Here is a 54,367-nt window from a genome sequence, read left to right as displayed (position 1 = left end):
GGCTCTTTCCTCGGCCAGGAGTCGTAACAGCGTCTGATGCCGTGCTTCATCGCGTGACGGGTCCCCCTCACTGATGGCGATGAGCTTCTGATAACGTCTGATATTTTCGTGGTTTACGTAGCTCTGCATTGCGCCCTCCGACGTCTGAACAGCGTGGCGCGCTGAGGCTGACACTAGCTACCCATTGCGCAGGCGGTGCAAGGGTTATCTTCGGGCGGATGGAACATGCCTCAACGGCGTTGTTCCCTTGATGACGCTTTGCGGAATTGATCCAAGCCCGGGCGCGGAGTGGAACAAGAAACTCGCTCTGGAACGATAGACATCAGGGAGTCTTGCCCTTGAGAGGTCCAGTGATGATGTTCATTGAAAAGAACGACCCGCCGCCAACGCTGCCGCTAACGGATGAAGATAAGTTGAAATTGAAGACTGAGGCGCTCGCGAGAGAGGACCGCTGGGTCAAGTACATTATCGACGGCTTGGCGGGCGACCTCAGAGACGTGAAGCACTGAAGCCTGCCGCCTGGGGCAAGGGCGGGGGCCCGACTGAGTTCTGGTTAGCATTGAGCACCGCGCTCAACGCACTTCGCGAGACGGAGAAGGCTTACGCGCTGCGTGGTCTCTTTTTCTTGCACTCGGCCAATATCCAGTCGCGAAATGCTTTCATCGCAGGTGAGAGCTTTTTCGATTTCAGGGTCGTGAGCCAATAGGATCCCAGAAAGGCTTGACTGTCATAGGGGCAAACCAGCCGCTTGCGCGCCAGGTCGTCGGAAAACAGCACGACCGGCAACAGCGAGACGCCGGCGCCTTGAGCTGCCGCATGCGCCAGGGAGACCGACGAGTCAAAAATCGGGCCGGTCATCCGCGGTTGCCTGCATTTTGCCACCTCGAACCAGTGCGCCCATTCGCCCGGCCGATACGAGCGCAACAGCACCTCCTTGTGGAGGTCGACCGGATGTTTGAGGCGCTTCGCGACATCAGGCGCGCACATCGGTGTGAAATGAGCCTCGACCAGACGCTCGGCGTTCGTTCCGTGCCAAGCACCGTCGCCAAAGCGAATGGCGTAGTCCAATCCTTCGCCGCCGAGGTCCACGCGGTTGTTGTTCGCGAAGATCCTGACGTCGATATGCGGATGGCTCGAGGTGAAGCTCCCGAGGCGAGGAAGCAGCCAACCCGACGCAAACGTTCCGACCACGCCGATGGCGAGGCTCTCACGCATGCGGCCATTCTCGAACCGATCCAGGACCTGACTGATCTGGCTGAAGGCGCTCGATATGACGGGCTGTAGCGTCTCGCCTTCTTCCGTGAGAGCAAGCCCACGGGTCAGTCGCTTGAAGAGCTTGACGCGCAGACTCTCTTCCAGGGTCCGCACCTGCTGGCTCACGGCTGCCTGCGATACCCGAAGTTCGAGACCGGCCTTGGTGAAGCTCAGATGGCGCGCCGCCGCCTCGAATGAGCGGAGCGCGTTTAGAGGCAGACTGGAAATGCTGGCGGGACGGCGGGCCATTTTGATCCAAGGTTTACTTATGGATGGCCTTACGAAGCATCGTTTGTCAATTGCCGGAGCCAGACGCAAAACCTCGCTGCAATCTTCGGGAGGTCACGATGCTCACACGACGTCAATTCGGCTCATCAACACTGGCGGTGGCCGGAAGTCTCTTCCTGCCGGGCGTCTCAGGCGCTGCGTCAAGTGGAACCGCACCGCTGATCGAAGCCATCAAACAGTTGGAGCTGAAGAGTGGCGGCCGGCTCGGCGTGTCCGTGCTCGATACAATGACCGGCGTTCCGATCCATCACAAGGGAGACGAACGCTTTCCGATGTGCAGCACATTCAAGGTCCTGGCCGCCGCGGCAATCCTCAAAGCCGCGGGCAGCAAGCTGGAAGCGCTTGAACGACGAGTTCGTATCGAACAGGCCGATCTCGTCGAGTACTCGCCCGTCACCCGCGAACACATCGGCGGAGAAGGAATGACCCTCCGCGAGCTCTGCGACGCGGCCATCACCCGGAGCGACAACACGGCCGGTAACGCGCTTCTGAAAAATATCGGCGGTCCAGCCGGCTTGACCGGCTTTGCGCGGAGCCTCGGCGACGACATCACGAGATTGGACCGGACTGAAACCGGGTTGAACGAGGCCAAGCCCGGCGATCCCCGCGACACCACGACTCCAAATGCGATGGCCGCCAACTACCGACGCTTGCTGCTCGGTGACGTCCTGCTTCCGGAAGGGCGTGATCAACTCGGCCAATGGCTCATCGCCAACAAGACCGGGGATACTCGTTTACGCGCCGGGTTGCCGCAAGGCTGGCGGGTGGGCGACAAGACCGGAGCAGGTGAAAATGGCACTGCCAATGACGTCGCGATCGTTTGGCCGCCCAAGCGTTCGCCGCTCATCATCGCAATCTACCTCACCGGCGCATCGCTCGACCCAAATGGACGGAATGATGTGATCGCATCAGTCGGTCGGGAGGTCGGCAAGGCCTTCGGCTGACGATCGTGTGCCCGTCTTACCCCGCTCTTGCCGCGCGTCGCAGCGCCTGCGGGGGCAACGCGCAAGCCGACCAGCCGGTCGCGCACCCATTGTGAGGCGCGCCCCCAAAGCCGAGGTTGATGGTTTGCGGCTCACCGACGCAGCGAGGAACATCAATTCAAAGATCCAGTTAAAGCCGCTCATCCCAAGGAGATTCCACGATGAGATTTGCCGTAATCCTGGTTCTCGGTTCGCTCGCCATGAGCTCAGCAGCCAAAGCAGATCAACCCGGCCCCGACTGGATGCCGATGGAGCAAGTGAAGGCCAAGTTGATGGAGTCCGGCTATTCGCAGGTCACGAAGCTCGAAGCCGACGATGGGCGGTGGGAGGGCGAAGGCATCAAGAACGGAAAGAAGATGGAATTCCATGCCGACCCGAAGACGGGTGCCCTTTTGAAAGAAAAGCCCGATCACTGAGCATATCGAGGGCGCTCGCGGGCATGGAGAGCCCTACCCCGCCCGCGCCGCGCGGCGCAGCGCCTGCGGCGGCTGGCCGAAGGCGCGGATGAAGGCGCGGCGCATGCGCTCGGGATCGCCGAAGCCGGTCGCCTCTGCGACCAGCTCGATCGCCTCGCGCGAGGACTGCACGCGCTCGCGCGCGACTTCGAGGCGAAGCCGCTCGATCGCTTTCGACGGCGTCGTGCCAGTCTCGGCGGCGAAGGCGCGGGCAAAATGCCGCGCGCTCATGCCGGCGCGATCGGCGAGGTCCTCCACCGTCAGCGGCGCGTCGAGATTTTCGCGCGCCCAGGACAACAGCGCGCCGAAGCGGCCGTTCGGCGTCTTCAGCTCCAGCAGCGAGGAGAACTGCGACTGGCCGCCGCTGCGGCGATGGTAGAGCACGAGGTGCCGCGCGGCCTCTTGCGCGACCTCCTCGCCATGGTCCTCGGTGACCATCGCGAGCGCCAGATCGATGCCCGCGGTGATGCCGGCCGAGGTCCAGACATTGCCGTCGCGGGTGAAGATCTGGTCCGGCTCGAACTTCACCTTCGGATAGCGCGCGACGAAATCGCGCGTCCGTCCCCAATGCGTGGTGGCGCGGCGGCCGTCGAGCAGCCCCGCCTCGGCGAGCACATAGGCGCCCGAGCAGACGCTCGCGACGCGCACGCCGCGCCGCGCCAGCCGCTGCACGAAGGCGCACGTGAGCTCGCAGCGCGCGGCATCCGCAACGCCCGCACCGCCCGCGATGACCAGCGTCGTGATCGCATTCGCCGACTTGAAATCACGCGCCATCATCTCGACGCCCGACGAGCTGCGCACCAGTCCCGCGCTCGCGGCCAGCACGCGCAGCGCAAGCGTCTTGCCCGTGCAGCGCGCCGCGACCTCGAACACCGAGATCGGACCGGCCGCATCAAGCAGCTGGAAATCCGGGAAAATCAGGATGCCGATCATAGCCGATGTCCGAAATAGAGGGAATTACGCCATTTCAGACACAACCGCACCATGCCAGTCTTCGCGCGTCAAGCTCATCTTTGGAGGACCTGCCGATGTCGTCACCGCTCCAGATCGGTCTTCTGGTATTTCCGCGCGTCACCCAGCTCGACTTCACCGGTCCCTTGCAGGTGTTCTCCATGGTGCCCGGCGCGAATCTGCATCTGATCTGGAAGCGGATCGAGCCGGTGCCGAGCGATTCCGTGCTGACGCTGACGCCGACCACGACGTTCGCCGACTGCCCGCAACTCGACGTGATCTGCGTGCCCGGCGGCGCCGGCACCAACGACCTGCTCAACGATGAGGAGGTGCTCGATTTCCTGCGCAAGCAGGCCGAAGGCGCAAAGTATGTCACCTCCGTCTGCACGGGCTCGCTGGCGCTCGGCGCCGCCGGTCTGTTGAAGGGCTACCGCGCCGCGACCCATTGGAGCGCGATGGAGATGCTCGGCCAGTTCGGCGCAATGCCGACCAGGACGCGCGTCTGTGTCGACCGCAACCGCATCACCGGCGGCGGCGTCACCGCGGGAATCGATTTCGCGCTGACGCTGGTTTCTCTCATGGTGGATCGCACCACGGCGGAAGCAATCCAGCTCCAGATGGAATACAATCCCGCCCCGCCATTCAATTCGGGCTCGCCCGACACCGCGCCCGCTGAAGTATTGGCTTTGCTGAGAGAGCGCGGCGCTCAAAACCAGGCGCGGAGGCTCGAGGCCGTCAAGCGAGCGGCGGAGCGGGTGAACTAGCCTCTCCTCTCGTGTCCCGGACGCGGTGCGGCACGCAGTGACGCCCCGCAGCCAGGACCCACGCCACTGGGGTGCTCTTGGATACCTTGGTCCCGGCTCAGCAGCGCATCACTGCGTGCTGCGCAGCGTCCGGGGCACGAGCTCGGCGCAACAGAAAAAGGCCGCTCGGTTTCCCAAGCGGCCTTTCCTGGCTTACGGCGGCTGCACATTCCATCGGGCGATTTCGGAACTTCCAGACCGGGGGCCTATCTCCCGATCGAGTCCTGCTCGGCGGCCGCTGCATTTCGGGACAGTCGCGAACTGTTGCCCGAACCGAACGCGATGGTCTCCCATCTCCGTAAGATGGGGGCATTGAGCCGCATGGCTCGCACGGCCGCAACGTTCGCGCAGACGCCGTCCCCGCTGTTCCCGTTGTCCACAGCAGGGGTGAGGCGGATGCTCGTGCATCCAACCGAACGATCGAGATTGATGGCGGACGGAAAGCCTAGCCAGGCGTCCAGGGCTGATAATCGCCGGTCGCCTTCGGCCGCTTGCCGCTGGCGAGCGTCGAGCCCGAGGGCCGATAGGCGTTGGCCGTGCCGGTGAGATTGGGCTGGTGCGGCTTTTCCCACTCGCGCGGCTGATAATTGGCCTCGGTCGGCGGAACATCGACGGTGTGATGCATCCAGCCATGCCAGGACGGCGGGATCCGGCTGGCTTCGGCGTAGCCGTTATAGACCACCCAGCGCCGCTCGAAGCCAAGCGTCGGGTCGACCACCCCACCGCGGGTGCGATAGTAGAGATTGCCCTGCTCGTCCTGGCCGACCAGCTCGCCGTACCGCCTGGTCCAGAGTTGGGTGCCAAAAGTCTGGCCATTCCACCAGGTGAAGAACTTGAGGAAGAACTGTTTCATGCGGCAAGGGCCCTGCTTCGTCGGGTCCTGATGCCATCCGGGCGGCGAAATGTCCAGTTCGGCGGGAGCGGCGGTCCCCTCCGCAATGCGCGGCCCTCCAAACGGAGGTTGCCGCAAATCGGACGCGATCCGTTCATGCCGGGTACAGCGCTCGTGCGCGAGCCTTTCATTCACGCGCAAACCGGCGTGATCGCAGGAACCCTGGCCCGTTCATAGGGTTTGCTTCCGGGAAAAGGAGTTTACTCATGAAAAGTCTGAAAGTTTTGAGTGCCGCTGCCGCGGTAGCATTGGTTCTCCCGCTGGCGACGCCGAGCTTCGCGCAGGGCCACGGTGGTCGTGGCGGTGGCGGCGCACATTTCGGTGGTGGCGGCGGTGGCGCTCACTTCGGTGGCGGCGGCGCACGCATGGGCGGCGGCGGATTCGGTGGCGGTGCGCGGATGGGCGGCGGCGGCGCCGCCTTCCACGGCGGTGGCGGCAATTTCGCAGCCGGTGCAGCGGTCCGTCCGAGCGGCGGCACGTCCTTCACCGGTGGCGCAGCCCGTAACTTTGCGGCCGCCAGCGGCGGCACCTGGCAGGGTCGCGGTGGCAACTGGAGCGGCCGCGGCGGCAATTGGAACGGCGGGCACCATCATCGTCACGGCGGCGGCGGCTTCTGGCCCGGCTTCGCGACGGGTGCTGCGATCGGCGGACTCGGCTCCTACGCTTATTATGGCGGCGGCGGCTATTACGGCGACCCCTATTACTATGGCGACAGCTACTATGACGAGCCGTCGGTAGCGGTCGTTCCCGATAGCGGCGGCGATTCCGTGGCCTATTGCTCGCAGCGCTTCAAGTCATATGACCCGGCTTCGGGCACCTATCTCGGCTATGACGGCCAGCGTCACCCCTGTCCGTAAGCACTCCAGTCACGCTTGAAGGAAGGCGTCGCATCGCTGCGACGCCTTTTTTCGCATTCTGTACGCCTCGGCGATTTCGCCCGCATCGGGGCCCATCGCCGGCAATGATGCTGCTTACAAGTCGACATAACGGGACCTTAATTCACCGCACCGTGCATATCTACCCTGACCCAATCCAAAATTGACCAGGGACACGATTCGCGGATATCACCAACAACGATGGGGATTTCGATTACTGGGAAGTGTCATGCCGCGTATTCTCGTGGTTGACGACGATCCGATGGTCGGCGCGACCATCGAGGTCCTCCTCCAACGTCAGGGCTTCGACGTCACGCTGGCCGACGGTGGCGAAACAGGACTGGCTGCGCTGGAAGCGCAGGCCTTTGAGGTGATGCTCGTTGATATCTTCATGCCGCATATGCGCGGCTTCGAGTCCATCCGCATCTTCCATGAGCGCGCGCCGGCTACTCCGTTGATCGCGATGTCCGGCTACGCCTTCGCCTCATCCGCCTCGCCCTCTCCCGATTTCCTCCGCATGGCGCTGGAGCTCGGCGCTACGCGCTGCCTGCGCAAGCCGTTCACGCCGGAAGCGCTGCTGACTACGATCCGGGAATGCCTCGCCGGTCCGGGCGAGAGCACACAGCCGAAGGACAAGAAAGAAGCCCCTTGATCCCAACGCAGCGCGTCATTCTCGGTGCTGGACTTGCCATCCTCCTGATCATCACGGCCGCCTCGATCGCCCTCGACGTCAAGTCGCGGTCCGACGCGGCCTGGGTCCATCAGACCGTCCGGGTACAGAAGAAGATCTCCGATCTGCGCGTGCTGCTGCGCCGCGCCGAGAGCGCCGCGCGCGGCTACGAACTCTACCGCAGCCCGGCCTTCAACGCCGAATTCCAGGCCGTCCGAGCCGAGATCGCGCCGGCCCTCGCCGAACTCAAGCGCGCCGTGCGCGACAATCCGGATCAGGTCAAGCTGCTGGAAGACACCGAACCGCTGGCCCTGCGCCGGGTCGAGATCGCGGCCGAGGCGATGCGCCTTCGCGCGGCGGGCGACCAGGCCGGCATAGCCGCGCTCAACGGCAAGGCCGAGGGCCGCGGCCTGATGGACGCCGTGATGGGCAACCTCGACCATCTGAGCGCGGAGGAGGAACGCGTGCTCGCCGCGCGCTCCCAGGATTCGCGCCGCACCGGCATCGTGCTGCTCGGCATCGACGTCGCCGGCGCCCTGCTGATCCTGCTGCTGGTCGCGCTGGTGATGCGCGAGAGCCGGCGTGCGACGGTCGAGCTCGAGAGCACGCTGAGCGAGACCACGGCTGCCAACCACGCGCTCGAAGCGGCGGTGGCCGAGCGCACCGAACACCTCGTCAACGCGCATGACGAACTGCGCCTGTCGGTCAACGTGCTCCAGAGCACGTTTCACAGCATGGCGGAGGCGGTGCTGGTCATCGACGCCGAGGGCAACGTCCTGCTGTCCAATCCGGCCGCGGAGCGCATGCTGCTGCATCGCACCGGCATGAACCTGCGCAATCTGCGCTCGCTGTCGGATGTGTTTCACGGCGACGGCGTCACGCCGCTCAAGGCCGACGAGCTGCCCTCGGTGCGCGTGCTGCGCGGCGAGAAATTCGAGGACATGGAGATGATCGTCCGCCCCCACAGCGGCAATCCTCCGCGTCATCTCATGATCAGCGGCCGGCCGATGCTGGACGGGCAAGGCGACATTTCCGGCGCGGTGCTGGTCTATCACGACGCGACCATGTCGCGCGAGACCGAGCGGCAGCTGTACCAGTCGCAGAAGCTGGATGCGATCGGCAAGCTGACCGGCGGCGTCGCACACGACTTCAACAACATGCTGACCGTGATCTCCGGCAACACCGAGACGCTGGTGGCGAGCCTGAAAGAGCAGCCCGAACTGCAGCGCGTGGCGAGGCTGATCGACGAGGCCGCCGAGCGCTGCGCCGAGCTGATCCAGCATCTGCTCGCGTTCGCGCGCAGGCAGCCGCTGCAGCCGCGCGACGTCGAGATCAACGCCGCAATCGCCGACATCGCAAAACTCCTGCGCCCCACCCTCGGCGAGCAGATCCAGATCGAGACGGTGCTGGAACAGGGGCCGATGACCGCGCATATCGATCCGTCCCGGCTCACCAATGCCGTGCTCAACATGGCGATCAACGCGCGCGATGCCATGCCGAACGGCGGCAAGCTGCTGCTGGAGACTCACCGCGTCGTGCTGGACGAGGCCTATGCGCAGGCCCATGCAGACGTGGTGGCCGGCCCCTACGTGATGCTCGCCGTCAGCGACACCGGCACCGGCATGTCGCCCGACATCCAGCTGAAGGCGTTCGAACCCTTCTTCACCACCAAAGAGGTCGGCAAGGGGTCAGGCCTCGGCCTCTCCATGGTGTACGGCTTCGTCAAGCAGTCCGGCGGACACATCAAGATCTACAGCGAGGAAAGCCACGGCACCACGATCAAGCTCTATCTGCCGCCGGGCGATGGCATGGCGGACGTGGCCGCGACCGGCGCGCCGCAGATCGAAGGCGGTGCCGAGACCATCTTCGTCGTCGAGGACGATAGCCTCGTGCGCACCTTCGTCACCGCGCAGCTGCAGAGCCTCGGCTACAAGACGATTGCCGCCCCCGACGGCAAGACCGCACTGGAACTGATCCATGCGGGGCAGCCGTTCGATCTCCTCTTCACCGACGTCGTCATCCCCGGCGGCATGAGCGGGCGCGAGCTTGCCGACGAGGTGGCCAAGCTGCGGCCGGGCGTGAAGGTGCTCTACACCTCCGGCTACACCGACAACGCCATCGTGCACCACGGCAAGCTCGACGACGGCGTGATGCTTCTGACGAAGCCCTATCGGAGAAACCAGCTCGCGGAGACGATCCGCAAGGCACTGGGCGGCGACGGGATGGCCGCGGGCTAACGCGCCGCGAGCGAACCAGGAATCGTGCTCCTAAATCCGGGTCCTAGAGCGCGATTCTCTATCTCATTTCGACGCGCTGTGCCGCGTCGGCGTCAACGTGCTGGTGGGGACGGCCTCGGAGATCGAGAATGTCAGCCAGGTGTTCCAGCCTGACGGCCGGTTGGCAGCGGCAAACTCGCCATAACCCTTCAAGCCGAGAAAAGCATGGTTGCTCCCGATCGGGAAGATATATCCGATCTGGGGGCCGACGCCGAAAACGCGCGAGCGGAAGCCGCCGAGAACGGTCGGCTGTCCGGAATCATCCGTGATCTGCTGGTAGCCGTAACCGACGAAGCCGACGAAGATCTGCTTCGACAGGAATTGCGACACGCCCCAGTCGAAATGGAAATCGATGCCACTCTGGTACTGGGTGTCGGGGTTCTTGAAATTGTAGGTGAAGCCACCGACGCCGGAAAGTTCCGTGCCTGTCGTGGGATTCAAGTAAGTGTAGCCGCCGCCAAAATCGATGGCGCCGTGGCCGAGGCCGATATTGGACAGTCTGAGCGCACTGTAGTCGCCGACCGGTATGTCGCCCGCGCCATAAACCATGTAGTTGTGGACGCCATTATTCCATTTCAGCCTGAAAGTCGGATAGAGGTCGCCATAAGAGACGAGCGCGTCCTCTAGGAAGCCATTATGCGTAGAGACGATCGGTCCCGCCGCCGTCGTCAACGTCCCGGCAAGGCTCGCTGAATTTCTACCGTAGACGCTGGCCAGCGTCGCCGACAACTGGCCTCCGAGCACGGGCGTCGCAAATGTGTAGGTCGGCGCAATGAGCATCAGGTCGGCTTGGCCGTGCAAGGACAAATTGAGATCGATGTTGACGTTCGGCGAGAACCGCCCGACCTGGAATTCGCGCGACGCGGCAGCCCCGCCCGAAGCGCCCACGCTCGCGTGGTAATAGATCGCGGCGATCGACCAACCAGGTGTGCTCGGAGTTGCGGAGAGACTGCCGTAAAGGCCCGGCAACCAGAATGAAATGCCGCTTTCGTCGGCAAGGGCCATTTGCGGAGAAAGCACGGCAAGTGCCGCGGCAGCGAGTGCGCCACTCAACCGTCGTCCGCCCGCGATGTAACTCGTCATAACTGCTGCCCCCCGTCAATCTGCTGTCGTTTGATCGCCCGACTTTGGAACGAACCGTATCCTGCACTGCCGGTTGTTCAATCGGACAAACCTTTCTTCAACATCGCCGCCTTACGGCCCTCTACCGCTTCTTCACTGTCGGCCTTCTTCATTTCCTTCAACTCGACCGTCACCTGACTGATCTTGCCGGAGAACTTGAATGGCACCTTATAGGCTTCTGTTACTGGAGTACCCTCGTCCGCACCGACATCCGCCCCCTCGTCCGCCGAGAAGCCGCAGCATTGGGTGCGCTCTATCCGGCCCGTGGCAACATTCCTGCCGTTGACGAACAGTGTGCCGACCGCCCCCTTGCCGATCCCACCGCCGTCATAGGCGAACTCGAAGCGGATCGTGGACTTTCCGGCAGGCAACGCCTGCTTCGCGGCTATTGTAAATCGCTGCAGACCGAGGAAATTGTAGGTGTAGGTCGGCTTGCCGTCCTTCAGGTACAAACTCCAGCCGCCGAACCTGCCAGCCTGGGCAAGGATCGCTCCGCTTGCCCCTGTGCTGGGAATTTCCACATCGGCGGTGATCGCATGCGAGCGGTTCTTCACATTGATGAAGACGTTCTCGGACATTCCGATCATGCCCTCGTGAACCGTCAGCGAGGTGCGGCCGGCCATCAAGTCGGGCCGCCCGACCATGGCCGCGTTCAGCCGCTCCAAAGTCCGGTCGTCGAGCGGCAATACGGAATACTTGACCGCTTCACTGAGAAAGAGATCCTGGAGCTCCTTCAGCTTGTCCGGACTCTTTGCTGCAAGATCGTTCGTCAGGCTGAAATCGGACCGCGTGTCGTAGAGCTCCCAGATGTCCTGGTCGAGCGGCCTGCGATTGGTGGTTTCCCACGCCGCACGGTGAATCGTGCCGGCCAGCCAACCGTCGCTATAGATCGCGCGGTTGCCGAATATCTCGAAATACTGCGTCTTGTGCGAGCTTGGGGCTTTGGCGTCGGAAAAACTATAGGCCATGCTGACACCCTCGATGGGCGTCTGTGCCGTTCCATTGACGCTCTTCGGCTCGGGAACCTTCGCGGCCTCGAGGATGGTCGGGACGATGTCGATGACGTGATGCCACTGCGAGCGCACCTCACCCTTGGCCGCAATGCCCTTGGGCCAATGCACAACCATGCCGTTGCGGGTGCCGCCGTAGCTCGACGCGACCTGCTTGGTCCAGGTGAAAGGCGTATCGCCTGCCACCGCCCAGCCAGCCGCATAGTGGCTGTATGTCATCGGGCTACCGAGTTCATCGTAGTGCTTGAGAATATCCTGCACGCTCTCCTGCACGCCGTTGAAATAGGTCATCTCGTTGAACAACCCGTTCATGCCGCCTTCGGCACTCGCGCCGTTGTCGCCGACGATGTAGAAGACCAGCGTGTTGTCGAGTTGGCCGGTAGCCTTGACAGCATCGATCAGCCGGCCAATCTCGGTGTCGGCGTACTCGCCAAAGCCGGCGAACACCTCCATCTGGCGAGCGAAGAGCTTCTTCTCGTCAGGGCTCAGCGCGGCCCAGTCCTTGATGGCTTCCGGCTTGGGAGCGAGCTTCGTACCGGGGGGCACCACACCCAGCTTGATCTGTCGGGCCAAGGTCTCCTCACGAAGCTTGTCCCACCCCTGATCGAACTTGCCTTTGTACTTGGCGATCCATTCCTTCGGCACATGGTGCGGCGCGTGGGTGGCGCCTGGCGCGAAGTACATGAAGAGCGGCTTATCGGGCGTCAGCGACTTCTGGTATTGCATCCAGTCGATCGCCTTGTTGGTCATATCAGTCATGAAATTGTAATTGGGATCCTTCGACGGCTCGACCTGAGTCATGCCGTCATAGATCAGCGGAGCCCATTGGTTGGTCTCGCCGCCCATGAAACCGTAGAACTTGTCGAAGCCCTGGCGCGTCGGCCAGCGATCGGTTGGACCGGAGGGGCTCACTTCCCACGCGGCAGTCTCGTGGTTCTTGCCGAAATGCGCGGTGCTGTAGCCGTTCAGCCGCAGCATCTCCGCGACGGTCGCCACGTTGTTGGGACGCTGTCCGGTCTGCCCTGGGAAGGTCGTCGCGGTCTCCGCGATTGATCCGAAATTGTTCATGTGATGATTGCGGCCGCTGAGCAGCGCCGACCGCGTCGGAGAGCACAGCGCCGTCGTATGGAATTCATTATATCGCAGACCCTCGTTCGCCAGCTTCTCCACTGTCGGCATGTGGATCGGCCCTCCGAAGGCGCTCGACTGACCGAAACCCATGTCATCGATGAGGACGATCAGAACGTTGGGTGCACTGGCAGGCGCCTTGACCTCGAAGCGTGGCGGCGGCGTCGCATTGCGTGCGTCGAACACGGTGCTGTGCGGATATGCCGGCTCGGGAATGGGCAGCACGGTGCGATCGGTCGGCAGAACGATCGCGGGGGGAGCGACCTGTTGGGCATTCGCAGAAATTGGCAGCAGGGCGATCAAGGACAGCGCGGTGACGGCCGTTGTCATACGTCTCATGTCGGCTACCTCGGCGAGAGCAAAAACAGCAAATTCATTGATGAAATGCCGGGATGCGAACAGGGCGCATCCCGCAGCTCGGCGGCAGCAGTTAGACGCCGGATCAGCGCCGCCCGACGCGATTGACGGGACCGCCGCGATTCATCGGTCTCCCCACCACCCCAACGCGGGGGGTTACGACCGCGCGCGCCACCGGCCGCGGCCGCAGCACGACCCCGGGCCTGACGATGCATCCGACGGGATATTCGACATATTGGCAGTACACCACAGCACTGGCCTTTTCGGTGCTTGTCGCAACGAAGCCGGCGACCAATCCAGCTGTCAGCAGTGCAGATATTCCAATCGAGAGCTTCATCCCTGCGTCCTCCGTTATTGATTGCCGAATTTACCCGATCGAGCGATCGGGGGGTTGACGCAGATCAATCCCCTTGGCGGGCGGTCGTCGCCTAATACTTCGACTTCGAAGGGATTGGCTCATGAAGCGAATAGCGATTGCAATTTCAGTTCTGTCGCTGATGGTGAGTTCTGCGGCACCGGCACAGCAATACAAGATGGAAACGCCAATTCCGCCGGGCATCCCCTCGCCGGATAAAGTCGAGACGCGCCTCGGCACGCTGAAGTTCTTCGACGGATTCCCCGACGAAGCCACCGTCGAAAAGCTTTACGACAATCTCGACTTCCAGCGCGCGGTGCAGGCCTACCTACTGGCACTTCCCGCGGTGAACATGGCCGGATTGCGTGAGGGACTGCTCCAGGTTGGGCCTGCCAATTCCACGATCCCGACCTTCGAGACGCTGATGGATGCCCGCTCGCTGTTTCTGACGGCCAACGCCAACGTTGCCTACACGTGGATATGGATCAACTTGCACGACGGCCCACTGGTGGCCGAGGTACCACCCATGGTACTGGGTATGATCGACGACTTCTGGTTTCGCTATGTCACCGACATCGGAGTGGTCGGCCCCGACAAGGGCAAAGGAGGCAAGTATCTGCTGTTGCCGCCCGGCTACAAGGGAGAAGTGCCCGAGGGGTATCTCGTGGTCCGTGTTCCCACCTATGAATCAATTCTTGTCTGGCGCAATTTTTCCGTGAACGGGGACATGACCCCGGCCATCGAAAGCCTGAAGAAGCTCACGCGCATCTATCCCTTGTCGAAAGCGACCAATCCTCCGGCCAACACATTCGTCAATGTGTCGGGCCGAGCCTTCAACACGGTGGCACCGGCAGACGACAAGGTCTGGACGTTGCTCAATCAGGTCGTTCAGAGCGAGCCGATCGAGTCGCTCGACCCGGTTACGCTCGGCTACTTCGCTTCCATCGGCATCGAGAAGGGCAAGCCTTTCGCTCCCGATGCCCGCATGAAGAAGATTCTGACAGAGGCGGCCGCGGTCGGCGATGCTACGGTGCGCGCCCTGCTCTTCAGGAGTCGGATTCCGGAAGCGTTCTACTATCCGAACAGCACCTGGCGTCAGTGGCTTGGCGGCTACAAGTTTGAATCGCAACCCGGCGTGCGCTTCCTAGATGCCGCGTCGTTCTTCTACTTCTATGCGACCGGCGTGACACCCGCGATGGAAGCAAAAATGGTCGGTCAGGGTTCTCAATACGCGGTGGGGCTGGTCGATTCCAAGAGCGCTGCTCTGGATGGCGGCAAGAACTACAAGCTGCATCTGCCCCCGAACATTCCAGCGAAAGAGTTCTGGTCAGTGATCCTGTACGACAACCAGACGCGTTCGATGCTCCAGACGGACCAGCGGTTCCCGATGGTGAGCAGCCAGGACAAGGCCATCCTGACCAACGCAGACGGTTCGGTGGACGTTTATTTCGGACCGAAGGCCCCGGCCGGTAAGGAGCACAATTGGGTGCAGACCGTTCCTGGCAAAGGCTGGAATACCCTTCTGCGTCTCTACGGCCCGCTCGAACCGTGGTTCGACAAGACCTGGAGGCCAGGAGAAATCGAGCTGCAGTAGAGATACGCGCGGGCATCGCCTCCGTGGCCGATCAATTGTCCGGAGCCGCCGCCCGGTTCGATATCTCGCCGTGATCCATCGCTCCTTGACTCGATAGGGCTGAGGCTGAAGATTGGCGCGGCCATCTCGATCGATGCTGAACGCCAATTCGCTGATCGCAAGAAGGGCAGCCATTGGCACGCAAGCGCCGCAAATCGGGCCGGGACACACCGGGGGGACTTGCCCAAGCGCCGTCACCGACTTCGCAGTCGCCGAAGCGTGCTGGGCAGAGCGCCGCGCAGTTGCCGATGCGTCGCATCTGGATTGGGGTCGCGGCGGTCGCCGTCGTCGCTTTCGGTGCTGCCTTCCAGTTTCTCAATCATAGCAGTCCGGCCTCGCAGACCTACGCTCCCTCTGCCGCGGCCTATGTCGGTAGCGAAACCTGCGCGGGCTGCCACCAGGCCGAAGCGAAATTATGGGGCGCCTCGCAGCACAAGGCGGCGATGCAGCACGCCACCAACCAGACCGTGCTCGGCAATTTCAACGACGCGAGCTTCGACTATTACGGCGTGCGCTCCCGCTTCTTTCGCAAGGACGGCAAATTCCTGGTCGAGACCGACGGTGCCGATGGCAAGCTCGCCGTGTTCGAGCTGAAGTATACTTTTGGCGTCGATCCACTGCAGCAATACCTCGTCGAGTTTCCCGACGGGCGCATTCAGGCCTTGCCGATCGCATGGGACAGCCGGTCACACGACAAGGGTGGCCAGCGTTGGCTTCATCTCTCGCCCGATGAAGCCATCAAGCACGACGATATCCTGCACTGGACCAAACTGAACCAGAACTGGAATTTCATGTGCGCGGAGTGCCACTCCACCGGCCTGCGCAAGAACTACGATGCCGCGACCGACCGCTTTGCTACCACATGGGCTGACATCAGCGTTGGCTGCGAGGCCTGTCACGGCCAAGGCTCGAACCACACCAACTGGGCGCGCGAGCAACAAAGCTGGTGGCCGTTCGGCAAGCGCCAGGAGCCAGGCAAGGGATTGCTGGTGCGTTTCGACGAGCGCCAGGGCGTCGCCTGGCCAATCGATCCCCAGACCGGAAACGCACGGCGCTCCGCGGCGCCGGCAATGCTGCGCAAGGAAGTCGAGACCTGCGGCCTCTGTCACGCACGGCGGGCCGGCTTCCGCGAGGACTGGATACCCGGCGAATGGCTGTCGCAAACCCATGTGGTGGAGCCGCTCGCGCGCAACACCTATCATGCCGACGGGCAGATCCGTGACGTCGAGGAGCCGTATAATTATACGCCCTTCAAGCAAGGCAAAATGTTTGCGGCCGGCGTCACCTGCAGCGATTGCCACGAGCCGCACAGCGCCAAGCTTCGCCTGCAAGGCGAAGGCACCTGTCTGCAATGCCATGCGTCCGACAAATATGCCGATGTGAAACACAGCCACCACGCAGAGGCCGATCCGGCGCCGACCTGTATCTCGTGCCACATGCCGGCCCGGACCTACATGGTGGTCGATGTCAGGCACGATCACGCTTTCAGGGTGCCGCGGCCAGACCTGTCTGTCTCGCTCGGAACTCCGAACGCATGCAACGACTGTCATCGCGACAAGGCTGCGCAATGGGCCGCGTCGGCGATCGAGCGGTGGTTCGGACCAGCCCGCAAGGGTTTCCAGACCTACGGACAGGCATTCCATGCCGCCCGCACCGGCCAGAGCGATGCCGCTGAACTGCTTTCGGTCCTGTCCGCGGATCGCCAGGCTCCGGCCGTGGCGCGGGCAAGTGCGCTCGGCGAACTTGCCTCGCGCGTGACGCCGGCGACCATCGCGGCGGCGCGCACCGCGCTCACCGATCCCGATCCGATGGTGCGGATCGGCGGCCTCGCCATGCTGGAAAACGTGGCCGCCAGCCAGATCTGGCCGCTGGCCTCGCCGCTGCTCGCTGATCCCGTGCGAGGCGTTCGCATCAGGGCGGCCTCCCTGCTCGCGTCGGTCCCGACCGCAAGCCAGCCGTCGGGCGATCGCGCCAGCTTTGATCAGGCGGCCGGGGAATTCGTCACGGCGCAGCGCGCCAATGCCGAACGACCCGAGGCGCGCGCCGCGCTTGCAGATTTCCTCGCACGCCGCGGCCAGACCGGGGATGCGGAGATGGAGTACCGGGCCGCGCTCAGGCTGAGCCCGCAATATGCGACGGCGGCGATCAATCTGGCGGACCTCTATCGCCGCACCGGCCGCGAAAGCGACGGCGAAACGGTTCTCCGCGGAGCGATCGCGGCGTCGCCGGGTGATGCCGCCGCGCATCACGCACTCGGCTTGGCGCTGACCCGGCTGAAGCGGCCTGACGAGGCGCTCGCCGAGTTGCGGAGGGCAACCGAACTTGACCCCGATCAGCCACGCTACCTCTATGTCTACGCGGTGGCGTTGCATTCCCGTGGGCAAGCCTATGAGGCCGTGAAGATGTTGAATACGGCGCTGGAACGTCATCCGGGCGACAGGGACGTCCTGTCAGCCCTGGTCTCGTTCAGCCGCGCGGCTGGCGATGCGAGGGCGGCGCTGGACTACGCTGAAAGGCTCGCGATCATCGTGCCGGACGACCGCAATCTGGCGGCGCTGATCGCTCAGATCAAACGGCAGATCGGCGCGCCAAGCGAGGCCACACGACCCAGGCATTAGCGCGTCGCCAGCACCACCGCCGCCAGCGTGAAGATCAGCGCGGCGATCTGGCCCGGTCCCAGCGGCTCATGCAGCGCAATCGCCGAGGCGACCACGCCGATCACCGGCACCGCCATGGTGCCGATCGCGGCGACCGAGGCCGGCAGGCGGGCGAGCGCTGCGAACCAGCTGACATAGGCGATGCAGAACTGCACCACGGTCGAATAGACCAGCAGCCACCAGCCGGCCGGCGTCACCTTGTCCAGATGCGTGGTCTCGATCAGGAGGCCAATGATCGAGATCGGCAGGCAGCCGATCCCGATCTGCCAGGCTGCAGCCGTGATCGGCGGCAGATGGATCGGGTACTTCTTCGAGAACACCGTGCCCACCGCGAAACCGAGCGCGCCGGCGAGCGCCATGACGATGCCCGGCAGCTTCTCGACGCTGGCGGCGATGCCGTTGCCGCCCATGATCGAGGCAAGCCCGACAAAGGCCATCACCAGCCCCATCGTGCGCAGCAGCGTCGGCCGCTCGCCCAGCACCGGCCAGGCGATGATCGAGGCCCAGACCGGCATCGTATAGGCGATCAGCGCCGCCTCGCTCGCGGGCAGCCAGAGCAGCGCCAGGCCCATCAGCACCATCCAGCCGGTGACGTTGAGCACGGCGGCGGTGATCAGGCGCGGCCAGATCTCGGGCGCCACCTTCAGGCTGTCGCCGCGAACCAAAGCCAGCGCCGCCAGCAGCACCGCCCCGAGCACGCCGGTCACCCCGCGCAGCGTCAGCGGCGGCAGCTCGGAGAGCAGGAATTTGGTCACCGGCCAGTTGAAGCCCCAGCCGATCGAGGTGATGGCAAGGAACATCAGTCCGGCCGGGGCGATGCGCGGCCGCGCATCCCGGCGAGTCGAATCAAGCATGTGGGTATCCGGCAGAAAACGAGGGGCAGCTTGGCCCGGATTCGGCTCCCCCACCACCACCTCGGGGGGCATGCCTGCCCTCACCTTCCGTACCCCTACGTGAGTCCCGTCGTGGCAACCCCGTCGCTCAAAAATATACCTCCCCTGTGAACAGCGGGATGAAGCCTCCGGAAGACCACTCAATGCAAATTTTTTCGGTTGGGAATCTCTGAGGACTCACTGATACTTGCCCCCAGAACAGGCGCGGGCTTGCCCCCTGTTATCCCCTGCAATCCACTATATTTAGTATTTGATTCAGGAACTCGCACTAGTTCTTGACGGGCGCAATGGAGAGTCCTAGTTTTCGATCCGTTCGGCGCGAGTGAGTTTGCGTCCCGCCGGCACTCCCCCAAAGGGTCTCGCAAATCTCAGCTCCGCCAGCCAGCCGAAGGTTGCGGAAGGAGGGCTTGTCTGCCCGCGATAAGCGGACTTTTCGGGCGCCAGAACGGGCCGGCAACAGGCTCGAATGGCACGGTAGACGTTGTGATGTTGTGGGGCGTTGAACGCATGTCACGCGCATCCCCTTGGGGGCGGATGGGTGTGGGCATGCCGGCCGATGAAAGGTGCACGCACCGACCCATCGCGCCGGGAGAAACTGGGCCGGAACCACCGGCTGAACTGCGAAGCCTTTGGGCCGGCATGGCCGCTGGAGGACTCGCGAACTGAAATATCGACCCGGTCGCCTTGCGGAGGCGCGCCGGTTAAAAATAAGGACGGGGCAATACGATGCGGATTGAACGGCGCCACACCACGGTAGGACAGTCACCTTACGCGGGAATCGATTTCCGCCAGACCACGTCGGAGATCCGGAATCCCGACGGCTCGGTCGTGTTCAAGCTCGACGGCGTCGAGGTCCCGACCGCCTGGTCGCAGGTCGCCTCCGACGTGCTGGCCCAGAAGTATTTCCGTAAAGCGGGCGTTGCCGCGCGCCTGAAGAAGGTCGAGGAGGAATCCGTCCCCTCCTTCCTGTGGCGCTCCGTGCCCGACACCGAGGCGCTGGCCCTCCTGCCCGAGAAGGAGCGCTATGTCAGCGAGCTCTCGTCAAAGCAGGTGTTCGACCGCCTCGCCGGCTGTTGGACCTATTGGGGCTGGAAGGGCAAGTATTTCTCGACCGACGAGGACGCGCAGGCCTTCTACGACGAGCTCCGCTACATGCTCGCCATGCAGATGGTCGCGCCGAACTCGCCGCAATGGTTCAACACCGGCCTGCATTGGGCCTATGGCATCGACGGTCCCGGCCAGGGCCATTATTACGTCGACCCCTTCACCGGCAAGCTGACCCGCTCGAAATCGTCCTACGAGCATCCGCAGCCGCACGCCTGCTTCATCCAGGGCGTCGGTGACGACCTCGTCAACGAAGGCGGCATCATGGACCTCTGGGTCCGCGAAGCGCGCCTGTTCAAATACGGCTCCGGCACCGGCTCCAACTTCTCCCGCCTGCGCGGCGAAGGCGAAAGGCTCTCCGGCGGCGGCCGCTCGAGCGGCCTGATGAGCTTCCTCAAGATCGGCGACCGCGCCGCCGGCGCGATCAAGTCGGGCGGCACCACGCGACGTGCGGCCAAGATGGTCGTCGTCGACGTCGATCACCCCGACATCGAGACCTATATCGACTGGAAGGTGAAGGAGGAGCAGAAGGTTGCAGCCCTCGTCACCGGCTCCAAGATCAACCAGAAGCACCTCAAGGCGGTGCTGAAGGCCTGCGTCAACTGCGAGGGCTCGGGCGACGATTGCTTCGATCCCGAGAAGAACCCGGCGCTGCGCCGCGAGATCAAGCTCGCCCGCCGCAGCCTCGTGCCTGACAATTACATCAAGCGCGTGATCCAGTTCGCCAAGCAGGGCTACAAGGACATCCAGTTCGACGTCTACGACACCGACTGGGACAGCGAAGCCTACCTCACGGTCTCAGGCCAGAACTCCAACAACTCGGTCTCGCTGAAGGACGACTTCCTGCGCGCGGTCGAGACCGACGGCGACTGGAATCTGGTCGGACGCACCACCAAGAAGATCACCAAGACGCTGAAGGCGCGCGACCTCTGGGAAAAAATCGGTTACGCCGCCTGGGCCTCGGCCGATCCGGGCCTGCACTTCAACACCACCATGAACGACTGGCACACCTGCAAGGCGTCCGGCGACATCCGCGCGTCCAATCCGTGCTCGGAATACATGTTCCTGGACGACACGGCGTGCAACCTCGCCTCCGCGAACCTGCTGACGTTCTACAACATCGAGGCCAAGCGTTTCGACGTCGACAGCTACGAGCATCTCTGCCGGCTCTGGACCATCGTGCTCGAAATCTCGGTGATGATGGCGCAGTTTCCGTCCAAGGCCATCGCCGAGCTCTCCTACGAGTTCCGCACGCTCGGCCTCGGCTACGCCAATATCGGCGGCCTGCTGATGACCATGGGTCTGCCCTATGACAGCAAGGAAGGCCGCGCGATCGCCGGCGCGCTGACCGCTGTGATGACCGGCATCACCTACAAGACCTCCGCGGAGATGGCGGCCGAACTCGGCACCTTCCCCGGCTACAAGAAGAATGCCGCGCACATGCTGCGCGTCATCCGCAACCACCGTCGCGCCGCCCACGGCCAGTCCAACGGCTACGAAGCGCTCAGCGTCAACCCGGTGCCGATGGACCTGGTCTCCTGCCCGCAGACTGATCTCGTCACCCACGCGCAGGCAGCCTGGGATGCGGCGCTCGAGCTCGGCGAGAAGCACGGCTATCGCAACGCCCAGACCACTGTGATCGCGCCGACCGGCACGATCGGCCTCGTGATGGATTGCGACACCACCGGCATCGAGCCCGACTTCGCCCTGGTGAAGTTCAAGAAGCTCGCTGGCGGCGGCTACTTCAAGATCATCAACCGCGCGGTCCCCGCAGCGCTGCGTGCGCTCGGCTATCGCGAGAGCGAGATTGCGGAGATCGAAGCCTACGCCGTCGGCCACGGCTCGCTCTCCAACGCGCCCGGCATCAACGCCTCGACCTTGAAGTCCAAGGGCTTCACCGACGAAGCCATCGCCAAGGTCGAAAAGGCGCTTCCGACCGCCTTCGACATCAAGTTCGCCTTCAACAAGTGGACCTTTGGCGAAGACTTCATCCGCGACCAGCTCGGCATCGGTGCCGAGGCGATCGCGGCCCCCGGCTTCGACCTGCTCCAGGCCGTCGGCTTCACCAAGCGCGAGATCGAGGCGGCCAACGTCCACATCTGCGGCGCGATGACGGTGGAAGGTGCCCCGCACCTCAAGGCCGAGCACTATCCGGTGTTCGACTGCGCCAACCCCTGCGGCAAGGTCGGCAAGCGCTATCTGTCGGTCGAGAGCCACATCCGCATGATGTCGGCGGCCCAGCCCTTCATCTCGGGCGCGATCTCCAAGACCATCAACATGCCCAACGACGCCACGGTGGAGGACTGCAAGTCCGCCTACATGCTGTCGTGGAAGCTCGCGCTTAAGGCCAACGCGCTCTATCGCGACGGCTCGAAGCTCAGCCAGCCGCTCAACTCGCAGCTCATCGCCGACGATGAGGACGAGGACGATGCGGTCGAGAGCCTCTACGAGAAGCCGATGGCGGCGCGTGCCGCCCAGGTCTCGGAGAAGATCGTCGAGAAGCTTGTCGAGCGCATCATCGTGATGCGCGAGCGCGAGAAGATGCCGGATCGCCGCAAGGGCTACACCCAGAAGGCGGTCGTCGGCGGGCACAAGGTCTATCTCCGCACCGGCGAATATGACGACGGCCGTCTCGGCGAGATCTTCATCGACATGCACAAGGAAGGCGCGGCGCTGCGCTCCTTCATCAACAACTTCGCCATCGCGGTGTCGCTCGGCCTCCAATACGGCGTGCCGCTCGAGGAATATGTCGACGCCTTCACCTTCACCCGCTTCGAGCCGGCGGGCCCCGTGCAGGGCAACGACAGCATAAAGTACGCGACCTCGATCCTCGACTATGTCTTCCGCGAGCTTGCGGTGAGCTACATGTCGCGCTTCGACCTCGCGCATGTCGACCCGACCGAGTCGAACTTCGACGCGCTCGGCAAGGGCGTCGAGGAAGGCAAGGAGCCGGACGACCAGAACCACCAGGCGAACAGGCTGGTGTCGCGTGGCCTCACCCGCTCCCGCACCGACAATCTGTTCGTGATGCGCGGCGGGTCCACCGCGGTGGTCTCGGGCAACGACAGTGCCCCGACCGGCGGCAGCAAGGTCACCGCTCTCGCCGGGCACGGCGCGAGCGCCCGGGTCGGCGACGTCCTGGAAGGCGCGGTCGCGCTGAAGCAGGAAGTGCAGCACGACCTCTCGCCGACGGAGAAGCTGGAAGCGCTGCAATGGAGCAAGTCCGGCAGCGCCGCAACGGTCGCCGTTCCCAGCAAGGCCGAGCGTCGCGCGGAAGCCAAGGCCAAGGGCTACGAGGGCGAGATGTGCAGCGAGTGCGGCAACTTCACGCTGGTGCGGAATGGCACGTGCATGAAGTGCGATACGTGCGGAAGCACGACGGGGTGTTCGTGATCAGACGACGCTCAGCGAATTTCCGCTGCGGGCACTGATTTGAAAGAGGCGGCTTTCGAGCCGCCCTTTTTTTGCTAAACACACAATTGCCATCATTACCTGTCATTTGCTATCATTATGCATTGGAAGGAGCGGCGATGACTGAGGCGGATAACACTTGGCTTTCCCTTGAGGAAGCCATCCCGTATCTCGGCGTAGGCAGAACCGTGCTGTACACGATGGCTCGTAACGGCAAGATACCGGCCAAAAAAATCGGGAAAAAGTGGACCTTCGAGAAGGCCGGCCTGGATGCTTGGCTTAGAGGTAGCCGGCCCCTCAAGACATTCTTTCTCGATTTGGATTTCAGCATCGAGAACAACGACGAACTGCGCGCGCCTCAAAAGGAGGGATATCTCCGGACTTACGAATATTTCCGCGCAGGAAAGAACAAGGCCATCCTGCAAATACCTGTCGGATGCGGTAAGACCGGATTAGCCTCGTTACTCCCTCTTGGCTTGGCTGAAGGTCGAGTGATCGTCATCGCGCCCAACCTCACGATCAAGGAGGGCCTCTACGACGCGATGGATATCACCAATCGCCAGAAATGCTTCTGGCGAAAGGCTGGCGTGCTTTCGCCAGAGCAAATGATCTCTGGCCCACTAGCAACCACTCTCGATACTGGGAATATATCGGTCGCGAACAAGTCGCACGTTGTAATCACCAACGTGCAACAGCTGTCTACCAATGTGGACAAATGGCTGACTCAATTTCCCGACGATTTCTTTGACATGATTATCGTCGACGAGGCCCATCACAGCGCAGCGAAGAGCTGGCAACAAGTGATTGATCGATTCCCAGAAGCGAAGGTCATCCTGCTAACGGCCACGCCCTTTCGTAGCGACCGTCAAGAACTCGACGGAGAACTGGTCTACCGGTACTCGTTCCGCAACGCTACGCAAAAAGGCTACATCAAGCGACTTAAGGCGAGCTACGTTGCCCCATCAACCATTGAGCTTGGCTTCTCAGATGAGCGCGGCCGCTCTTACACTCAGGAAGAAATACTTAAGCTGAAGGACGAAGACTGGTTCAGCCGTGGCGTTGCATTGGCGTCGCTATGCAACAAGCACATAGTGGAAAATAGTCTAGCAAAGCTAGAAGAACTCAGGCAAAGCGGCACCCAACATCAACTCATTGCTGTCGCATGTTCAATTAATCACGCCAACCAAATTCGGTCTCTCTATGAAGAGCGCGGCTTTACGGCGGCCGTAATTCACAGCAAGCAACTGCCAGAAAAGCAGAATGAAGTACTGACCTCGCTCCGCAACGGCACTCTCGATTGCATTATTCAAGTTCAAATGCTTGGCGAGGGCTTCGATCATCCTAAACTCAGCGTGGCGGCAATCTTTCGTCCGTTTCGTGCCCTTTCGCCTTACATCCAATTCGTCGGACGAATTATGCGCGTCATTGTCCAAAATGACGCCGGCCATCCTGACAATGTTGGCCACATCGTTACACACTTGGGTATGAACCTTGACCAGCGTCTCAAAGAGTTCAAGGACTTTGAGAACGATGACAAAGCCTTCTGGGACAAAGTGATCGGAGGCGAAGAGCCCGAATTGCCCCAAGCCGTATTGGACGGAACTGCACGACTTCGGGCAACCGAGAACGTGGTCGTCCACGATGAGATTATCGATTCCTTGTGGGAAGAGGACTTCACTAGCCTTGAGGATCAACAGATAGTCGAGGAGCTAAGAGAGCGTTTTAAGCTGCTGGGGCTTGATGCCAGCAAGATCGAGGAAATGGTTCGCCAAGCGCAACGCGCACCGATGCGAAAGGGTTCTGCAACGCAGGCCTTTACCGTTCAGCCTCAACGTGAGTGGGAGGTCGCACGCAAGCGGCTGAATGACCAAGCTAAGCGGCTTGCGAATTTGCTGCTGAACCACGTTCAGCTAGGCATGGCGGGAACCGAGTTGGTCTACAAATACAAATCGCTGAAGCTCACAGGTCGGAGCAACTACATCGCGTCTCTAACAATGGTGAACCACGAAATTAATAAGCGCCTCGGCAAGGATCGTGACGCAGCTTCCATCGAAGATTTCCGTTCCGTTCTCGATAATCTCGATGACCTACTTCAAACATTGGTTCGCAGAGTCAGAAAGGCAAAGGCTGATTATGACAAAAAAGACGCCTAAGGGACCAGTCCCCTCTCTTATCGGAGGTAGCAACGGCCGTCCGCGACGAGCGGACGTGAAGCGGCTCTCGTATTGTTACCGATGCAACGACGATATTGTAGCAGGCACAACTTGCATCGAAATTCCTAAACTAGGCGCAGGATTCGCGTCACCAAAGCGGGTATGCGGAAGTTGTTTTGAGGCAATACTGCAGAAGACCGCACAAGATCTGGATGGGCTTAGAGCTCTCTAGCTCGTGGCCCGTAGGATGGGTTGAACGCTTGCGAAACCCATCATGTCGCGACGACTATTGATGGGTTTCCCTATCGCTCAACCATTCCTACATACTTTGCGGCTGCGCCCTTCCCTCCTAAAGTCCGACCACCACCGGCATGGGTTCCGACGGGCCCGGCAGAAGCGGAGTCAATTTATGCCCAACCCGGAAAGCTTCCCGATCGAGAGGATCTTCGTTCCCACGAAGCAGAAGAAAGCCATCAAGCCCGTAGCATGGGTGGAGCGAAGCGATACCCATCATCAGTCTCGCGGCGGAGCGATGGGTTCGCAGGGACCCATCCTACGGGCTCGACCCATCCCACGATGCTGCCACAACGCTGTCAGCACGATTGTCACAAGCAAGGAGGATCGTTACGACTGAAAGAGAGCATCATGAAGTTTGCATCCACCCGTCTCGTCGCCGCGGACATCAAGAAAATGGTGGCCTTCTACGAACTGGTGACGGGCCACCGCGCGGACTGGCTTGCTCCGGTCTTCGCCGAGATCGTCACGCCAGGCGCAACTTTGGCAATAGGGAGCGCGGAGACGGTCGCAATGTTCAAGGAAGGCAGTGCGGAGCCTCGCGCCAATAGAACCGCTATTCTCGAGTTCATGGTGTCGGACGTCGATGCGGAATTCGCACGGCTGAAAGACCAGGTCGACGTTGTGCATGAGCCCAAGGATCTACCGTGGGGAAATCGCACCGTGCAATTCTCCGACCCCGAGGGCACCCGCGTCGCCCTTTATACGCTTGTGACCGAGGCGGCGAGACGACGCTTGGGTGGTCGTTGATTGGGAAAAGATGCTGACAGCCCGTAGGATGGGTTGAGTCTTGCGAAACCCATCTTTCCACCAAGATTGTTGATGGGGTTCGCAAGAGCTCAATTCATTCTACGGGCCGAATTGCCTTTGCGGCCGAGCCCATCCCCCCTAAACTCCCGACCTCACCGGCATGGGTTCCGATCGCCCCGGTAGAAGCGGAGTCACCTTATGCCCAAACCGGAAAGCTTCCCGATCGAGACGATCTTCGTTCCCACGAAGCTGAAGAAGACCCTCAAGCCCGAAACCGTCGCGGAGATCGCGGAAAGCATGCTGGACATCGGACAACAGACCCCGATTTCCGTTCGACTCGACGGAGACCGCCTGGTTCTGGTCGAGGGACTGCATCGGTTGGAGGCCTGCAAGGCGCTTGGCGAGACGACCATTCTCGGCGTCCTGGTCCCGACCGAGCTTGCTCAACACAAGCCGCTGCTCGCCGAGCGACCCGAAGTCGAGGCAGAGCGCATCAAGATGGCGCGATTGAAACAGTTGCGCCTGGAAAAGGAAGCCGCGGAGGCATCGTCGGCGGCCTCGAGAGGCAACGCAACGCAAGCGCCGCGCGCAGGTTCGACGAAAGGCCTGCGCGACAATCCGAAGGCATCACCCGTCCGGATGGTGAAAGCGAAACCGAAATCATTGTCGGACTGGATCACGCAGCAGAAGGGCACCGGCAGCCGCTATTGATTGCGGGCTTCGGTTGAGGCCGTCATTCCGGGGCGCGCCCGCTTGGGCGCGAGCCCGGAATCCATCGGGCGGCACGACGCTTGGCGCGATGGATTCCGGGCTCGCGCTTCGCGCGCCCCGGAATGACGGTGGGTTCTGCTGCCCTCCACCTTGCGTGGCTGCCACTGCATAACGGCCGCAATCCTTTCGATCGCGGCCGTCTCGCCGTCCCGATCAACCTGACCGTCTCACGCCGCCTTCGCTTGCTCCGGCGAGGCCGTCTCCATCGCGCGCAGGTAAAGATCAAGCAGGCCTTCGCGCTCGTCGCGCTCGTTCTTGTCTTCCTTTCGCAGCTTGATGATCTCCTTGAGAATCTTCACGTCGAAGCCGTCGCCCTTGGCTTCCGCGAAGACTTCCTTCTTCTGTTCGCTCAACTCCTGCATTTCGCTGTCGAGGTTCTCGATCCGCTCGACGAACGAACGGATCTTGCCGCCGGGAATGGTGATGTCGGACATGGTGCCTCTTTGCTGACTGAGGCCGTGAAAATGACCGCAAAGAAATGACCAATGTGTTAACCTCACAGCCCGCGCATTGCCCGCTGAAACGCCGAGGGAGCCGTTCCATGGCCGAGCTTCGCTTCGATGACGGTGCCGCCTATGAGCAAATGATGGGAGTCTGGAGCCGTTCGGTTGGCGTGGTCTTTCTCGACTGGCTCAAGCCGGCGCAAGGGCTGCGCTGGATCGATGTCGGCTGCGGCAGCGGCGCCTTCACCGAGCTCATCCTGGCACGCTGCGCGCCCAGCGACGTTCAGGGCATCGATCCCTCCGAGGGCCAGCTCGCCTTTGCCCGCACGCGTGCCGGCGCGCGCGGCGCTGCGTTTCAAACCGGCGACGCCATGGCGCTGCCGTTTCCGACGGCGAGTTTCGATGTCGCGGTGATGGCATTGGTTCTCGTGTTCGTGCCGGACCCATCGAAAGGTGTCGCGGAACTGGCGCGGGTCGTTCGCCCCGGCGGCCTGGTCGCGACCTACATGTGGGACATGCTGGGCGGCGGCTTTCCGCTCGATCCGATCCTCGACGAGATGCGCGCGATGGGGCTGTCGCCCACGCGTCCGGGGCATATGGAAGTGTCCACCCTTGCGGCGCTTCAGGCCTTTTGGAGCGCGGCCGGGTTGCAGCAGATCGCGACCCGCGAGATCACCGTGCAGCGGACCTTTGCCGATTTCAACGAGTTCTGGAACGTGGAGACGAAAGCCCCCTCCATCGCGCCGGTGATCGCAGCCATGCCGGCGGCCGACGTCACCGCGCTCATGCAGCGCGTGAGGGCGCGTCTCCCCGCTGCCACAGACGGCCGCATCACCTACAACGCCCGCGCGCACGCGATCAGCGGACGCAAGCCGGGCTGAAGATGTGGCGAAGACCGTCGCCGCAATTCCGAGATCAGCAACGCGGCGAGATCTGAAGCTCCATCAGCGCCATGCGCTGCAGGATAACGGGGTCTCGCTCGCCCTCCTTCGCGGTGCGAAGGATCGTTTCCGCGATGGCCTTGATGTGCGCGGAGCTGACCGGGGCTGGCAATGACGCAACCGCCGTGTCCAGCGCGGCTTTCATGACGTCGATCGTTTCAGGCGAAAATGATGCGTTCGAAAAGTCTAACATGCCTGCACCGGTCCGGAGGTAGGCACGAGCGCCCTCGTCTCCCGCGCCTCACCGGCGCCTGATGCCGCTGCGTGAGCAGGGGTCACCAGCGCCGACCCCAGCTCCCGCGCCAGTTGCTTCCCCATCCACCGCCACCGCGGACCAGCCGGACGACGAGGAGCAGCAGGACTGCGCCTATGGTGGCGTTGACGATCGCGCTGATGGTGCCGCTGCCAAGATGCACGCCGAGCTGAGGCAACAACCAGCTGCCGACAAACGCGCCGAGAATTCCGATGATGATATCACCGACGAGCCCAAAACCGGTCCCGCGGACGATCTGGCCCGCCAACCAGCCGGCGACGAGACCTACAAACAAGATAACCAAAAGGCTTTCGCCGGACATGTTCATGTTGTGACCTCAATCACTTGGTTCGAATGGCTGCGGATCGGCGCATTCTGGTCGGCCAGGATCGTCAGATGTTGCGGCAATTTGGTCGAGCTCGCCGAGCTTGATCCGCTTAGGGCACAATAGCTGCAATGACCAAGAGTTCCCCCCTCAATACAACTTATATTTGAAATCGTTCGATCGCTTCCAAGCTGCGCCGGAAACAAGACTCCGCTCGCCGCGCATTTCATAGTCCTTTTGGTATCGTGACCCCTGGCGTAACTAAACCAGAAATAGAAACAGAACTTCGGCCGGTCCAGGCCGTTCGGGCCCCATGGCTGACCTTCGTGTCCGCGCACCCACGAAATCATCTATATCATCGAGGGTTAATCCGAGAGATCACGCGCAAACCGAAGGGCGGCTTAACAGCCGCCCCTTCGTCGTTTGGTCCCGATGCGATCTGTAGGGCAAACGCATATGACAGCTTTCCCTGCGGCCATCCTTCGAGACGCCCGCCGTAAGCGGGCTCCTCAGGATGAGGACGGAGTGCGCGGCAGCTGTTTCAACGGGCACCGGCGCCGATCAGCCTCATCCTGAGGAGGCGCGCAAGCGCCGTCTCGAAGGAAGAGGCGCGCGCTCGGACGGCTCTCAAGAGCCATAGGCGATAGCCCCGATGCGATCTGCATGAACACCAGGCCTGAACGCACAAAGGCCGCGGATTTCGCCGCGTTCGCGCCAGCAATGGCCGTCTTCGTTGCAGACCATGCGAACCCCTACAGATTTTCGCTCCCTACCACCAATACGGCCAGCGCCATCCCTCGTAGCGCACATAGGACGGCACCAGCGGCGGGCCGTAGGGATCGACCTTGTCGTCCTCGGGGCGATAGCGATAGCGCGGAACGACATTGTAATCCCACGGCGTCGGCCTCAGCACAGGCGCCGTGACGATGAGGCGCTCCTGGGGTGCGCGAACGACGACGGCTTTCCGCGTGCGGGCTTCAGCGCCCGATGTTGCGAGGCTGCTCAGCACCAGGGCGGTTCCGAGCGCGCAGGCGGCGGCGATTTTTGTCATGCATGGGTCTCCTTCGCGGCAAGAGTGCAAAAGGACTCGGAACAAGGCAAGCAAATTTCGCGCGAGTTGTTGTGCAGCCATCCTTCAAGACGCCCGCTTCGCGGGCTCCTCAGGCTGAGGGCGGAGTGCGCGGCGAGAGCTTCAACGGGCACGGATGTCGCTCAGCCTCATCCTGAGGAGGCGCGTCAGCGCCGTCTCGAAGGACGAGGCGCGCGCTCCGGCGCTTCAGCCGCAGCCGTGGGATCAACCGCCGCGCTCGCCGTTCAACAGCGCGAGCGCGCGCGGCACCTGATCGCTGTCCTCGACCAGCACATATTCCTGCCGCTGCAGGCTCGCGCCGCTCGCGACCACGATCGATCGCTTCGGGCACAGGCCGAAGCATCCGGTCATGACCAGCTTGGCGGGCTTGAGGCCGTCCGGCCTCCGCGCCTTCAATTCGGATTTCAACGCGCGACCGACATCGCGGCCCTCGTCGCTGCGCTTGAGACATTTGCGGCAGACCAGCACCGGCGCCGCGCGCTTGGGACGTACGAGCATCGGACTTGCGGATTTCGAGCGCTTTTCGGGCATGGAGAACCTGTGTGAGACATCAGCTCATATAGGGATGGAACCGCGATCCTGCGGCTCGCGCGAGACATTTTGGTCCCGCGTTTTCGCTGCCCTACTCCCGAGCCCGCCGCAGCGTCTCCTGCAGCTTGATCCGCTGCTTGTCCCAGCGGTCCTGTTCCGCTTCCGCGCGCTCGTCCAGCGCGGCGCGCTCGGCTTCGATCGCCTCCGCCCTGGAAACGTGTTCCCGTCGTGCCTTGCCCAGCGCTGCCTCGGCGGCAGCGACCGCCTTGTCGCGGCGTGCGCGGTCCCTGGCGCGGGCGGCCTCCTCCTTGGCGCGCGCGGCCTCGCGCCGCCGCTCCTCCTTCTCGAACGCGGCTGCGGCCTTGCGGGCTGCCTGATCGTCGGTCTTGCCGGATGACTTCCTTGCGGCCTTGGCGGGACGCTTCGCCGATCGCGTCTCGCGCTTCGGTTGCTTCTTGGGATGTTTCTTGCGCTTGCTGCCGGGCTCGGCGTCGTCATCGCCGAGATCGGTCGGCAGTTCGGCGCTTTCGCTGAACGCACCGTCCGAGCCGACCGGGCGCCTGAGCACGACGCCCGGCTTCGCCATGGTCGCCGCGACGACATCAGGGTCGTCAGTCTCCTTCGCCGCGCCCTGATGGAACAGGTTGGAGCTGGCGCCCCAGGCCTCGAGCGCCGCCTTCATCGAGGGTGCGGCGATGGCCTGGTCATAGAAGCCGAGCGAGGTCTGGTAGGTCTTCAGCTTTCGTTTCGGCTTTGCCGGCATGTCGTCCCGATTGTGATTTCGCTGTCTGTTAGCGATCGTAGCCCGGATGAGCGAAGCGATATCCGGGGACTTATCCTGCGAGGTATATCCCGGATGTCGCTTCGCTCATCCGGGCTACGAACTACGAACTTCCAATCAGCGCATCGTATCCCTTCTCGTTGAACGCAAGCAGACAAAATCCGTGCCCGAACGGATCGGCCAGCATCGCGATCCGCCCATAGGGCGCATCGCGCGCCGGCGCCTCCAGGATCGCGCCGGCACTGAGCGCACGCGCGACCGCGGCGTCGACATCCTCGACGACGACGTCGATATGCATCGGCGTCCAGTGCCGCTCGTAGCGGCGGCGGTCGCCGCCGGCACCGATCGTGCCGGCCTGCTTGGTCAGGAGATAGACCGGCGCGGGCCAGCCGAGCAGTTCGACGAAATCAGTGCCGAAGCGGCGGCCGACGCTGAGGCCGAAGGCGGCGGCGTAGAAGCGCGTAGCCTCCGCCACGTCGGGGACGTCGATGTTGAGCAGGAAGGTCATGGCGGGCTCGTTGCGGGTTGCGCGGCGAGCGTAGCCCGGATGGAGCGCAGCGCAATCCGGTGTTTTGCCCGACGCCTTAAGTCGTTATTCGGCGTTACCGAAATATACGAGCCTTATCAAAGACATCTCTACTGTGCATGGGGTTGTTTTCGCAAAAATCGCTTCCGGCGGCCTCACTTGTCTCGAAGGCTCAGGATGTAGGCCGACAGCGCGTCGGCCTGCTGCGGCGAAATCACGAGGTTCGGCATGTTCCGGTGGCTGGTGCGCCAGAACACCTTGAGCGACAGCGCGGTGGTGCCGCTGCGGTCGGCGATGGCCTGGAAGCTCGGGGCCTCGTCGAAGAATCCGGCCGTGTGCGGCTCGACGGCGTGACAGGTCTGGCACCACGCCTCTGCCAGACGATGCCCCTCGGCCACAGCGCGCGGGCCGGACCGCGGCGCCCCCGCGGCGGTGTGAACGACGCCCAGCAGAAACAGCACCGACAACGCGATCAGAACGATCAAGCCGAGATAGATTCGAACGCCGTGCGACATCGCCATTCCCCGCTGTTGGTTCGAAGGCATGTGAAGCGTAGGTCGCACCGAGCGGCTGAAGTTGATCTGCGTCAAGCGAGCGCCTCGGCTGGCTCATCGCGATCCGGATCGCGCCGTTTCGGTGATATCGCACCGGCGCTTCCCGCAGCTTTCGCTTGCTTTCCGCGATCCCGCCCCTACGGTCGCGCCGCAAACGAAGCGCTTTTACGAGACCAGCCAATGACCGACGCGATGAAATGCCCCGCCTGCAATTCCGAGCACGCCTATCAGGACCGCGATCTCTGGGTCTGCCCGGAATGCGGCCATGAATGGAGCGGTTCGGCGGAGGCGGCGGCGGACACCGCGCAGGCGGCCGGCGTGCGCGATGCCAACGGCAACGTGCTCGCCGATGGCGACAGCGTCATCGTGATCAAGGATCTCAAGATCAAGGGCTCCTCCTCGGTGGTGAAGGGCGGCACCAAGGTGCGCAACATCCGCCTGCAGGACGCCAGCGACGGCCACGACATCGCCTGCAAGATCGACGGCATCGGCGCGATGAACCTGAAGTCGGAGTTCGTGAAGAAGGCTTGAGCTTCGCGCCTACCTCTGCCGCTGCGCCAGATAGAATCCGCACAGCACCGTCACCAGCCCCGCGCCCTGCAGCATCGTCGGCGCCTCGCCGAGCAGCAGCCAGCCGGTGAGCAGCGTCAGCGCCGGCACGCAGGCCGGAAACACCGCGGCGCGGGCGACGCCGAGGCGCTGCACCGAAACCGCGTAGAGATACAGCGCGGCGGGGCCGGCGAGCACGCCCTGCGCCAGCGCCTGGATCGCATTCTCGGTCACGCCGATCGCCGCAACATGGGCAACGCCGACGGTTGCGATGTAGACCGGCAGCAGCAGCAGCGACAGCACGTTGATCACCAGCGCAGCCGACACGGCCGAGACGCGCCAATGGCGCAGTGCCGCGCCGAAGCCTGCGAACATCAACCCGGTGAGCACGAAGGTCAAATCGCCGAGCACGCCGTCGGCCCCGATGTGGCCGATCGATTCCGCGCCGATCACGCCGAGGCCGCCGACGATGACGACCGCACCGGCAAGGCGCGAGGCCGAGATGTGCTCCTTCAGCACCAACGCCGCGAGCAAGAGGCCGCCCAGTGTCGCGCAGGAGGGCTGGATCACGCTGCCATGGCCGAGCGGCACGAACAGGAATCCGGTGTAGGAGATCAGCGACATCACGGGGCCGCCGAGCACCATCAGCACGAGGCCCCTGCTCCAGCCGATGCCGCAGAGATCGGAGATGCCGGCGCGGAACACCAGCGGCAGGAACACGAGTCCCGACCAGACATAGCGATGCACCAGCAGATCGACCGGCGTGAAGCCGACCTTGAGGCCATGCCGCGTGGCGGCAAAGCCGAGCGCCCAGAACAGCGCCGCGGCAAGGCCGCAAAGGACGCCGAGCAGTGCCGGCGCCGTATCGTGCTTCTGAGAGAGAGCGCCAGCGCCGCTCGTCCGCTGATCCATGGGCTTCAGCCTTATGTCAGCGCCCATATCGGCTCAACCCACGCGGCTGCAGGGCTGGCACGCGGGGGTGATTACCGGGCTTCAGCGCAACGCCGGATATCGCTCAGAAAAATCCGGGGCTGAGATCGAGGCCGTAGGTCAGGCTCAGCACGAACACGAACAAAGCGGCGGCGGCGAACAAGACCGCGTGCTTGAGAATGAACGCACGCGGCGAAATGGTGACGATACCGGCTTTCTGCGCAACGGGCATGACGGCCTCCAATATGATTTCAAAATTGGCCGCAACGATGCAGCCGCCGCATCAAGCAACGCGACGTGCAAAGCAACTCTTAAAGGGATCACGCTCGTTATGAACGGGGATACATCTCCGGCACATTCACGCGAACTTGTTCGCAGCCGGATTCTCGATCAGCGCATCGGCGTCGATTCGCCGTGCCGAGACGTTGCACCATGCGCGCACCCGATGCGCAAGCAGCGGCGCTTTCGATTGAGGCAGTGGGTCCCGCTTCTCCGCGGAGCCCACCTGCCGTTCAAAATGTCAGCTTAGCGCGCCACGCCAACGGTGGCGGTCTTCACCTTGCGAGGGCTGAGCACGTTCACCTGGTGGGCCGAGGCGAGCGTGGTCGGCGCAGCGGTCTGCTGCTCGACATGCGCGGCACCGAGGACGCGAACCTGCAAGGGCGAGACCGGAAATCCGTTGGTCTCGTAAGTCGGCAACTCGGCGGCGAAAGCCGCGGTGCTGCCCGCGATCGCCAGGATGGCGGCGGCGATCGACAGAGTCTTCTTGTTCATTGTCATGCTCCTGAGTGGAAGAGTCGGAGCCTATTTAGGCACGGTTTGCTGCATTGCGACATACTTTGTTGCAATGCAACAGCGCGTGCGGTGCATGGCGATATGTTCAACGCGTACAAGGCGTTGACCGAATCACGGCCGGCCGCGACATGACGGTTTTATGGACGGTGTTCAGCCACCGAGCACACCGCCCCGGCCATCGCGCGACGCCCTATTTCAATGCAGTCGCCAGCGACTGCAGCTTTGCGACGAGATTGATGCCGAGCGCATGGATGATCTCGATGATCGCGAGCGCGATCCCGGCTGCGATCAGGCCGTATTCGATCGCGGTGGCGCCGGATTCATCGGCGAGGAATTCGGCCCATTTACATTTCAACGTCACAATCGCGTCCTTCCAACTCTGCCGGAACGCCGGCAAGCGAGAAATGCACCACCACAATCCAAGATTGAGTAAATCCGATCGCTTCAAGTTGACGACAATGAACGCCGCTTTTGCTCGCGGTCCCCTCCAAAACGACAGTGGAACCCGCGTTGCAGCTTGGCAACACCCCCACGAAAAGCCCGTTTTCGCCGATTTACGCCATTGCGCCGCCACACGGTCCTCCGAACAATCGAGGCGCTGCGTGCCTTTCCGTGCAAGACTGTTTTTGCATCATGACTGTTCCGACAGAGCGTGTCCGAACAGAACCGTTTGGAGGCAGGGATCATGAACGATCGGCGGTCTCTTCTGGTGGCGGTCGCGTGCCCCTCGGCCGTTCTCGCCGGCTGGCTGGCGCTCTCCCTCTCCGCCTATGCCCCTGCCCTCATCGAAAACAGCGGCGCCAATGCGGCTGCCGTGTCCCGCGCCAAGGATCTCAGCCGGCTCGACCTCGCCGACGTGCCGCGCGCTGCGACGATCGAGGACGGCATCGCCTTGACCGCCGACATCGCGGCTGCCGTCGCCGCGGCACCGGCCCCGACGATCACTGAAACGGTGCCCGAGCCGCCCGCCATCAAGCTCGCCTCGGCCGATCCGGCGCTGATCCTGCCGGCGGAGACGCCGCCCGCGCCGCAGATCTCGCCTGAACCAGAGCCCGCCGTCAGCGAGGCTGTCCCGGTTGCAGCGCCAGCGACCGTCAAGCTCGCCTCTGCCGATCCCACCGAGATCGTGACGACGGACGAACTGTCGCCCGCGGCGATCGCGACCGGCCCCGTCACACCTGCGAGCAAGGCATCACCGCCGGCCGACACCGTCGCCGTGCTCGACGAATGCTTCGTCATGGATGCCTGCATCGACCGTTATCTCTGGGCGCTCTATCAGCGCACCGCGAAAGAGGACTCGATCAAGGTCCAGGAGCGCCGCGCCGTCACCGTCAAGCGCAAGGGCAAGACGGTCACGGTGATGCGCAGCTTCACCAAGCTGGTCGACCAGGATTTCGGCTGGAAGGATCCGAAGGCGGCCGAGCATGCCGGCATGTCGATGATGGACTACGTCATCGGCGGCATGGACAAGAGCTTCAAGCGGAAGCTGTTCCGCACGCTGCTCGCCGCGGAGGCCGCCGGCCTCTCGCCCGGCATCACCAGCGCGTTCCGCGACGATTACCGCCAGTCGATCGCGAGCGGCCTGAAGGCCGCCTCCGACCGCTCCTATCACGGTGGCAGCACGCGCGGCGGCTACGGCCACGGCATGGCCGCAGACATCGTCAGCACCCAGGGCAATAATCGCGCGCAGCGCTGGGTCTCGACCGAAATCCTGTGGAAGTGGGTCGACGCCAACGGCAAGGCATATGGCATCGGCCGGCCCTATCTCGGCCGCGACCCGCCGCATGTCGGCCCGGTCGACGGCGCCGAATACATATCAAAGCGTGGCACGAGTGAGCGCAAGGAAGTCGCCAGCGCCAAACCTAAGAAGTCGCGGGCTGTCGCGAGCGCCAAGCCGCCAAAGGCCCAAAAGGCACAAGCCGCGCGTGAGCAGAAGAGCCCGGCCAAGCCACAGAAGGCGGCGCAATCGACCGGCAAGCGCGCGACCTGAGGCCGTTACGGCTGGCGTATCGGCCTCGGCAGCGGCACCAGCCGCATCTCGGCTGTGCCGGCATCCTGGGTACGCACCAGCACCGCGAAGATGGTTTCGACCGCAAGCCGCACGGCGGCCTCGATGGCCTCGCCCTTGGCCAGATGCGCGGCGATCAGGCCGGTGAGGAGATCGCCGGTGCCAGAGGGGCGGATCGGCAGGCGCGGCGTCGCAAAGCGCGACAACTGCCCCGCGGCGCACAGGATCGTCTCCACCTGCCCTGCCGCCGTATCAGCGAGCGTGCAACCGGTCGCGACCACGTCGATGCGGCCGGTCCCCGCCAGCGTTGAACAGGCCGCACGCAGGTCCTGCGCATTCGCGATCGTGAGGCCTGAGAGCAGCTCGAGCTCGAACTGGTTCGGCGTGGTGAGGTTGGCTGCCGGCAGCAGCCGGTGCCGGACCACATCCAGAATGCCGTCGGCGACATAGACGCGGCCGTCATCGCCGATCACGGGATCGCAGAGATAGACGAGCCTTGAATTCCGCGTGAGCGCTCGCTCGACGAAATCGGCGATCACGGCGGCGTTGCCCGGCGAGCCGAGATAGCCGGTGACGAGCACGGCGGCCTCGTCGACCAGACCGCGCTCCTCCACACCGGTCAGAAGATCGGCAACGAGCTCGGTCTCCAGCACCCGCCCGCGCAGGCTCGGATAGCGCGGATGGTTGGACAGCAGCGTCGTCGGCACCGCCGCAACATTCACGCCCTCCGCCTGAATGGCATAGGCGGCCGCGCTGTTGCCGACATGGCCGTGGACCACCTGGCTTTGAATGGAGATGACGAGCATGGAAGAGGTCCGTAGGGTCAAACGTGCTGCAAGGCAAGCATGGCCCGGATCACGAAATGTCGTAGCCAAGCCCCGGCCGCAACGCCTGCATCTTCTGCGCCAGCCGCCGGTGTCCGCTCTCCTCCGACCGCGCCAGCCGGCCAGCGACGGCGACATGATCCGCATCGCTCTTGTGCTGGTTGAGCTTGGCCTGACCTTCGACGGTGTCGATCACGAGATCGACGACGCGGATCGCCGCCAGCATGCTCTCCCGCTTGGCCCCCTCCATCTGCGCGAGGTCCCAGGGCTGCTTCGGCAGCCGCGCCTCGGAGACCGCAAGCAGCGCGTCGCCATGACCGCGGTTCTGGTCCAGCTCGCGCGGATGGGCAACGCCCGACAGATGCACCGCCTCGTAGAGCCAGGTCGAGACGTTGTCGCGCGAGGAATACCAGTCGTTGGAGATGTAGGCATCGTCGCCGGCAACGATCAGCAGGAAGCGCCGCGTGCCATCCGCGAGCGGCACGAGCGGATTTTTGGCGGTGAAATGGATCTGCACGATGGCACGCCCGTCGCGCTGATCCAGCACGAACGGCACATGCGAGGCGCGCGGGCCGCGCTCGTCCGCTGCCACGATCATGCCGAAGCCGCGCCTGCTCGCGAATTCCAACGCGCGCTGCTCCTCGATGTGGAACTGGGGACGAAGAACATGCATGGCGCGGCGCTCGATGGCTGGACGAGGGACGATTTGAGGCTAACCCATCGTCTGTTGGAATCAGAAACGATATTGTCCCGCAAAATGCAGATGTCAGGAATGATCTCGGCGCCGTGCCAGCTCGCCGAGATAGGCGCAGAACATGTCGGCCAGCCCGTCGGCATGACGTGCGATCTCGGCCTCACTGCGCGGCGTCTCCGAAAACCGCTTGCCGACCGCGCTCAGCGTCGTCTTGATCAGCTCGCCGGCAAGCGCATGGGTCGCCTCCGAGGCTTTGGGCAGCGCTTCCCGCATGAACGCCGCGATGATCCCCTCACCGGCGGCCCGCGCGTCCTGCGCCTCGGGCGCGTCGCGATAGAGCGGCGCTGCATCGCTGAGCGCGCCGCGGATCGCGGCCTCCTCGCACTCGGACAGAATGAAGGCATGCACCAGCGCGCGCAGCCGCACCGGCGGTGGCTTCGCCCGGTCTTCGAGGATGCCGCGCAGCAGCTCGCTCGTTTGCCGCCACTCGTCGCTCTGGAGACGGAACAGGATCGCGGCCTTGTTCGGGAAATATTGATAGAGCGATCCGACGCTCACCCCGGCCCGCTCCGCCACCCGCGCCGTGGTGAAACGCGGCGCGCCCTCCTTCGTCAGAACCTGAACAGCGGCATCGAGGATGGCCGCGACAAGCTCGCTGGAGCGGGCCTGTTGCGGCTGTTTTCGTGAAGAAATTGAACGGCTTCGACGCTCGGCCATGGCTCACTTGGGGAATGCGAATAGGAAATGCGACGAATTAGTCGTATTTCACGCGGCACGCAAGCACGCGTTTCTTCGCCACCTCTGGAGACCTAAAATGACCATCCCGACCATCACATCCCTTGCGCCCCTGCTGGAGCGCCTGTTCGAGGAGGCCGAAGCAGCAAACGGCGCAACGCTAGCCGCCGTCGCAGATTTGTCCGATGCCGACCGGGCGCGCTTGATGCGGAGCAAGACCGACTATCGCGACCTCTACGGACGCCTGAAGGAGGCGCCGCTTGCGGTCTCGCGCGAAACAGGCCGCCTGCTCTACATGCTAGCCCGCGCCTCCCGCGCCAGGGCGATCGTCGAGTTTGGCACGTCGTTCGGCATCTCGACACTGCACCTTGCCGCAGGCCTGCGCGACAATGGCGGCGGCCACCTCATCACCAGCGAGTTCGAGCCGTCCAAGGCGGCGCGGGCACGGCAGAACCTCATCGCCGGCGGCTTGATCGATCTCGTCCAGATCCGCGAAGGCGACGCGCTGAAGACGCTCAGCATCGATCTGCCCGACACGATTGATCTCGTACTGCTCGACGGCGCCAAGGCGCTCTATCCGGATATCCTCGATCTGTTGGAAGGCCATCTCGGACCGGGCGCGATCATCGTCGCCGACAATGCCGACGACAGCCCGGACTATCTGGCGCGCGTGCGCGCGCCCGGCAGCGGCTACATGTCCACACCCTTCGCCGAAGACGTCGAGCTCTCCGTGCGGATCAACTGACACCGCACGGTCCGTTTCCAGCCGGTGTCGCAGCTTCGTCACTTACGGATGATAATCGCTCTCAGTGAAGAGTCTGTTCATGATTGACCTTGGCTGTCGCGCTGCATCTTTCACCCGCTGAGAGACCATGACCCCAGCTTTCAATGCCTACGCGGCACTCGCGCTCGCCATCGTGTTCGAGGTCACCGCGTCGGCGTTGTTGCAGCAGTCGGCGCAGTTCACCCGTCCGTGGCCGACACTGGGGATGGTCCTGCTCTACGTCGCCTCGTTCTATGCGCTGTCGTTGGCGATCCGGGTTGTCCCGTTGAGCATCGCCTATGCGATCTGGGGTGGGGTCGGCATCATCCTGACCGCCACCGTGTCCTTCGTGCTGTTCCGCCAAATACTGGACGCCGCAGCCTTCGTCGGCATTGCCCTGATCGTATCAGGTGTCGTGGTCATCAACTTGTTCTCGGAGACCAATGTGCATTGATGCCGGGGAGCCGACGCGCCGGCTATTGGCTCTGCACGGGCTTTGCCGAACGCGGAGCGGACCGCGCGGGCTTCTTGGGCCTGACCGCAGCGCGCGGCGGCGGCTCGTCAACAGACTGCAGATAAGCGGCGAGCGCCTTGGCCGAATCCAAACTGGTCGCGTAGTGATCCTTGAGGAACCAGGACAGCGTCAGGCTGAAGCGACCCTTGGCAAGGCCGCGCGGACTGCGATGGCAGGTCGCGCAGCCGTCAGCGAACAGCTTCGCGGGCGGCTTGCCGGCGTCGAGATTTTGCGCGGCGGCAACCGTCGCCGTCAGAACGGCGGCTGCAACAGCCATCACGGGCACGATCCGGTCGCGCCCAGGTCGAAACAGCGATGTCAAATGCCGTCCCCTCGCCCGCTTTCGGTCACGCCGCCGACAGCTGATCGAACTCCGGCGGAGCGTAGGCCTTGCCGTCCTGGTCGGTGATGACGACCTGCCACCCCTCGCTCACCCACACCTTCGCCTTCGCCACGATGAGCAGCCGGCTCTCGCGGTCGAAACTGTACTTCGCGTTGTCGCGTTCTGCGACCATTTTGTAGGCCAATTCGCATCCCCTTGCGTCGCCCTGCACCCGGCCTCCTCGTGGCAGCGGGCTTTGGCGGCAATTCGCCGGGAGCGTGGCAATTTGGTGCCATCCGCAGGCATGCGCCGATGATCGGCGCTGGCGACCGGCGTCGATGGAACCGATCATCCCGATTCCGGAGCCCTAATGCACGCGGATGATGTGGGGGCGGCCGAGATCGATCAGCCCCTGCACCGCAGAGAGGCGGTCGTCGAGGGCTGCGATGGTGAGCAGCAGGTTGTTGCGGCGCTCGTCGAGCATGCCCATCTCGGCGCCGGAGAGCTTTGTGCCCGTCCGTTCCTTGTGGATCCTTTCGAGGGACTCGCGCAGTCCGGCAATGAGGCCGGTCAGCTGTCTGGCTTCCTTCGTCATCGAACGCTTCGCGACGTTTTGGCGGCGCGTCTCCGCCTGGCCCTGTTTCATATCATCCTCCCGTGCCCCGCTGCCCCGAGTGGATGCTTACAGCTTTGGGTAGACATGTTACGATCGATGAAATCTGCCAGCGAAGAACTATCTTAAATTGTAAAAGCCTCGACAAGCGAGGAAAAAGCCCGGCACCAGGGCCGGGCTTCCCTTTGCGATGCTAGTGCCTCTGATGTCCGCCACCGGGGCCGGCCGCCGGGGCGCTGCCGCCACGCGGGGCGGCATTGATATGCGGAGCACCGCCCCCGCCGCCGTGGGGCATTGCAGGCGCGGCGGCGCGCGGCGCCGGCATCTGCGCACGGGCATTCATCGGCGAACCATGGCTCACGTTTGGCTGGGCGACATGCGGCATCACCGGACGCGCTGGAGGCGCGGCCGATACGCGGGGCGCTTCGTGCGCGCGGGCCATCGGCTGCGCACGCACCGGAGCGCGGGTCGCAGCCCGCTCGTGCATCATGCGTGCCTGTGCATCGCGCGGATTGCGGCTCTGCGCGTTGGTCCGTTCTTGCGCGATGCGCTCGTTTCGTCCAGCGCGGGTCCGGTCGGGCATAACAGCAGCGCCGCGCTTCGCGATCGCAGCGTCGTGCTGTGTGGTCGCGGCGTCACGCTTTGAGATCGTGGCGGTTCCCTTACCGCGCACGCCGCTGCGTTCGAGCGCGATTGCGGCATCGCGAGTCGCCGCACGGCCGATGCGAGCCGCACGCGGATCAATCGTCATCCGCGTCGCGACGCGCTCGTGCGAGGTCCAGTACTTATTCCAGTAAGCGTGGCGGCGATAAAAAGGACGCCCTTCGTAGTGGCTGGACCAATACGAGGTCAGCACGAAGGGAACGACGGGAACGTCGATCTCATCGACATAGTCGGGGAGATAGATGTAATGATTGCGGTAGAGATATTCGAGATATTGCGACGACACCCAGCCGCGGTCATCGGAGAAGCTGACGTCGCACCAGGCATTGCCGCGCAGGCAGCCATGGATGTTGACGCGGGCGCCCTCGGGGACGCGATCGACCAGGGGAAAGCCCGGCCCCGGCCCGGCCCGCAATCCGGTCGAGACGGTGACGATGCCCGGCGCGGCCAGCGCGGCCGTCGGGACCAGCAACAATGCTGCAACTAAAGCGGTTCTGAACTTCATGGCGCAGTCCTCCTTTGAGAGGCGGAACGCGCCAGCAGAACAGGCGTTCCGCGTACGGCGCGCCATCCATCGAAAGATCGAGATGCGCGCCCGTGCGCGGTTCAATATTCATCCGCCGTTCATCGGCGCACCGCCTATGGCGCGCTGAAGGACCGTTAGTTGACCTGCAACATGAACGCGTCGAAGTACGACGCAAGCCCGGCAAAGTCGGAGAGCGGCAGCACGTTCGCGACATACTGGTCCGGCCGCACCACGACCACGCAGCCGGCTTTCCGATCGATGCCGCGCATCGTGAAAATGTCCTGGCCGCTCTTGAGGTCCGGACAGAACATCTTTTCGTAGTCGCGCAAACCATAGCGCCCCTTGCGCGGGAGCAGCAGCGACGGCATCGCCGCGACGGCGAGTTCGCGATGATTTTGCTGGAACACCGCCCGCAGATCGATCACGCTGTCGATGTCGGCGCCAACGGGGGTGTATCGTCTCACCGGAGACTCCCGGGCCTCAGCGAGGAAGTTGCACAGCGCGCGAATGGCGGAGCCTGCGGCCGCAGGATCTTCGGCAGGCGAAAACGCGTAGATCCGGAAGCGGCCATCAGCCTGCGCGGCGTGGCCGAGATGAACCGGCTTGGCATCCGCCAGCCGGATCACCGGTGCGGAGTGGAAGCGCTTGCCGATCACGAGGCCTTGCGCGAGGCGCTGATGCGAGGCTGCACCGGTGAGGATCGATGACGTGTAATGCGTCGCCGTGCCCGCGGTGTAGCGGCCGTGCCTGACGAAATAATCCTGCGTCCTGGCGGCATCGGCGCCACCCGCTTTTGCTGACGACGCCAAAATCCCTGCCCATTCGCGATCGAAATCGATCAGCTCTTTCGCAACCGACTGGCGCTCCGCCGAATAGGAATGCAGCAGGTTTGGAGCGCACTGCTTCCGCAGGACGGCGGCAAGTTTCCAGCCGAGATTGAAGGCGTCCTGCATCGAGACGTTCATGCCCTGTCCGGCCTTGGGGCTGTGGGTATGGCAGGCATCGCCGGCGATGAAGATACGCGGCAGGCGCGATGCGATCTCGGACTCCGGCACATCGTCGAACTTGTCGGTGAGACGCTGGCCGATCTCGTAGACCGACCACCAGGCGATCTCCTTCACCTCCAGCGTATGCGGCTTCAGGATCCGCTGCGCCTTCGCAATCACATCGTCGGCGGTGATGTTGCGGTTCGCGACGCGCTCACCGACCTCGAGCTTGGCGAGCTCGACATAGATGCGGACCATGTAGCCGCCCTCACGCGGAATGATCAGCAGGCTGCCGTCCTTCGCCGACTGGATCAGGGACTTGAAGCGGATGTCCGGGAAATCGGTCACCGCCAGCACGTCCATCACGCCCCAGGCATGGTTGGCGGAATCGCCGTGCAGCTCTCGCCCGATCGACTTTCGCACCATGCTGCGCGCACCGTCGCAACCGACGACATAGCGCGCCTTGATCGTTTCGACCTTCCCCTCGTTCGCAGCGTCGAGGCGTTCCAGACGCACGGTCACGGCAGGATCGGCGGGACCTGCCGCCAGATCGACCTGGAGGTCGAGCAGGCGGCGGCTGTAATGAGGTTCGAGCTTGGCCGGCGATTTGCGCATGACATCGAGAAAGCCGTCATGGATGCGCGCCTGGTTGAGGATGACGTGCGGGAATTCCGACAGCCCGTCCTCGACGTCCTGCACCCTTCCGCTGCGGACAATGGTCTCGGGCAGCCGCTCGTCCGGCTTCCAGAACGTGGTCTCGTTGACCCAATAGGCCTCCTTCAGCACGCGCTCGCTGAAGCCGTAGGCATGGAACATTTCCATGGTGCGGCAGGCGATGCCGTCGGCCTGCCCGACCAGCAGGCGATCCGGCTTCTGCTCGACGATGCAGGTCTTGAAATCAGGGAATTGCGCAAGCTGGGCGGCGAGCGTGAGGCCCGCAGGGCCACAGCCGACGATGAGGACATCGACCTCGTCAGGCACGGCGCCCGCCGCGCCCGGGGCCTGAACGCGCTCGGCGGGGTCGGCGATGTCAGGGTCGCCCGGCTGAAATCCATTCAGATGGAATTGCATGCGCCTCTCCCGTCAACTCTGTGTCTGTTTTGATATTGCTCAGTATGCTGACTATCAGTATACTTGTCAACGACGGTGCACCCCTGGCTCCTAGGAGAATTCGGTGAAAGATAACAACGATATGCCCGGGCATCTCGCGCGCCGGTTCCAGCAGATCGCCGTTGCGGTGTTCCTGGCCGAGGTCGCGGACGCCGGCTTCGACCTCACGCCGGTGCAATACGCCGCGCTCGCGACCATCAAGGCCAATCCGGGGCTCGACCAGGTAACGCTCGCAGGCTTGATCGCCTATGACCGCACCACCATCACCGGCGTGATCGATCGCCTCGTGCAGAAGGGACTGGCCGAGCGCCGCGCCTCCAGCCGCGATCGCCGCGCCCGCGAGCTCGAGATCACCGACGAGGGCCGGCGCACGCTGCGCAAGATCACACCATCAGTGGAATCGGCCCAGCGCATCCTGCTGCGCGGCCTCAGCGACAGAGAGGGCGAGGAATTGATGCGGCTGCTGCGCAAGGCGATTGCCGCCGGCAACGATCTGAGCCGCGCGCCGCTGCGCCACGTGCAGGCATGATCCCGTATCCGTGCGGGTGATTGTCGCAGCATCGCGAAACCAGGAACTAACCTTCGGCCGCTACGCTCGGCAACATTCTGCGTTTAACGCGCGATTAACTTTGCCGGTTCGGGAGATCAGGATGTTCAGGTTCGTCATTGCGGCAGCGACCATCGCGCTCTCGACTGGCTTTGCGCTCGCAAACGGCCATGGCGGCGGCGATGCCGCGCCTGCGCCCAAGCCTGAGGCGGCGACCGCGCCGGCGAAGGTGATCATCACCAAGCAGGGTCCCAAGCTCGTCGATCTCAAGGGCATGACGCTCTACACTTACGAGCGCGACACCACGGGAAAGACGTCGAACTGCAACGGCAAATGTACCGAGAGCTGGGTACCGCTCGCCGCGACGGCCGACGCCAGGGCGGTCGGCGACTTCACGGTGATCAGCCGCAACGACGGCAGCAAGATGTGGGCGTACCGTTATCGCCCGCTCTACACCTCCCCCGCCGACAAGACGCCAGGTGAAGCCAACGGCACCGCAACCACGCTGCAATGGCGCATTGCCCGGCCTGAGGACTAGAGCGAGATCAGACCGCGCGCGTCCGCACCAGAGCGCGCCTGAGCCTTCACCCGCGCCAGCTTCCGCCCGCCTCGGCCTGCGCGCTCTGTCCCGGCGGCAGCACCACGACCGTCGAATTGAGCTTCACCCGGTCGTAGAGATCGATCACGTCCTCGTTGCGCATTCGGATACAACCGGACGAGATCGCCTGCCCGATATATTCCGGCTGGTTGGTGCCGTGGATGCGGTAGAGCGTGTCCTTGTTACCGGAATAGAGATAGATGCCCCGCGCGCCCAAGGGATTGGCGGGACCGCCGGGAACGCGTGCCGGATATGGTCCGAGCCGCGCCTGGATATCTGCCGTCGGAACCCAGTCCGGCCATTCCGCCAGACGGCCGACCCGCGCGACGCCGGAGAACGCCATGGCTTCCTCGCCGACCGCAACGCCGTAGCGGATCGCCTTGCCCTCGGGCAGCACGAAATAGAGGTAGCGCGCGTCGGTATCGACCAGGATGGTACCCGGCTGCTCCTTGCGCTGGTAGTCGACGACGTGACGGAGAAATTGCTCGGGCACGTTCGCTTGCGCGTAAGGCGTATGCGCGAGCAACTGCCGGTCGCGCGGTGTCATGCTCGCGTCGGTCGATGGCGAAAGTGTAGTCTGCATGCAGCCGCCCAGCGGCAGCAGGGCAACAGCGAATAGAGCGATTAGTAATCTTGGCACCGCGCCGGCCCCCGATAGCGGATAGCACTGCCCCCAGCGTTTCCAGATGCCGCCAAAATCGTGCTGAAAACAAGGCCGCGCGGAACAATTGCGCGTGTTCGACGAGGCGGGTTCCATCACCACAAACGGCGGAAGAGCGTTGCATCATCTCCATCCCCTCGCCTTGCTTTGGTCAAACCCGGCTGGACTCGTGCGTCATCGTTCGAGCTCGTCCCATCGGGATGGGCTCACCTCAATAGATCGGCTCGCGCCAATGCGGACGACCAGTATTTCAAGCGCCCGGGCTTCAAACACCCGGCTTCAAAGGAGCTGCGATGCTCGCGACGCTGAACCCCAAGCAAATCGTCGATGAGATCGTGAAGGACACGGTCAAGGACAACGATCCGCACGACGCGATTCAGATTTCGCCCGACATTGTGCTGGCTTCGCGCCCCATCAGCGTTGCGCCCGCGCTGGCACCTGACATCGCGACCCGTCCGGAGCCGAAATTCGTGCCGGAGCCCAAAGCCTCGTTCGAGCGCAAAATCTCTCTGGAGCCCAGGTTCAGTCCTATCTCGGAGTCGCAGGCGGCACCCCCGCCCTCTGTCGACACGGCCGTCCGCGTCGCCGCGAACGATGGTGCCGGTCCGCGGAAGCGATCCGCCGCCGGCAAGTGGCTGCGCGGCGCTTTCGTCACGTTTCTGTTCGCGGGCGGCAGCGCGGCCGCCACGATCGTCTGGGCGCAACACGGCGACGCCGCCAAGCAGATGCTCGCCGAATGGACACCGGCATTGGCGTCGCTGCTGCCGTCGACATCGCAGACCGCGCCGGTCGCTGCCGCGCAGGCCGCACCGCCCACGGAGCAGGCGGCAACCGATCAAACGGCCGATCAATCTGCGACGCCGCCCGCAGTCCAGGTCGCCGCAGTTGCGCCTGCAGCGACGCAGCCCGATGCAGCGCAGTCGGTGCAATCGATGACGCACGATCTCGCCGCGATGGCGCAGCAGATCGAAGCGCTCAAAGCCAGCATCGCCGAGTTGAAGGCCGGACAGGAGCAGATGGCGCGCGAGATGGCAAAACCGCCCGTGCCGAAGCCGACAGCTGAGGTCAAGCCGGTCGATCCGCGCGCACGCGCCGCTGCGCTCCCACCGCGAGCTCCGTCACCGCCGCCGGTTCGCAAACCGAAACCGGCCGTGTCGCATACCTACATGCCGGCCTATTCTCCCGCCCCGCTTGCGCCACCGCCGTCGCAGGCTGCCGCGGTGCCGCCGCCGGTCCCGCCTGTTACCACGACTCAAGCCGTCGCCGATGACGACGGACCAATCGTGCGTCCGCCGATGCCGTTGCGCTAAGACTGAGACCACGCAACAGCACGGCGCGCTGCGACAACGTCGCATAGGCTGTCCTGGTCGATGTGATGCGTTGAGTCCGGGCAATTACGGATAAGCGACTTTTTCGCTCAAGAGAAAAGGCCGTCGGGATCTATGCCGGCGGCCTTCTCTTGCAGCTGCCGGTTCCCGGAGCCCGGTTCTGCTGCAATTCCATGCCTCATGATCGCGTCGACATGTTTAATAAAATGTTAACGACCCCACACGCTGCACATCATTTCTGCGCCATAAGCACAGAGATTGCGCGGTCTGTTCACCCGATAGATATCGACTCAGTGGTACCATCCGACATGTGTTGAGACTTCCACTGAAGCTCATCTCGTCACACCGGGGAATTCGGATGCCGTACTACTCTTTCGATCTTGTGGTTGGTGGAGAGTTCAGGAACCAGGGCGGAATCATCCTCGAAGACATCGAGGTTGCCTCCGATCGAGCCGACCAGCTCGCCACCGAGCTGTCGCAGGTGAAACCGGAGCTGCAGCAGAGGGGTTGCGCGGTGCGCGTCACCGATCGCGACGACAACGAGCTTTACCGCACGCCGCTCGATCCCGTGCCGGCCTGGCAACGCTGACTACTCTTCCAGCGCCGGCGGCTCGAACCAGTTCGTCAGCGACAATCCGCCGTCGACGACGAAGGCCGCGCCGGTGACGTAAGCGGAGAGCTTGTTCGACAATACGGTCAGCGCCATAGGCGCAAGGTCATTGGCCTCGCCGAGGCGCCCGAGCGGAATGTGCCGCGCCAGCGCGGGATCCGCGACGAACCCGCCGGCTGCGATCGCGCCGGGCACTAGCGCATTGACGCGGATGCCGTGGCGACCGAACGACTTCGCCAGTTCCTTCACCAGCATCGCCATCCCCGCCTTTGCCGTCGAATAATGCGGCAGGTTGCGCGGCGTGCCCGCATGCAGCGAGGTGAGAAACAGGAACGAGCCCGGCCGCTTCGCCGCGATAAGCCGCGTTGCGAGCTCGCGCGCCAGATGAAAGCCGGCATCGAGATTGACGGCATGCATCTGCTGCCAGGTCCTGCGATCGACCGCGAGCGCGTGATCGGCCTCCCGCCGCGGCGGCGAGGCGCTGTGGACGAAATGCGTGATCCCGCCCCACGCTGCCTCCGCCGCAGCGAGCAGTTCGTCGCACGCATCGGGCTCGGCGAGATCGCCGATCCAGGGCACCGCCAGCTCAGGCTTCTTGCTAGCGGTGATCGCGGCACTCACCCGTTCCGCGCTGATATCGGCGAACACGGTCCGGACCCCCTCGCCGACCAGGGCCTGCGCGATGGCGCGGCCGATGCCGTTGCCCGCGCCGGTGACGAGCGCGGTGTCGCGGGTAGGATCGAACGGCGTGCTGAACAGGCTCATGTCGCTCTCCGAGGCCGGGATGCGGGCCACGATAGCAAACCGCAGCGGGGCGCGACAAATTTGCCCTTCGCGGCATTGCGGAGCAACCCGCCGGACGCTAGCCTCCCAAAAAACGGAGGAGATACCTGGGATGCGCTACGGTTTCCTGATGGCTGGCCTGTTGCTGATCGCCGCTCCGGTCCAGGCCGAGGACCATCCACGCTCGACCTATGTGACCCTGGTCCTGCAGGCCTTCGCCGCCAAGGTCGAATGTCCGGGCACGGATGTCGTCTACCAGGATCTCGTGCAGAAGGCAGAGCAGATGAAGCTGCCCGAGGGCACGACGGAGAAGGTGCGCAAGGCGATCGCCTGGATGCACACCGGCGGCAAGATGGGCGAGAAGCAGGACGACGATTTGATGGCCGAGGTCGCGGTGGCGACCCAGGCGACCGATCTCAACCAGCGCCGCCTCGGCATGCCCAACTGGTGCGAGGCCCAGAAGACCAACCTCGCCGGCCTGATCCGCGCCAAGGGCGGCTAGCGAGCCCGCTGTCGCGGCGTTAAGGACACCGCGACGGAACCCGTGTTTCGGCCAATAATTGTCACATTCCTCGCCAGCATGCGGGCTCCTTTCGCACAGGAGAAGCCAATGCGGATGACCCATCTCATCGTTGCCGGCGTGCTCTCGGTGAGCGCAGCGCTGGCCACCCCGGCACAGGCAAAGAATTCCGACGCCCAAAAGGGCGAGGACAAATCGACCTCGTCCTCCTGCAGCGCTTATCAGCAGGCGCCGGACGGATCGTGGGAACCGCTCCCCTGCAAGGAGTCGGGCGAGCGCGATCAGCCGCAGACGCAGCATCGATCCCCGCCACGGGGGTCGGGTCGCGAGGAACGCTGAAGCGTTTCCGGTCCTGCGGTCAGCTGTGGGCAGGCCCGCGCATGATCTTCATGGCGTCGGCGATGTGACGCCACTCCTTGGCCTCATCGGCCTCGCCGCGGCCCTCGCAAGCCTGGGCCTGCTCGGCGGCCTTCGCGATCGCAGCAAAGCCGTGCTGCTCGAGCATCTGCCGCGCGACTGTGTGGACCTGGACCTCGGACATCATGGGCGCTCTCCCGTCTGACCAGACCGCAGGCCGCATCGCTCCCGCGGTTGGTCATAACGATTGAGGGCAGGACCTCGTTCCGCACCCGTCCCCGACGGTCCCAAAACGAAGGCGGCCCGCTATGCCCAGCGGACCGCCTTCTCACCCACCCCAAATTGGGAGTCGCCGGTCGCGTCCCTTATGCGACCGCCGCTTTCTTGCGCTCGAAATCGTTGGGCACCTCGATGTCGACCTCCAGGGTCGACACCTCGTCGCCGCGCTCGAGCTTGACGATGACCTTGGTCGGGTCCAGCGTGACGTGCCTGGAGACCACGGCGAGAATTTCCTCACGCAGCACACCGAGCAGATCGGGCTGGCCACGCATTCCGCGTTCATGGGCAAGCAGGATCTGCAGCCGCTCGCGAGCGACGGGTGCAGAGGCCTTGTTGCCGCGGAGAAGCCGAAGCAGACCCATGCTCATGCAGCCCTCCGTCGCAGCAGACGATCCATGAAACCCTTGCGCTCGGTCGGCACCTGCATGGCGACGGTCTCGCCGCACAGACGGCGCGCCGCGTCGATATAGGCCCGCGCCGGTGCGCCATCCGCGTTCGACAACGTGACCGGCGTGCCGACATTGGAGGCGCGCAGCACGTCCTGGCTTTCGGGAATGATCCCGAGCAAGGGTGTTGCGAGGATCTCGAGGATGTCCTCGATGGTCAGCATCTCGCCGCGCGCGGCGCGTGAGGGATCGTAGCGGGTGATGAGGATGTGCTTCTCGACGCGCTCGCCCTTCTCGGCCCGCACGGTCTTGGAATCGAGCATGCCGATGATGCGGTCGGAATCTCGCACCGAGGAGACTTCCGGATTGGTGACGATCACGGCCTCGTCGGCGAAGCGCATGGCCATGGAGGCGCCGCGCTCGATGCCGGCCGGGCTGTCGCAGATCACCCAGTCGAAGCGGGCGCGCAGATCGTCGATCACCTTGCCGACGCCCTCTTCCGTCAGCGCGTCCTTGTCGCGGGTCTGCGAGGCCGGCAGCAGCCAGAGGTTCTCCAGCCGCTTGTCCTTGATCAGCGCCTGCGGGAGTTTCGCAACGCCCTGCACCACGTTGATGAGGTCGAACACGACGCGGCGCTCGGCTCCCATCACGAGGTCGAGGTTGCGCAAACCGACGTCGAAATCGACGACGACGACCTTTTCGCCGCGTTGCGCCAGCGCAGCCCCTAGCGCGGCGGTCGTCGTGGTCTTGCCGACCCCGCCCTTGCCTGATGTCACGACCAGTACCTTGGCCATTTCTGAAATCTCCTTCTGGTCAGTTCAGCGCGGTAATTCGCATGGTGTTGCCCTGCAGCCAGGCCTGGGCCGGCCGGCCACGAAGAGCGGCATCGATATCGTCGGCGGTCTGATAAAACCCATCGATTGCAAGCAGTTCGGCCTCGATCTTCTGGCAATAGATGCGCGCGCTCGTGTGACCGTTCACGCCGGCCATGGCGCGGCCGCGGAGCGCGCCGTAGATATGGATGGAGCCCCCGGCAACAACTTCCGCGCCGGAGCCGACCGAGCCCAGGATGGTGACGTCGCCGTCGGGGAAGATCACGGTCTGGCCGGAACGCACGGGGCTATCGAGCAGCAGCGAGGTCGGCTTGGCCTCGGCCTTCGCCTCGACCTTCTTCGGCGCACTCGGCTCGACCACGCAGCTGCGCCCGCCCGACAGCAGCGGCGGCATCATCGCCGTCAGCTTCGCCTCCTCCACGCCCTCGATGCCGAGCACGCGGATGTTACGGTCCTGAAGGCTGGTGAGCAGATGGCCGATGCCGGCCTGACTGAGATCGACCGAGGACAGGTCGATCACCACGGGCCGGCCGGCAAAGAAGCCCGGCGAGCGCGCAATGGTGGCATCGATCTCGTGCAGCCAGTCCTGCACCGGAACCGTCGGCGTGAACACGAAGGCCACATAGGACCGCCCGCGCAGGCGCACCATTTGGCGTTGAGGTTTGACTGCAGCCTCCATAGCGGCCGACTCGTTCCCTGTTATTGAATGGTTAACGATGCGGCAGATATGGTTAACGGCCGGTTAATTCTCCGTGGGGTTATGCGGCTGGGTCGGGCAGGAGCGGGCCGCTCTCGTGTCCCGGACGCGCTGCAACGCGTCAGCGTTGCTGCGCAGGCCGGGACGCAGAAGGTGGCACGGGAAGATGCGGAGAGATGGGCCCCGGACGCGGCGCACCGCTACGCGTTGCGCCGCGTCCGGGGCACCAGCGCATGGCGCAGCTGTTTCCCCATCGCTATTGCGAGCGCAGCGCCCCCTACTTCTTCACCTTGCTCGCATCCATCTTGATGGTGGGATCCAGCATCTTGGTCGTGAACGCCGTCGTCACGTCGAACGGCTTCTCCATGCCGAGATAAGTCTGGACCAGGTCATAGTCCTTCTTCATCCGCTCGCTGTCGATCCACCCAAGACCCTTGGTCGTCGTGAACTCGTCGGTCATCAGGAACTTGATGCGCTCCCACTGGCGCTCCTGGTTAGCCTGGTCGAGACCGGAGACCTGGTCGAGCAGCGCCTTCAGGCACGGCGCGACGTCGGCAACGCAGGCGGCAAAGGCCTTTTGCGTAACACGCACGAACTCCTCGACGACCTTCGGGTTCTTCTGCAGATAAGCGCCGTTGACGATCAGCGAATTGCCGTAGGGATTGAGCCCGATGTCCTTCCAGTTGACGTAGCCGAGGTCCTGGCCGAACTCGATCACCTTGAGGTCGTGCTCGTTGTAGAAGTCGCTGATGATGTCGACGGTGTGGCTCTTCAGTGCCGCGATCTTCGCGGTCGGTCCGACATTGACAAAGCCGACGGCGTCAGGCGCGATGCCGGCGGCCTTGGCGAAAGCTGGCCACATCACGCGCGAGGCATCGCCGGGCGGATTGCCGATCTTGTGGCCGGCAAAATCCTTCACGCCGTTCACGCCGTAGCTCTTCAGCCAGTAGAACGTCTGCCCGGTGTTGGCATAGACGCTCATCACCGCGACGGTGTCGGCGCCCTTGCTCTTGGCCACCAGCATGGTGGCGAGATCGGCGACGCCGAACGGCGAGCCGCCGGAGCCGACCTTGGCGGCGGAGACGGCCGAGCCCTTGCCGGTCTCGATGGTGAGGTCGATGCCCGCCTTCTCGTACCAGCCTTGCGCCTTGGCATAATAATACGGCGCGTGATCGGCCGTCGGCGTCCAGTTGAGGATCAGGTTCACCGCCTCGCCCGCGCTCGCCGGCACCGCCGGCAAACCGAGCATCAGGGCCACAACAGCCGCCTGCAAACGCTTCATCGCATCTCTCCTCATTGCCAGCGACCCGGCTTGTCGCTCTCCCCGTGTGAGGATACCAATGCAACAAGCCCGCCCTCCACTTGTCAACTGTTTGGTTGGAAATGCCCGCAAAACGATCTGGCGACACCGTGCCGCAGCGCCGCGACCCCGTCGCCACCCGCAAAAAACTGCTCACCGCGGCGCGGCTGGAATTTGCCCGGCACGGATTTGCGGGCGCCCGCGTAGACGAGATCGCCGAGCGCGCAGGCGTCAACAAACAGCTGGTCTACCACTATTTCGGCGACAAGGACGCGCTCTACCTCGCCGTGCTCGAATGGGTCTATGAAGACATCCGCGAGCAGGAGCGCCGGCTCAATCTCGAGGGCCTGCCGCCGGAGAAGGCGATCCGCAAGCTGATCGAGGCTTCGTTCGACCACCTGGCCGCAAACCCTGATTTCATCGTGCTTTTGAACGACGAGAACCGCGGCGGCGCCCGCCACGTCCGCGGCTCGACCCGGCTGGAAGCGATGCACTCCCCGCTGGTGAAGAGCGTGTCCCACATTCTCAACGAGGGGGTGCGCGCGGGCGTGTTCCGCAAGGGCATCGATCCCGTCCAGCTCTATATCTCCATTGCGGGCCTCAGCTATTTCTTCTTCTCCAACACGCCGACGCTGTCGGCGATCTTCGGCAAGGACCTGTCGAGCCGCACCGCACGGCGCGCCCGCCGCCGCCATGTCGCCGACCTGGTGCTGCAGTCGCTCCGGCCCTAATCAACCAACTGGTTGAAACTTTCGCCGAGGAGGGTTAGGCTTGCGACCAGCGGCATCGCCGCCGCGCCAACAGGGAGCAATCGGTGGCAGGAGACAGCGCACGCGCCTCGCGCAGTTTTGCGATCATCCTGATCGTGCACCTCGCCGTGCTCGTGCTCTGGCAGGTCGCGGTCGAC

61 protein-coding genes (2 of these 61 only partly in view) are annotated in these 54,367 nt (G+C 63.7%); 26 read left to right on the top strand and 35 right to left on the bottom strand.

The genetic code is table 11. The features are described from left to right. Positions 1–129, bottom strand: the 5' portion of a protein-coding gene (locus tag CIT39_RS16115; protein WP_155526020.1) for a hypothetical protein. It extends 36 nt beyond the left edge of the window; the window shows 129 of its 165 coding nt (coding positions 1–129); its start codon is at positions 127–129; its stop codon lies off the left edge, out of view. 224 nt (positions 130–353) lie between these two features. Between CIT39_RS16115 and CIT39_RS16110 the strand changes: the two genes are divergently transcribed. Continuing rightward, positions 354–509 (top strand): hypothetical protein, encoded by a 156-nt coding sequence (locus tag CIT39_RS16110; protein ID WP_155526019.1) that lies wholly within the window; start codon positions 354–356, stop codon positions 507–509. 91 nt (positions 510–600) lie between these two features. Here CIT39_RS16110 and CIT39_RS16105 read toward each other — a convergent pair whose 3' ends face one another. Further along, positions 601–1,503: a LysR family transcriptional regulator gene (locus CIT39_RS16105; RefSeq protein WP_094974371.1), complete on the bottom strand. Its 903-nt coding sequence runs from the start codon at positions 1,501–1,503 to the stop codon at positions 601–603. Positions 1,504–1,601: 98 nt separating this feature from the next. Between CIT39_RS16105 and bla the strand changes: the two genes are divergently transcribed. Both bla and CIT39_RS16095 read left to right on the top strand, forming a co-directional pair. Continuing rightward, positions 1,602–2,486: a class A beta-lactamase gene (bla, locus tag CIT39_RS16100; protein ID WP_094974372.1), complete on the top strand. Its 885-nt coding sequence runs from the start codon at positions 1,602–1,604 to the stop codon at positions 2,484–2,486. 239 nt (positions 2,487–2,725) lie between these two features. Continuing rightward, positions 2,726–2,941 (top strand): PepSY domain-containing protein, encoded by a 216-nt coding sequence (locus CIT39_RS16095; RefSeq protein WP_244637452.1) that lies wholly within the window; start codon positions 2,726–2,728, stop codon positions 2,939–2,941. A gap of 33 nt (positions 2,942–2,974) precedes the next feature. On the opposite strand, the gene CIT39_RS16090 is transcribed toward CIT39_RS16095, so the two are convergent. Continuing rightward, a complete protein-coding gene (locus tag CIT39_RS16090) occupies positions 2,975–3,913 on the bottom strand; it encodes a GlxA family transcriptional regulator (protein ID WP_094974374.1) in 939 nt (312 codons plus the stop codon). A 95-nt stretch (positions 3,914–4,008) separates the two neighbouring features. Here CIT39_RS16090 and CIT39_RS16085 point away from each other — a divergent pair, with 95 nt between their 5' ends. After that, the gene (locus CIT39_RS16085; RefSeq protein ID WP_094974732.1) at positions 4,009–4,695 is read left to right on the top strand and encodes a DJ-1/PfpI family protein; all 687 of its coding nucleotides are present in this window, start codon (positions 4,009–4,011) and stop codon (positions 4,693–4,695) included. A 484-nt stretch (positions 4,696–5,179) separates the two neighbouring features. Here CIT39_RS16085 and CIT39_RS16080 read toward each other — a convergent pair whose 3' ends face one another. Then, complete coding sequence (locus CIT39_RS16080) at positions 5,180–5,587, bottom strand: NADH:ubiquinone oxidoreductase subunit NDUFA12 (RefSeq protein ID WP_094974375.1); 408 nt, start codon at positions 5,585–5,587, stop codon at positions 5,180–5,182. 245 nt (positions 5,588–5,832) lie between these two features. Here CIT39_RS16080 and CIT39_RS16075 point away from each other — a divergent pair, with 245 nt between their 5' ends. From CIT39_RS16075 to CIT39_RS16065, 3 genes are all read left to right on the top strand, one after another. Then, on the top strand, positions 5,833–6,483 hold the full coding sequence (locus CIT39_RS16075; RefSeq protein WP_094974376.1) for a BA14K family protein: 651 nt from the start codon (positions 5,833–5,835) through the stop codon (positions 6,481–6,483). Between the two features lie 247 nt (positions 6,484–6,730). Next, positions 6,731–7,153: a response regulator gene (locus tag CIT39_RS16070; RefSeq protein WP_094974377.1), complete on the top strand. Its 423-nt coding sequence runs from the start codon at positions 6,731–6,733 to the stop codon at positions 7,151–7,153. Beyond that, positions 7,150–9,408, top strand: a complete 2,259-nt coding sequence (locus CIT39_RS16065; RefSeq protein WP_094974378.1) for a CHASE3 domain-containing protein — start codon at positions 7,150–7,152, stop codon at positions 9,406–9,408. Before CIT39_RS16070 ends, CIT39_RS16065 begins: the two co-directional genes overlap by 4 nt. A 63-nt stretch (positions 9,409–9,471) precedes the next feature. On the opposite strand, the gene CIT39_RS16060 is transcribed toward CIT39_RS16065, so the two are convergent. The 3 genes from CIT39_RS16060 to CIT39_RS16050 all read right to left on the bottom strand — a co-directional run bounded on the left by CIT39_RS16060 (position 9,472) and on the right by CIT39_RS16050 (position 13,401). Further along, positions 9,472–10,530 carry a SphA family protein gene (locus CIT39_RS16060; RefSeq protein WP_094974379.1) on the bottom strand — a complete coding sequence of 353 codons (1,059 nt, stop codon included), beginning with the start codon at positions 10,528–10,530 and terminating at the stop codon, positions 9,472–9,474. A 77-nt stretch (positions 10,531–10,607) separates the two neighbouring features. Next, entirely contained in the window at positions 10,608–13,037 is a 2,430-nt protein-coding gene (locus CIT39_RS16055; RefSeq protein ID WP_334273155.1) for an arylsulfatase, read from the bottom strand. 112 nt (positions 13,038–13,149) lie between these two features. Further along, complete coding sequence (locus CIT39_RS16050) at positions 13,150–13,401, bottom strand: hypothetical protein (protein WP_244607592.1); 252 nt, start codon at positions 13,399–13,401, stop codon at positions 13,150–13,152. Positions 13,402–13,522: 121 nt separating this feature from the next. Here CIT39_RS16050 and CIT39_RS16045 point away from each other — a divergent pair, with 121 nt between their 5' ends. Together CIT39_RS16045 and CIT39_RS16040 are read left to right on the top strand one after the other, a co-directional pair. Then, positions 13,523–15,013 carry a DUF1254 domain-containing protein gene (locus CIT39_RS16045; protein WP_094974382.1) on the top strand — a complete coding sequence of 497 codons (1,491 nt, stop codon included), beginning with the start codon at positions 13,523–13,525 and terminating at the stop codon, positions 15,011–15,013. A gap of 287 nt (positions 15,014–15,300) precedes the next feature. Beyond that, positions 15,301–17,670 (top strand): tetratricopeptide repeat protein, encoded by a 2,370-nt coding sequence (locus tag CIT39_RS16040; protein ID WP_094974383.1) that lies wholly within the window; start codon positions 15,301–15,303, stop codon positions 17,668–17,670. On the opposite strand, the gene CIT39_RS16035 is transcribed toward CIT39_RS16040, so the two are convergent. Next, on the bottom strand, positions 17,667–18,563 hold the full coding sequence (locus CIT39_RS16035) for a DMT family transporter (RefSeq protein WP_094974384.1): 897 nt from the start codon (positions 18,561–18,563) through the stop codon (positions 17,667–17,669). The two genes, CIT39_RS16040 and CIT39_RS16035, sit on opposite strands and share 4 nt — an antisense overlap. 765 nt (positions 18,564–19,328) lie before the next feature. Between CIT39_RS16035 and CIT39_RS16030 the strand changes: the two genes are divergently transcribed. The 4 genes from CIT39_RS16030 to CIT39_RS16015 all read left to right on the top strand — a co-directional run bounded on the left by CIT39_RS16030 (position 19,329) and on the right by CIT39_RS16015 (position 27,025). Then, positions 19,329–23,099 (top strand): vitamin B12-dependent ribonucleotide reductase, encoded by a 3,771-nt coding sequence (locus tag CIT39_RS16030; protein ID WP_094974385.1) that lies wholly within the window; start codon positions 19,329–19,331, stop codon positions 23,097–23,099. Positions 23,100–23,236: 137 nt separating this feature from the next. After that, positions 23,237–25,270, top strand: coding sequence for a DEAD/DEAH box helicase family protein (locus tag CIT39_RS16025; protein ID WP_094974386.1), 2,034 nt, complete (start codon positions 23,237–23,239; stop codon positions 25,268–25,270). A 645-nt stretch (positions 25,271–25,915) separates the two neighbouring features. Further along, a complete protein-coding gene (locus tag CIT39_RS16020; protein WP_094974387.1) occupies positions 25,916–26,314 on the top strand; it encodes a VOC family protein in 399 nt (132 codons plus the stop codon). A gap of 198 nt (positions 26,315–26,512) precedes the next feature. Beyond that, positions 26,513–27,025, top strand: a complete 513-nt coding sequence (locus CIT39_RS16015) for a ParB N-terminal domain-containing protein (protein ID WP_094974388.1) — start codon at positions 26,513–26,515, stop codon at positions 27,023–27,025. Positions 27,026–27,252: 227 nt separating this feature from the next. Here CIT39_RS16015 and CIT39_RS16010 read toward each other — a convergent pair whose 3' ends face one another. Beyond that, entirely contained in the window at positions 27,253–27,519 is a 267-nt protein-coding gene (locus tag CIT39_RS16010; RefSeq protein ID WP_094974389.1) for a DUF2312 domain-containing protein, read from the bottom strand. A 107-nt stretch (positions 27,520–27,626) separates the two neighbouring features. Here CIT39_RS16010 and CIT39_RS16005 point away from each other — a divergent pair, with 107 nt between their 5' ends. Then, complete coding sequence (locus tag CIT39_RS16005) at positions 27,627–28,409, top strand: class I SAM-dependent methyltransferase (RefSeq protein WP_094974390.1); 783 nt, start codon at positions 27,627–27,629, stop codon at positions 28,407–28,409. Between the two features lie 34 nt (positions 28,410–28,443). Here CIT39_RS16005 and CIT39_RS16000 read toward each other — a convergent pair whose 3' ends face one another. The 7 genes from CIT39_RS16000 to CIT39_RS15970 form a co-directional block, all read right to left on the bottom strand. Then, positions 28,444–28,662: a hypothetical protein gene (locus tag CIT39_RS16000; protein ID WP_094974391.1), complete on the bottom strand. Its 219-nt coding sequence runs from the start codon at positions 28,660–28,662 to the stop codon at positions 28,444–28,446. 82 nt (positions 28,663–28,744) lie between these two features. Further along, entirely contained in the window at positions 28,745–29,050 is a 306-nt protein-coding gene (locus tag CIT39_RS15995; protein ID WP_094974392.1) for a GlsB/YeaQ/YmgE family stress response membrane protein, read from the bottom strand. A 766-nt stretch (positions 29,051–29,816) separates the two neighbouring features. Further along, complete coding sequence (locus tag CIT39_RS15990; RefSeq protein ID WP_094974393.1) at positions 29,817–30,098, bottom strand: hypothetical protein; 282 nt, start codon at positions 30,096–30,098, stop codon at positions 29,817–29,819. Positions 30,099–30,341: 243 nt separating this feature from the next. Continuing rightward, positions 30,342–30,635 carry a hypothetical protein gene (locus tag CIT39_RS15985; RefSeq protein ID WP_244607591.1) on the bottom strand — a complete coding sequence of 98 codons (294 nt, stop codon included), beginning with the start codon at positions 30,633–30,635 and terminating at the stop codon, positions 30,342–30,344. A 124-nt stretch (positions 30,636–30,759) separates the two neighbouring features. Next, on the bottom strand, positions 30,760–31,431 hold the full coding sequence (locus tag CIT39_RS15980; RefSeq protein ID WP_094974395.1) for a cell envelope biogenesis protein TolA: 672 nt from the start codon (positions 31,429–31,431) through the stop codon (positions 30,760–30,762). 121 nt (positions 31,432–31,552) lie between these two features. Further along, positions 31,553–31,957, bottom strand: coding sequence for a VOC family protein (locus CIT39_RS15975; protein ID WP_094974396.1), 405 nt, complete (start codon positions 31,955–31,957; stop codon positions 31,553–31,555). 173 nt (positions 31,958–32,130) lie between these two features. Beyond that, positions 32,131–32,565: a c-type cytochrome gene (locus CIT39_RS15970; RefSeq protein WP_244607590.1), complete on the bottom strand. Its 435-nt coding sequence runs from the start codon at positions 32,563–32,565 to the stop codon at positions 32,131–32,133. Positions 32,566–32,709: 144 nt separating this feature from the next. Between CIT39_RS15970 and CIT39_RS15965 the strand changes: the two genes are divergently transcribed. Then, positions 32,710–33,060 carry a zinc ribbon domain-containing protein YjdM gene (locus CIT39_RS15965; RefSeq protein WP_094974397.1) on the top strand — a complete coding sequence of 117 codons (351 nt, stop codon included), beginning with the start codon at positions 32,710–32,712 and terminating at the stop codon, positions 33,058–33,060. Between the two features lie 9 nt (positions 33,061–33,069). On the opposite strand, the gene CIT39_RS15960 is transcribed toward CIT39_RS15965, so the two are convergent. The 4 genes from CIT39_RS15960 to CIT39_RS15945 all read right to left on the bottom strand — a co-directional run bounded on the left by CIT39_RS15960 (position 33,070) and on the right by CIT39_RS15945 (position 35,164). Further along, complete coding sequence (locus CIT39_RS15960; RefSeq protein WP_094974398.1) at positions 33,070–33,990, bottom strand: DMT family transporter; 921 nt, start codon at positions 33,988–33,990, stop codon at positions 33,070–33,072. 103 nt (positions 33,991–34,093) lie between these two features. Then, a complete protein-coding gene (locus CIT39_RS15955; protein ID WP_162848649.1) occupies positions 34,094–34,240 on the bottom strand; it encodes a hypothetical protein in 147 nt (48 codons plus the stop codon). A gap of 293 nt (positions 34,241–34,533) precedes the next feature. Continuing rightward, positions 34,534–34,782, bottom strand: a complete 249-nt coding sequence (locus tag CIT39_RS15950; RefSeq protein ID WP_094974399.1) for a hypothetical protein — start codon at positions 34,780–34,782, stop codon at positions 34,534–34,536. A 211-nt stretch (positions 34,783–34,993) separates the two neighbouring features. After that, positions 34,994–35,164 (bottom strand): Flp family type IVb pilin, encoded by a 171-nt coding sequence (locus CIT39_RS15945; protein ID WP_094896836.1) that lies wholly within the window; start codon positions 35,162–35,164, stop codon positions 34,994–34,996. 324 nt (positions 35,165–35,488) lie between these two features. On the opposite strand from CIT39_RS15945, the gene CIT39_RS15940 reads away from it, so the two are divergent. Then, entirely contained in the window at positions 35,489–36,793 is a 1,305-nt protein-coding gene (locus tag CIT39_RS15940) for a hypothetical protein (RefSeq protein WP_094974400.1), read from the top strand. 5 nt (positions 36,794–36,798) lie between these two features. On the opposite strand, the gene pdxY is transcribed toward CIT39_RS15940, so the two are convergent. The 3 genes from pdxY to CIT39_RS15925 form a co-directional block, all read right to left on the bottom strand. Then, positions 36,799–37,617, bottom strand: coding sequence for a pyridoxal kinase (gene pdxY / locus CIT39_RS15935; protein ID WP_094974401.1), 819 nt, complete (start codon positions 37,615–37,617; stop codon positions 36,799–36,801). Between the two features lie 49 nt (positions 37,618–37,666). Beyond that, positions 37,667–38,308, bottom strand: a complete 642-nt coding sequence (locus tag CIT39_RS15930) for an FMN-binding negative transcriptional regulator (RefSeq protein ID WP_094974402.1) — start codon at positions 38,306–38,308, stop codon at positions 37,667–37,669. 93 nt (positions 38,309–38,401) lie between these two features. After that, positions 38,402–39,046 (bottom strand): TetR/AcrR family transcriptional regulator, encoded by a 645-nt coding sequence (locus CIT39_RS15925; RefSeq protein WP_094974403.1) that lies wholly within the window; start codon positions 39,044–39,046, stop codon positions 38,402–38,404. A 97-nt stretch (positions 39,047–39,143) separates the two neighbouring features. Between CIT39_RS15925 and CIT39_RS15920 the strand changes: the two genes are divergently transcribed. Both CIT39_RS15920 and CIT39_RS15915 read left to right on the top strand, forming a co-directional pair. Then, positions 39,144–39,809 (top strand): O-methyltransferase, encoded by a 666-nt coding sequence (locus CIT39_RS15920; protein WP_094974404.1) that lies wholly within the window; start codon positions 39,144–39,146, stop codon positions 39,807–39,809. A gap of 127 nt (positions 39,810–39,936) precedes the next feature. Next, positions 39,937–40,281 carry a DMT family transporter gene (locus CIT39_RS15915; protein WP_094974405.1) on the top strand — a complete coding sequence of 115 codons (345 nt, stop codon included), beginning with the start codon at positions 39,937–39,939 and terminating at the stop codon, positions 40,279–40,281. A gap of 22 nt (positions 40,282–40,303) precedes the next feature. On the opposite strand, the gene CIT39_RS15910 is transcribed toward CIT39_RS15915, so the two are convergent. From CIT39_RS15910 to CIT39_RS15890, 5 genes are all read right to left on the bottom strand, one after another. Continuing rightward, positions 40,304–40,618 (bottom strand): hypothetical protein, encoded by a 315-nt coding sequence (locus CIT39_RS15910; RefSeq protein WP_162308523.1) that lies wholly within the window; start codon positions 40,616–40,618, stop codon positions 40,304–40,306. Between the two features lie 70 nt (positions 40,619–40,688). Beyond that, positions 40,689–40,868, bottom strand: coding sequence for a hypothetical protein (locus tag CIT39_RS15905; protein WP_244607589.1), 180 nt, complete (start codon positions 40,866–40,868; stop codon positions 40,689–40,691). Positions 40,869–41,030: 162 nt separating this feature from the next. Further along, on the bottom strand, positions 41,031–41,309 hold the full coding sequence (locus CIT39_RS15900; RefSeq protein ID WP_094974407.1) for a hypothetical protein: 279 nt from the start codon (positions 41,307–41,309) through the stop codon (positions 41,031–41,033). Between the two features lie 160 nt (positions 41,310–41,469). Beyond that, positions 41,470–42,444 (bottom strand): SH3 domain-containing protein, encoded by a 975-nt coding sequence (locus CIT39_RS15895; RefSeq protein WP_094974408.1) that lies wholly within the window; start codon positions 42,442–42,444, stop codon positions 41,470–41,472. A 155-nt stretch (positions 42,445–42,599) separates the two neighbouring features. After that, a complete protein-coding gene (locus tag CIT39_RS15890) occupies positions 42,600–44,522 on the bottom strand; it encodes an FAD-binding monooxygenase (RefSeq protein WP_094974409.1) in 1,923 nt (640 codons plus the stop codon). 103 nt (positions 44,523–44,625) lie between these two features. On the opposite strand from CIT39_RS15890, the gene CIT39_RS15885 reads away from it, so the two are divergent. Beyond that, a complete protein-coding gene (locus tag CIT39_RS15885) occupies positions 44,626–45,090 on the top strand; it encodes a MarR family winged helix-turn-helix transcriptional regulator (protein WP_094974410.1) in 465 nt (154 codons plus the stop codon). Positions 45,091–45,211: 121 nt separating this feature from the next. Beyond that, positions 45,212–45,646 (top strand): COG4315 family predicted lipoprotein, encoded by a 435-nt coding sequence (locus CIT39_RS15880; RefSeq protein ID WP_094974411.1) that lies wholly within the window; start codon positions 45,212–45,214, stop codon positions 45,644–45,646. Positions 45,647–45,692: 46 nt separating this feature from the next. Here CIT39_RS15880 and CIT39_RS15875 read toward each other — a convergent pair whose 3' ends face one another. Beyond that, positions 45,693–46,346: a L,D-transpeptidase gene (locus tag CIT39_RS15875; RefSeq protein ID WP_094974735.1), complete on the bottom strand. Its 654-nt coding sequence runs from the start codon at positions 46,344–46,346 to the stop codon at positions 45,693–45,695. Between the two features lie 314 nt (positions 46,347–46,660). Between CIT39_RS15875 and CIT39_RS15870 the strand changes: the two genes are divergently transcribed. Together CIT39_RS15870 and CIT39_RS15865 are read left to right on the top strand one after the other, a co-directional pair. Beyond that, a complete protein-coding gene (locus tag CIT39_RS15870; RefSeq protein ID WP_094974412.1) occupies positions 46,661–47,677 on the top strand; it encodes a hypothetical protein in 1,017 nt (338 codons plus the stop codon). A 376-nt stretch (positions 47,678–48,053) separates the two neighbouring features. Beyond that, positions 48,054–48,284, top strand: a complete 231-nt coding sequence (locus CIT39_RS15865) for a DUF6894 family protein (protein ID WP_094896824.1) — start codon at positions 48,054–48,056, stop codon at positions 48,282–48,284. Here the strand turns inward: CIT39_RS15865 and CIT39_RS15860 are convergent, their stop codons facing one another. Further along, positions 48,285–49,070: an SDR family NAD(P)-dependent oxidoreductase gene (locus tag CIT39_RS15860; protein ID WP_094974736.1), complete on the bottom strand. Its 786-nt coding sequence runs from the start codon at positions 49,068–49,070 to the stop codon at positions 48,285–48,287. 130 nt (positions 49,071–49,200) lie between these two features. Between CIT39_RS15860 and CIT39_RS15855 the strand changes: the two genes are divergently transcribed. Both CIT39_RS15855 and CIT39_RS15850 read left to right on the top strand, forming a co-directional pair. Beyond that, the gene (locus tag CIT39_RS15855) at positions 49,201–49,590 is read left to right on the top strand and encodes a hypothetical protein (RefSeq protein WP_094974413.1); all 390 of its coding nucleotides are present in this window, start codon (positions 49,201–49,203) and stop codon (positions 49,588–49,590) included. A gap of 108 nt (positions 49,591–49,698) precedes the next feature. Then, positions 49,699–49,947, top strand: coding sequence for a hypothetical protein (locus CIT39_RS15850; protein ID WP_094974414.1), 249 nt, complete (start codon positions 49,699–49,701; stop codon positions 49,945–49,947). Positions 49,948–49,966: 19 nt separating this feature from the next. Here the strand turns inward: CIT39_RS15850 and CIT39_RS15845 are convergent, their stop codons facing one another. The 5 genes from CIT39_RS15845 to CIT39_RS15825 all read right to left on the bottom strand — a co-directional run bounded on the left by CIT39_RS15845 (position 49,967) and on the right by CIT39_RS15825 (position 53,442). Beyond that, positions 49,967–50,152 carry a hypothetical protein gene (locus CIT39_RS15845; protein ID WP_094974415.1) on the bottom strand — a complete coding sequence of 62 codons (186 nt, stop codon included), beginning with the start codon at positions 50,150–50,152 and terminating at the stop codon, positions 49,967–49,969. A gap of 178 nt (positions 50,153–50,330) precedes the next feature. Next, entirely contained in the window at positions 50,331–50,612 is a 282-nt protein-coding gene (gene minE, locus CIT39_RS15840; protein ID WP_094974416.1) for a cell division topological specificity factor MinE, read from the bottom strand. Further along, positions 50,609–51,424: a septum site-determining protein MinD gene (minD, locus tag CIT39_RS15835; protein WP_094974417.1), complete on the bottom strand. Its 816-nt coding sequence runs from the start codon at positions 51,422–51,424 to the stop codon at positions 50,609–50,611. Before minD ends, minE begins: the two co-directional genes overlap by 4 nt. A gap of 19 nt (positions 51,425–51,443) precedes the next feature. Next, positions 51,444–52,142: a septum site-determining protein MinC gene (minC, locus tag CIT39_RS15830; RefSeq protein WP_094974418.1), complete on the bottom strand. Its 699-nt coding sequence runs from the start codon at positions 52,140–52,142 to the stop codon at positions 51,444–51,446. Positions 52,143–52,437: 295 nt separating this feature from the next. Continuing rightward, complete coding sequence (locus CIT39_RS15825; RefSeq protein ID WP_094974419.1) at positions 52,438–53,442, bottom strand: ABC transporter substrate-binding protein; 1,005 nt, start codon at positions 53,440–53,442, stop codon at positions 52,438–52,440. Between the two features lie 101 nt (positions 53,443–53,543). Between CIT39_RS15825 and CIT39_RS15820 the strand changes: the two genes are divergently transcribed. Continuing rightward, a complete protein-coding gene (locus CIT39_RS15820) occupies positions 53,544–54,191 on the top strand; it encodes a TetR/AcrR family transcriptional regulator (RefSeq protein WP_094974420.1) in 648 nt (215 codons plus the stop codon). 83 nt (positions 54,192–54,274) lie between these two features. Beyond that, positions 54,275–54,367, top strand: partial view of an ABC transporter permease gene (locus CIT39_RS15815; RefSeq protein ID WP_094974421.1) — the 5' end (the start) only. 678 nt of this gene lie beyond the right edge of the window; only the first 93 of its 771 coding nucleotides appear in the window; its start codon is at positions 54,275–54,277; the stop codon falls past the right edge of the window.

Source organism: Bradyrhizobium symbiodeficiens, assembly GCF_002266465.3.
Lineage (GTDB): Bacteria > Pseudomonadota > Alphaproteobacteria > Rhizobiales > Xanthobacteraceae > Bradyrhizobium > Bradyrhizobium symbiodeficiens.
This window is presented reverse-complemented; position numbering and strand designations above follow the sequence as displayed.

Excerpts from the sequence above, each read along its gene's own strand:
- CIT39_RS16110 (WP_155526019.1), top strand. The coding sequence starts at position 354 with ATGATGTTCATTGAAAAGAACGACCCGCCGCCAACGCTGCCGCTAACG.
- CIT39_RS16105 (WP_094974371.1), bottom strand. The coding sequence starts at position 1,503 with ATGGCCCGCCGTCCCGCCAGCATTTCCAGTCTGCCTCTAAACGCGCTC.
- bla (WP_094974372.1), top strand. The coding sequence starts at position 1,602 with ATGCTCACACGACGTCAATTCGGCTCATCAACACTGGCGGTGGCCGGA.
- CIT39_RS16095 (WP_244637452.1), top strand. The coding sequence starts at position 2,726 with ATGAGCTCAGCAGCCAAAGCAGATCAACCCGGCCCCGACTGGATGCCG.
- CIT39_RS16090 (WP_094974374.1), bottom strand. The coding sequence starts at position 3,913 with ATGATCGGCATCCTGATTTTCCCGGATTTCCAGCTGCTTGATGCGGCC.
- CIT39_RS16085 (WP_094974732.1), top strand. The coding sequence starts at position 4,009 with ATGTCGTCACCGCTCCAGATCGGTCTTCTGGTATTTCCGCGCGTCACC.
- CIT39_RS16080 (WP_094974375.1), bottom strand. The coding sequence starts at position 5,587 with ATGAAACAGTTCTTCCTCAAGTTCTTCACCTGGTGGAATGGCCAGACT.
- CIT39_RS16075 (WP_094974376.1), top strand. The coding sequence starts at position 5,833 with ATGAAAAGTCTGAAAGTTTTGAGTGCCGCTGCCGCGGTAGCATTGGTT.
- CIT39_RS16070 (WP_094974377.1), top strand. The coding sequence starts at position 6,731 with ATGCCGCGTATTCTCGTGGTTGACGACGATCCGATGGTCGGCGCGACC.
- CIT39_RS16060 (WP_094974379.1), bottom strand. The coding sequence starts at position 10,530 with ATGACGAGTTACATCGCGGGCGGACGACGGTTGAGTGGCGCACTCGCT.
- CIT39_RS16055 (WP_334273155.1), bottom strand. The coding sequence starts at position 13,037 with ATGACAACGGCCGTCACCGCGCTGTCCTTGATCGCCCTGCTGCCAATT.
- CIT39_RS16050 (WP_244607592.1), bottom strand. The coding sequence starts at position 13,401 with ATGAAGCTCTCGATTGGAATATCTGCACTGCTGACAGCTGGATTGGTC.
- CIT39_RS16045 (WP_094974382.1), top strand. The coding sequence starts at position 13,523 with ATGAAGCGAATAGCGATTGCAATTTCAGTTCTGTCGCTGATGGTGAGT.
- CIT39_RS16040 (WP_094974383.1), top strand. The coding sequence starts at position 15,301 with ATGCGTCGCATCTGGATTGGGGTCGCGGCGGTCGCCGTCGTCGCTTTC.
- CIT39_RS16035 (WP_094974384.1), bottom strand. The coding sequence starts at position 18,563 with ATGCTTGATTCGACTCGCCGGGATGCGCGGCCGCGCATCGCCCCGGCC.
- CIT39_RS16030 (WP_094974385.1), top strand. The coding sequence starts at position 19,329 with ATGCGGATTGAACGGCGCCACACCACGGTAGGACAGTCACCTTACGCG.
- CIT39_RS16025 (WP_094974386.1), top strand. The coding sequence starts at position 23,237 with ATGACTGAGGCGGATAACACTTGGCTTTCCCTTGAGGAAGCCATCCCG.
- CIT39_RS16020 (WP_094974387.1), top strand. The coding sequence starts at position 25,916 with ATGAAGTTTGCATCCACCCGTCTCGTCGCCGCGGACATCAAGAAAATG.
- CIT39_RS16015 (WP_094974388.1), top strand. The coding sequence starts at position 26,513 with ATGCCCAAACCGGAAAGCTTCCCGATCGAGACGATCTTCGTTCCCACG.
- CIT39_RS16010 (WP_094974389.1), bottom strand. The coding sequence starts at position 27,519 with ATGTCCGACATCACCATTCCCGGCGGCAAGATCCGTTCGTTCGTCGAG.
- CIT39_RS16005 (WP_094974390.1), top strand. The coding sequence starts at position 27,627 with ATGGCCGAGCTTCGCTTCGATGACGGTGCCGCCTATGAGCAAATGATG.
- CIT39_RS16000 (WP_094974391.1), bottom strand. The coding sequence starts at position 28,662 with ATGTTAGACTTTTCGAACGCATCATTTTCGCCTGAAACGATCGACGTC.
- CIT39_RS15995 (WP_094974392.1), bottom strand. The coding sequence starts at position 29,050 with ATGAACATGTCCGGCGAAAGCCTTTTGGTTATCTTGTTTGTAGGTCTC.
- CIT39_RS15990 (WP_094974393.1), bottom strand. The coding sequence starts at position 30,098 with ATGACAAAAATCGCCGCCGCCTGCGCGCTCGGAACCGCCCTGGTGCTG.
- CIT39_RS15985 (WP_244607591.1), bottom strand. The coding sequence starts at position 30,635 with ATGCTCGTACGTCCCAAGCGCGCGGCGCCGGTGCTGGTCTGCCGCAAA.
- CIT39_RS15980 (WP_094974395.1), bottom strand. The coding sequence starts at position 31,431 with ATGCCGGCAAAGCCGAAACGAAAGCTGAAGACCTACCAGACCTCGCTC.
- CIT39_RS15975 (WP_094974396.1), bottom strand. The coding sequence starts at position 31,957 with ATGACCTTCCTGCTCAACATCGACGTCCCCGACGTGGCGGAGGCTACG.
- CIT39_RS15965 (WP_094974397.1), top strand. The coding sequence starts at position 32,710 with ATGACCGACGCGATGAAATGCCCCGCCTGCAATTCCGAGCACGCCTAT.
- CIT39_RS15960 (WP_094974398.1), bottom strand. The coding sequence starts at position 33,990 with ATGGATCAGCGGACGAGCGGCGCTGGCGCTCTCTCTCAGAAGCACGAT.
- CIT39_RS15955 (WP_162848649.1), bottom strand. The coding sequence starts at position 34,240 with ATGCCCGTTGCGCAGAAAGCCGGTATCGTCACCATTTCGCCGCGTGCG.
- CIT39_RS15950 (WP_094974399.1), bottom strand. The coding sequence starts at position 34,782 with ATGAACAAGAAGACTCTGTCGATCGCCGCCGCCATCCTGGCGATCGCG.
- CIT39_RS15940 (WP_094974400.1), top strand. The coding sequence starts at position 35,489 with ATGAACGATCGGCGGTCTCTTCTGGTGGCGGTCGCGTGCCCCTCGGCC.
- pdxY (WP_094974401.1), bottom strand. The coding sequence starts at position 37,617 with ATGCTCGTCATCTCCATTCAAAGCCAGGTGGTCCACGGCCATGTCGGC.
- CIT39_RS15930 (WP_094974402.1), bottom strand. The coding sequence starts at position 38,308 with ATGCATGTTCTTCGTCCCCAGTTCCACATCGAGGAGCAGCGCGCGTTG.
- CIT39_RS15925 (WP_094974403.1), bottom strand. The coding sequence starts at position 39,046 with ATGGCCGAGCGTCGAAGCCGTTCAATTTCTTCACGAAAACAGCCGCAA.
- CIT39_RS15920 (WP_094974404.1), top strand. The coding sequence starts at position 39,144 with ATGACCATCCCGACCATCACATCCCTTGCGCCCCTGCTGGAGCGCCTG.
- CIT39_RS15915 (WP_094974405.1), top strand. The coding sequence starts at position 39,937 with ATGACCCCAGCTTTCAATGCCTACGCGGCACTCGCGCTCGCCATCGTG.
- CIT39_RS15910 (WP_162308523.1), bottom strand. The coding sequence starts at position 40,618 with ATGGCTGTTGCAGCCGCCGTTCTGACGGCGACGGTTGCCGCCGCGCAA.
- CIT39_RS15900 (WP_094974407.1), bottom strand. The coding sequence starts at position 41,309 with ATGAAACAGGGCCAGGCGGAGACGCGCCGCCAAAACGTCGCGAAGCGT.
- CIT39_RS15895 (WP_094974408.1), bottom strand. The coding sequence starts at position 42,444 with ATGAAGTTCAGAACCGCTTTAGTTGCAGCATTGTTGCTGGTCCCGACG.
- CIT39_RS15890 (WP_094974409.1), bottom strand. The coding sequence starts at position 44,522 with ATGCAATTCCATCTGAATGGATTTCAGCCGGGCGACCCTGACATCGCC.
- CIT39_RS15880 (WP_094974411.1), top strand. The coding sequence starts at position 45,212 with ATGTTCAGGTTCGTCATTGCGGCAGCGACCATCGCGCTCTCGACTGGC.
- CIT39_RS15870 (WP_094974412.1), top strand. The coding sequence starts at position 46,661 with ATGCTCGCGACGCTGAACCCCAAGCAAATCGTCGATGAGATCGTGAAG.
- CIT39_RS15865 (WP_094896824.1), top strand. The coding sequence starts at position 48,054 with ATGCCGTACTACTCTTTCGATCTTGTGGTTGGTGGAGAGTTCAGGAAC.
- CIT39_RS15860 (WP_094974736.1), bottom strand. The coding sequence starts at position 49,070 with ATGAGCCTGTTCAGCACGCCGTTCGATCCTACCCGCGACACCGCGCTC.
- CIT39_RS15855 (WP_094974413.1), top strand. The coding sequence starts at position 49,201 with ATGCGCTACGGTTTCCTGATGGCTGGCCTGTTGCTGATCGCCGCTCCG.
- CIT39_RS15850 (WP_094974414.1), top strand. The coding sequence starts at position 49,699 with ATGCGGATGACCCATCTCATCGTTGCCGGCGTGCTCTCGGTGAGCGCA.
- CIT39_RS15845 (WP_094974415.1), bottom strand. The coding sequence starts at position 50,152 with ATGATGTCCGAGGTCCAGGTCCACACAGTCGCGCGGCAGATGCTCGAG.
- minE (WP_094974416.1), bottom strand. The coding sequence starts at position 50,612 with ATGAGCATGGGTCTGCTTCGGCTTCTCCGCGGCAACAAGGCCTCTGCA.
- minD (WP_094974417.1), bottom strand. The coding sequence starts at position 51,424 with ATGGCCAAGGTACTGGTCGTGACATCAGGCAAGGGCGGGGTCGGCAAG.
- minC (WP_094974418.1), bottom strand. The coding sequence starts at position 52,142 with ATGGAGGCTGCAGTCAAACCTCAACGCCAAATGGTGCGCCTGCGCGGG.
- CIT39_RS15825 (WP_094974419.1), bottom strand. The coding sequence starts at position 53,442 with ATGAAGCGTTTGCAGGCGGCTGTTGTGGCCCTGATGCTCGGTTTGCCG.
- CIT39_RS15820 (WP_094974420.1), top strand. The coding sequence starts at position 53,544 with ATGCCCGCAAAACGATCTGGCGACACCGTGCCGCAGCGCCGCGACCCC.